The organism is Pseudomonas sp. PsB, from assembly GCF_043658375.1.
GTDB lineage: Bacteria > Pseudomonadota > Gammaproteobacteria > Pseudomonadales > Pseudomonadaceae > Aquipseudomonas > Aquipseudomonas putida_Z.
Window position 1 is genome coordinate 55,523 of record NZ_JBIGLU010000018.1, and the last position, 56,670, is coordinate 112,192.

Below are 56,670 nucleotides of genomic sequence, written 5' to 3' on the forward strand. Positions count from 1 at the left end.
TTATGCCGAGCTGCACTGCCTGTCCAACTTCAGCTTCCAGCGCGGCGCGTCGAGCGCCGACGAGCTGTTCCGGCGCGCGCGTGAACAGGGCTACCAGGCGCTGGCGATCACCGACGAATGTACCCTGGCCGGTATCGTCCGTGCCTGGCAGGCGGCCAAGGAACACCAGCTGCGGCTGATCGTGGGCAGTGAAGTGCAGTTGCAGGACGGCCCCAGGCTGGTGCTGCTGGTGCAGGACCTGGCCGGCTACCAGAACCTGTGCGCGCTGATCACCCGGGCCCGGCGGCGGGCGCAGAAGGGCGAGTACCAACTGTTTCGCGATGACCTGCAGCACCATCATCAGGGCCTGCTGGCATTGTGGGTAGCCGATGACAGCGGCGATGCCACCCCCGGGCAGTGGCTGCACGGCGTGTTCGGCGAGCGCCTGTGGCTGGCCGTGCACCTGCACCGCGGCAGTGACGATACCTTGCGCCTTGAACGCTTGCGTAGCCTGGCGGCCAGGGTCGGCATCCGCGCCGTGGCCTGTGGCGACGTGCACATGCACGTGCGCGGTCGTCGCGCCCTGCAAGATTGCATGACCGCCATTCGCCAGCATTGCCTGGTGGCCGAGGCCGGGCGCTTCCTGTTTGCCAATGGCGAGCGGCACCTGCGCAGCCAGGCGCAACTGGGCGAACTCTATCCCGCCGACCTGCTGGCCGAGACCCTGGCCATCGCTGCGCGCTGCCAGTTCGAACTGAGCGAATTGAAATACCAGTACCCACGCGAACTGGTGCCCCAGGGGCATAGCCCGGCGAGCTGGTTGCGCGAATTGTGCCAGCAGGGTTTGCCGTCGCGCTGGCCAGACGGGCCGAGCATCAAGGTGCGGGATGTGCTGGCCAAGGAGCTGGCGCTGATCGAGGAGCTGGGCTACGAAAGCTACTTCCTGACTGTGCACGACATCGTCGCCTTCGCCCGCAGCCAGCGCATTCTGTGCCAGGGGCGGGGCTCGGCTGCCAACTCGGTGGTGTGCTTCGTGCTGGGCATCACCGAGCTCGACCCCATGCAACACCACCTGTTGTTCGAGCGCTTCCTGTCGCGCGAGCGCAACGAGCCGCCGGACATCGATGTGGACTTCGAGCACGACCGGCGCGAGGAGGTGATCCAGTATGTATTTCGTCGCTATGGCCGGCACCGGGCGGCGCTCACTGCGGTGGTCAACACCTACCATGCTGCCGGTGCGGTGCGGGATGTGGCGCGGGTGCTGGGGCTGCCGGCCGACCAGGTGGACGCCCTGGCCAAATGCTGCGGCCGCTGGAGCGATCGCATACCCGATGACCAGCGCCTGGCCGAGGCCGGTTTCGAGGCGGGCAGCCCTTCGCTGCGCCGGGTGCTGGTGCTGGCCGGCGAACTGATCGGCTTCCCTCGGCACCTGTCACAGCACCCGGGCGGCTTCGTTATCTCGCAGCAACCCCTGGACGAGCTGGTGCCGGTGGAGAATGCCGCGATGCCGGAGCGCACGGTGATCCAGTGGGACAAGGACGACCTGGACATGGTCGGCCTGCTCAAGGTCGACGTGCTGGCGCTGGGTATGCTCAGCGCCTTGCGCCGTTGCTTCGACCTGCTGCAACGCCACCGTGGCCGGCACCTGACCCTGGCGACCATCCCCGCCGAAGACCCGGCCACCTACGCGATGATCAGCCGTGCCGAGACCATGGGCGTGTTCCAGATCGAGTCGCGCGCGCAAATGGCCATGTTGCCGCGGCTGCGGCCCGCAAAGTTCTACGACCTGGTCATCGAGGTGGCCATCGTCCGCCCCGGGCCGATCCAGGGCGACATGGTCCACCCTTACCTGCGCCGGCGGCTGAAGCAGGAGCCGGTGACGTACCCCTCGCCGCAACTGAAGGCAGTGTTCGAGCGCACCCTGGGCGTGCCGCTGTTCCAGGAGCAGGTGATGGAACTGGCGATGGTCGCGGCCGACTACACCCCGGGCGAGGCCGACCAGTTGCGCCGCAGCATGGCCGCCTGGAAGCGCCACGGCGGCCTGGAGCCGCACCGCGAGCGGCTGGTGCAGGGCATGTTGCGCAATGGTTATGACTTGGCGTTTGCCGAGCGCATCTTCGAGCAGATCAAGGGCTTTGGCAGCTATGGCTTTCCGGAGTCGCACGCGGCCAGCTTTGCCTTGTTGTGCTATGCCAGCAGCTGGCTCAAGTGCCATGAACCGGCGATTTTCACCTGCGCGCTGGTCAACAGCTGGCCCATGGGCTTCTACAGCCCCGACCAGTTGCTGCAAGAGGCCCGGCGTCAGGGTATCGAGGTCAGGCCGGTGGATGTGTGCCACAGTGACTGGGACTGCACGCTCGAGCCTGAGCCTGGAGAGGTGCTGGCCATTCGCATGGGCTTGCGCCTGGTGCGCGGCCTTGCCGAGGCCGATGCCAGGCGCCTGGAGCAGGCGAGGGCGCAGCGGCCATGGCGCGATGTCGAAGACCTGTGCCTGCGTGCCGGGCTCGATCCGCGAGCCCGCGCTCACCTGGCCGATGCCGGCGCGCTGCGCGCCTTGGCCAGCGACCGGCACCAGGCGCGCTGGCAGGTGGCGGCGGTGCAGCCGCAGTTGCCTTTGTTCGCCGATATCGAAGCCTTGCCGGAAAGCACCGTCGAACTGCCCGTTCCCAGCGTGGCAGAGGACCTGATGGCCGATTACCAGACCCTGGGTACCACGCTTGGGCCGCATCCCTTGACCTTGTTGCGCTCACGCCTGCGGGCGCTGGGCTGTCGCAGTTCGCGCGAGCTGCAAGATGTCGGGCATGGTGACAACATTGCCGTGGCCGGGTTGGTGGTGGGCCGTCAGCGGCCCCAGACCGCCAGTGGCGTGACCTTCGTCACCCTGGAGGACGAGCACGGTATGGTCAATGTGGTGGTGTGGCGGGCGCTTGCCGAACGGCAGCGGCGGGCGCTGGTGGGGTCGCAGTTGCTCAAGGTCAGCGGGCGGCTGGAGCAGGAGAATGGCGTGCGCCACCTGATAGCACGGCGACTGGAGGATGTGAGCCCGCTGTTGCAAGGGCTGGACGTACGCAGCCGGGATTTCCATTGATCCCCGGCACCTCACGCAAAGTCCTGATTTTTGCGCGGTCCCTAGAGCAACTGTCTTGCTCAAATTCCAAAAGGCGGCGCGATTCCTGTGGGAGCGGCCTTGTGTCGCGAAAGGGCTGCAAAGCAGCCCCAGCAATTTCAACTGTTGCGCATCAATCCTGGGGCCGCTTTGCGGCCCTTTCGCGACGCAAGGCCGCTCCCACAAAAAAGCTATTTCGTGCCAGTCGCTACTTGCGTGTCGGTGCCGGGAACGCGCTGATGGAAGTGAGCCGGCTGTTAAATGGCCTTGCACGAATCCCGACCCTTGCGCGCTCCCACAGGAGTCTCGCCATAGTCCGGATTGCGCTGACCTGGAGCGGCCTTGCGTCGCGAAAGGGCTGCGTAGCAGCCCCAGGATTTCGGCGTCACTGCAGATAATGCTGGGGCCGCTTTGCGGCCCTTTCGCGACGCAAGGCCGCTCCTACAAAAAGCGATTCCGTGCCAGTCGCTACACCATCGCCAACCGCTGCTTGCGCGTCGGTGCCGGGAACGCCCGGTCGATCGCCCGTAGGTCTTCGCTGGTCAAGGTCAGCATGCCCGCAGCCGCATTCAACCGCACATGCTCGGGCGTCACGGCCTTGGGGATGGCTATCACCCCGTCATCACGGGTCACCCAGGCCAGGCTGACCTGGGCCGCCGTGGCACCATGGCGCTCGGCGATTTCCGCCAGCACCGGGTGCTGCAGCAGGCGCCCGGCCTGGGCCAGCGGGCAGTAGGCCATGGTCGGCAGCGCGCGCTTTTCGCACCACGGCAACAGGTCGAACTCGATGCCACGCTGGGCCGGGTTGTACAGCACCTGGTTGGTGGCGCAATCGGGGTTGTGCAGTTCGCGCAGGTCGTCGACGTCGAAATTGGAAACGCCCCAGCGCTTGATCTTGCCTTGCTCGCGCAAGCGCTCGAAGGCCTCGACGGTTTCCTCCAGTGGGTGCTGGCCACGCCAGTGCAGCAGGTACAGGTCGATGCATTCGGTGCCCAGACGCGTGAGGCTGCGCTCGCAGGCCGCTGCCATACCGCGCCGGCTGGCATTGTGCGGGTACACCTTGCTGACCAGGAACACCTGGTCGCGGCGCCCGGCAATGGCCTGGCCAACCACTTCTTCCGCGCCACCTTCGGCATACATCTCGGCGGTATCGATCAGGCTCAGGCCAAGTTCGATACCCTGTTGCAGGGCCGCCACCTCGGCCGCCTTGCGGGCCGGATCTTCACCCATGTACCAGGTGCCCTGGCCAATGGCCGGAACGCTCGAACCTGCCAGTTTCACGTAACGCATGTCACCTCCGGGATGCGGGTATTGGAAAGCAGTACCTCGAGCAGCGCTTGCGCCGCCGTGGAAAGCTTGTGTTCGCTGAGGGCAATCACGCCGATGCGGCGCTCGACCGTGGGCTCGACCAGGGTGACGCAGCGGGCGCCAAGCTCCTGCATCTGGTTGATGCACAGCGCCGGCACGGCACTGACCCCCAGGCCACTGGCAACCATGCGGCCGATGGTCGACAGCTGGTGGCTCTCGAAAGCCACCGCCAGTTTGCCGTGCTGGGCGGCCACGTTCTGTTCCATCAGCAGGCGCACCGCCGAAGGGCGTTGCAGGGCCACGAAGTCTTCGGCCAGCAACTGTGCCCAGCTGACCTGGGGCAGCTGCGCCAAGGGCGAATCGGCGGGCACCACGGCGACGAAGCGGTCCATGTACAACGGGTGGAAATCCAGGCCATCGATGTTGTCCGGTTCGAAGCCGATGCCCAGTTCGACGCGGCGATGGCGCACCAGTTCCTGCACCTGTTCGTTGATCACATCGTGCACCGTGACGTTGACCTTCGGGTAACGCTGGCGAAATACCTTCAGCGAGTAGGGCAGCAGATTGCCGGCAAAGGCCGGCATGGCCGCCACCGAAACCCGGCCCAGTTGCAGGGTGAAACGCTGGCGCAGCATTTCTTCGGTGTCGTCCCAGTCGGCCAGCAGGCGCCGCGCCAGTGGCAGCAGTACCTCGCCCTCGGCAGTCAGGCTGACGCTGCGTGTTGTGCGGCTCAGCAGGGCGCCACCAAGGTTTTCTTCCAGGGCCTTGATGGTCAGGCTCAGGGCCGGTTGCGAGACATGCAGGTGTTCACCGGCCTGGGCGAAGCTCTGGTACTTGGCCACAGCGACAAAGGCGCGCAGTTGCTTGACGTTCATGACAGGCCTTTTGGTTGTTTTGCAAAAGTTATCAATCGATGATGAAAACAAAATTAACAAATCAGTCGCTTGCGGTGAAGATGTCCCCACACGCTCACCGACAGCCTCGTCGGTTCAACAACTACAAAAGGCGGATCAGCATGGCCGGACTGGACAAGCGCGTTGCAACCTATGAACAGGCCCTCGAAGGCCTGACCGACAACATGACGGTACTGGCTGGTGGTTTCGGCCTGTGCGGCATCCCGGAAAACCTTATCAGCGAAATCAAGCGCCGTGGCGTCAAGGGCCTGACCGTGGTCTCCAACAACTGCGGTGTCGATGGCTTTGGCCTGGGCGTGCTGCTGGAAGACCGTCAGATCCGCAAGATGGTCGCTTCCTACGTGGGCGAGAACGCCGAGTTCGAACGCCAGCTGCTGAGCGGCGAGCTGGAAGTGGAACTGACCCCGCAAGGCACCCTCGCCGAGAAAATGCGCGCCGGTGGCGCCGGCATCCCGGCCTTCTACACGGCCACCGGCTACGGCACCCCGGTTGCCGATGGCAAGGAAGTGCGCGAGTTCAACGGCCGCAAGTACATCCTCGAAGAATCCATCACCGGCGACTTCGCCATCGTCAAGGGCTGGAAGGCCGACCACTACGGCAACGTGGTGTACCGCAACACCGCGCAAAACTTCAACCCGCTGGCCGCCACCGCCGGCAAGATCACCGTGGTCGAAGTGGAAGAGATCGTCGAACCTGGCGTGCTGCTGCCCAGCGAGATCCACACCCCGGGCATCTACGTGGACCGCGTCATCGTCGGCACCTTCGAAAAGCGTATCGAAAAGCGCACCGTCAAGGCCTGAGCGCCATCCACCAGAACAACAAAGAGATCCTGACCATGGCACTGACCCGCGAACAGATGGCGCAACGCGTCGCCCGTGAACTGAAGGACGGCTACTACGTAAACCTGGGCATCGGCATTCCGACCCTGGTGGCCAACTACGTACCCGCCGACATGGATGTGATGCTGCAATCGGAAAACGGCCTGCTCGGCATGGGCGAATTCCCCACCGAAGGCACCATCGATGCCGACATGATCAACGCCGGCAAGCAGACCGTCACCGCCCGCCGCGGTGCCTCGATCTTCGATTCGGCGCAGTCGTTCGCCATGATCCGTGGCGGCCATGTCGACCTGACCGTGCTCGGCGCTTTCGAAGTGGATGTGCAAGGCAACATCGCCTCGTGGATGATCCCGGGCAAGCTGGTGAAGGGCATGGGCGGCGCCATGGACCTGGTGGCCGGTGCCGAGAACATCATCGTCACCATGACCCACGCTTCCAAGGACGGCGAGTCCAAGCTGCTGCCGCAGTGCAGCCTGCCGTTGACCGGTGCTGGCTGCATCCGCAAGGTGCTGACCGACCTGGCCTACCTGGAAATCGAAGACGGCGCCTTCATCCTGCGCGAGACCGCGCCCGGGGTGAGCGTTGAGGAAATCATCGAGAAAACCGCCGGCAAGCTGATCGTGCCGGATGATGTGAAGGAAATGACCTTCTAACCTATCGCCGCGCACCGCCCCTGTAGGAGCGGCCTTGTGTCGCGAAAGGGCTGCAACGCAGCCCCGCGATTTTGGCATCGATGCCGAGATCGAGGGGCCGCGTTGCGGCCCTTTCGCGACACAAGGCCGCTCCTACAGGGGTTTTGCATTTGCTGATGTATCCGATAAAACCAATAAAAGGAATTGAACTGTGGCCGCTGAAATCCAAGACAGCCGTTCCGCGCGCTTTGCCTTGCGCTGCTCCAACTGGGCCGAACGCTGGTTCCCCGATTCCTGGGTGTTTGCCGCCCTGGCGGTGCTGCTGGTGTGCATCGGCGCCCTGGCCATGGGCGCCAAGCCGACCGACACCGCCAAGGCCTTTGGCGATGGCTTCTGGAGCCTGATCCCGTTCACCATGCAGATGGCCTTCGTGGTCATCGGCGGCTATGTGGTGGCCAGCTCGCCGCCCGCAGCGCGGCTGATCGACCGCCTGGCGCGCATCCCCGGCAATGGCCGTTCGGCAGTGTGCTGGGTGGCGCTGATCTCGATGCTGGCATCGCTGCTCAACTGGGGCCTGTCGCTGGTGTTCGGCGGCCTGCTGGTGCGCGCCCTGGCCCGGCGCACCGAACTGAAGATGGACTACCGCGCCGCCGGTGCAGCCGCCTACCTGGGCCTGGGCGCCGTGTGGGCGCTGGGACTGTCTTCGTCGGCGGCGCAACTGCAGGCCAACCCGGCCAGCCTGCCACCATCGATCCTGTCGATTACCGGGGTAATCCCGTTCACCGAAACCATCTTCCTCTGGCAGTCCGGCGTGATGCTGGCGGCGTTGGTGGTGGTCTCGCTGGTGATCGCCTACGCCACGGCCCCGGGCCCGAACAGTGCGCGCAGCGCCCAGGACTGTGGGGTCGACCCCAGCTTCACCGCGCCACCGGCACCCCAGCGCACCCGCCCGGGCGAGTGGCTGGAACACAGCCCCATCCTGATCCTGCTGCTGGTGGCCCTGGCTGCCGGCTGGCTGTACCAGGAGTTCGCCACCAAGCCGGCGATTACCGCCATTTCCGGGCTGAACACCTACAACCTGTTGTTCATCATGCTCGGTGCCTTGCTGCACTGGCGCCCGCGCAGCTTCCTCGATGCGGTGGCGCGCGCGGTGCCGACCACCACCGGGGTGCTGATCCAGTTCCCGCTGTATGGTTCGATCGCTGCCATCCTCACCCAGGTGAAGGGCCTCGACGAGCAGACTTTGGCCCACCACATTTCGCTGTTCTTCACCCAGATCGCCACGCATGACACCTATGCCGTGCTGATGGGCGTGTATTCGGCGGTGCTGGGCTTCTTCATCCCCTCGGGTGGTGGCAAGTGGATCATCGAGGCACCTTACGTGATGCTGGTGGCCAATGACCTGCAGTACCACCTGGGCTGGGCAGTGCAGATCTACAACGCCGCCGAAGCCTTGCCGAACCTGATCAACCCGTTCTACATGCTGCCGCTGCTGGGGGTACTGGGGCTCAAGGCACGCGACTTGATCGGCTTCTCGTTCGTGCAGTTGCTGGTGCACGTGCCACTGGTGCTGGTGTTGCTGTGGGCATTGGGTACGACGTTGCAGTACCTGCCGCCAGTGATGCCGTAGCCCTGGGCCTGCGCTGGCTTTTTGTAGGAGCGGCCTTGTGTCGCGATAGGGCCGCAAAGCGGCCCCAGGATTTCAGCAATAGTGCACAAATTGCCGGGGCTGCTCTGCAGCCCTATCGCGACACAAGGCCGCTCCTACAAGACTCAGCGCAGCGGCCCCAGCATTTCCTGAGCAGTCCACGTATCATTACCAGGCTGCCTTCGCCTGGGAAACCCGCGTCACATGTCTATCCGATTGAAACTGCTTCGAAAGAAACTGGGGATGACCCTGGAGCTGCTGGCCGACAAGACCGGCATGACCAAGAGCTACCTGTCCAAGGTCGAACGTGGCCTGAACACCCCCTCGATCGCCGCCGCGCTGAAGCTGGCGCGGGCACTGAATGTCAATGTCGAAGAACTGTTCGCCGAAGAGCAGGCCGGCCAGAGCCGCTACAGCCTGGTGCGCCATGGCGAACGCCAGGCCCTGGTGGGTGACGGGGCAGGGCCGGGGTACGCGGCCCTCACCAGCCAGGTCGGGCAGCGCAGCCTGCTGCCGTTCCTGATCCAGCCGCCGACCGAGTTCAGCGACCCCACGTTCAAGGAACACCTGGGCGAAGAATTTCTGTTCGTCCACGCCGGCCAGGTGGAGGTGGACTTCATGAACGAGCGGGTGCTGCTGGAGCAAGGCGATGCCTTGCATTTCAATGCCCAGACACCCCACCGGCTAAGGTCGGTGGGGCCGCTGCCGGCGCAGTTGCTGGTTGTGGTACACCACGCAGACGAGTAACACGCTGGGGCGCCAAAGTGCCCCACGGCCTTGCCTTTCTCAGCGATGAAACGTTGGCGCCACCAAGACAGCGCCCTTTGCTCAACTTGTGCGTCGATATTTTGACGATTCTGTTGGGCGCCTATTGAATTTTATTATAGTGTCGAATCGTTGACGCAATGCCATTGTGTTCATAAGCTCATTTCAACAGTGAAACAACTTCCGAACACCACGCCAACAAATAGTTGATTTTCCTCTTTACAGGAGGGGCGTATGCGCACGGCTCTGATTATCAAATCGATGTCTTTGCTGGCGCTGTTGAGTGGCGCGGCGCGTGCGGCGGATATGTATATCAATCAGAACAGTATCATCCCTGTTTCAACCGCAGGGTGGTTCTTTGCATTTGCTGTCGTTGGCTTTGTGGCAGTCGCCAACAGGAACAAGATCTGAGTCCGCCAGCCTGGGTTTAACCCTTGACACCAGCGGCCCGGGGCCTGGCTTGTCAATTCCCCAGCCGTTGCTATATTGCCAGTAGCCCGTGCAGGTCCACGGTTGCAGGCAGCACAGCCCAGGCTGCACAGCGTCAAGGCAAGGCCTCTGGAAGATCGAGGCCATCGCGGTTGGCGTATGCCGCGAAGCGGAGCGAGAGTTGGTGTGTTGTTCTCATTCAGTGCTCTTTGTCGGGCCTTTTCGGCCGGAGGGACCCTCATGGTGCGTTCAATGTTTGCCGCGTTCTGCATGCTGATGGTGTGGTCTGGTGCCGGTAAGGCCGACCCGCACAGTGCTACCTACCTGCTCAGCCCCGGCGATGTGGTGATGGTTTCGGTGTGGCAGGAAGACAGCCTGCGCCAGGAAGCCACCGTACTTCCCGATGGCAGTATCACGTTCCCCCTGGCCGGGCGCATCGATGTTGCCGGGCTGGATGTGACGACCGTTGAAAAACAAGTGGCTGCCAAACTCGAGAAGTTTCTCCCCGACCCGAATGTCAGCGTTGTCGTCAAGAGCATCGCCGGCAACCTGGTCTATGTACAAGGCAAAGTGATCAAGCCCGGGCCGGTACAAATGGCAGGCCCTACGGCAGTGCTGCAGGCTTTGAGCATGTCGGGCGGCCTCGACAAGTTTGCAGATGAAAGCGAAATCAAAGTAGTGCGTGGCACCGGCGCTTCCCAAAAAATTCTGCCCGTGCGATATAGAGACCTGGTGTCTGGCCGGGATATGTCCACCAACATCCAACTGCAGGCTGGCGATACGCTGGTCGTTCCTTGATCTTGCCTTTAATAAGAACACTTAATGCCTCTTCTCAGAACAACTAGCATTGCAACGGCAATCTTGGTGTTGCCGTTTACGGACACAGTCCTGGCAGCAAATTGGCAGTCTACGGTGGTGGTACCGACATCCGTCGAACATGACAGCAACCCCTTGCTGCTGTCGTCGGGTGAAAAGGGCATAACGCGCACGATCATCGCGCCGGATTACACCCTGATCGGTACCTTCGACCGTGACGAACTGAGGTTGGGGCTGGGCGTGCATGTATTGCGCTCGTCCGACACGGCGGTGGTCGACAACCGGGAGGACCCCGACGTTAGCCTGGGCTGGCAGCGCCAGACCGAGCGCGGGCGGTTTGGCCTGCTGGCGCGTTACAACGAAAGTTCGACGCTGTCGGGAACGGTGCTGGATACCGGCGTGGTCACCACCGATGGCACGCAAAAGCTGTATACGCTGGCCGGCAACTGGAGCCAGGCGGTTACCGAACGCAGCACCTTGAGCAACGAAACCACGTACAACCGTGCCCGTTATGACATCAGTACGCTGACGGGTTACGAAGAACTGGGCAACGTGTTCACCTGGACCTACGCCTGGAGCGAGCGGGCTGATCTTTACAGCCGCTTCGGTGCCCGGCGCTATGAGCCCGAACAGGACCAGACGGCGACGGCGTCCAACAGCTACAGCCCGGCGGTCGGGGTCAAGTACCAGTTCTCCGAACGTCTCAGCGCCGATGCGCATGTGGGTATCACCGAGGTTTCCGGTGACGAAGGTGGCCGACGCGGGGAGGGTGGGGTAGCGCTGCTGTATACCGGTGCGCGCGCCGTCGCCAGCTTTACCGCCGAACGCAGCACGGTGGCCAGCGCCGAAGGCGGCTTCGCCGAGCTCGACCAGGTGCGCGGTGTGTGGAGTTACGCCGTCAGCGAATTGACCCGGGTGGGCGCGGATGCTGCCTGGCAAGACAGCAAAGGGCAGACCCCCAACACCCTGCAGACCTACAGCGTGTGGGCCAGCCGCGAGTTTTCGCCGTACTGGGACCTGCGCCTGTCGCTGATGTACAAGGATCGGCAGCAGGATCACGAAGCTGATGCGAACGCTACGATCGTGGGTTTGACGTTGACGTACAGGTACCCCGACATCTGAACTTCAGGCAGGTGGCCCCATGAAGTCCGACTACGAGCTCTCCCTCAGAGATTACATCGCCATAATCAAGGACCGGGCCCTGTTGTTGGGGGTGAGCATCGTAGTCATCCTGGCCGCGACCGTCGCTGTCGCAGTGATGGTGCCGCCGATCTACCAGTCGACCGGCACCATCCTGGTGGAGTCGCAGCAGATTTCCCCCGAGCTGGTATCGACCAACAACACCAGTTTCGCCGATGAACGCATCGAAGTGATTCGCCAGCGGGTGATGACCCGCGAGAACCTGCTGCGCATCATCGACAAGTACAACCTGTTCCCCGACAAGCGCTTCAGCGATAGCGACAAGATCGACCACATGCGCAGTGCCATCGTGGTCGAAACCCTTACCACCTATGTACGCGGGCGCGGCGAAGCGACCGTGGCGTTCAATGTGTCCTTCGAGCACAAGCAGCCGGAGGTGGCCAAGGAAGTTGCCGACGAGTTGGTCACGCTGTTTCTCAACGAGAACCTCAAGCAGCGTACCGAACGGGCCAACGAAACCACCGAGTTCCTTACCCAGGAAGCGAACAAGCTGGGTGCCGAGCTGGCCAGCCTGGAAAACCAGCTGGCGGATTTCAAGCAGGCCCACGCCAATGCCTTGCCCGAGCACCAGACCTTGCGCATGAACATGCTGTCACGCTCGGAGCTGGAGTTCCGCGAGGTCGACCGTGATTACAAGGCCGCCCAGGAAGAGCTGCGTTACCTTGAGCTGGAACTGTCCGCGGCCAGTGCCGGGCTGGCTACCAAGGTCGGCGAAGGCCCCAGGGTGGCCAGTGCCGAGCAGCCCGAGGACCTGCCCAGCCTGAAGGCCGAGTATGCCCGGCTGCTGAGCCGCTACAAGGAAGCCCACCCCGATGTGGTGGCGGTCAAGCGCAGGATCCAGGCGCTCGAAGCCAGTGGCAATCGCACGGCTGCGGCCTCCACGGTCGGCCTCGATGTCGCCCGCGTGCGCGCCAAGATGAGCGCGGCACAGGTGCGCATAGCTTCGCTGGCCGAGCAGAAGCGCGAGCTGACCCGCAAGATGGAAGGCTACGAGGCCGAGATCCTCGAGGCGCCGCAGGTCGAGCGTGGCCTGGTGACTTTGATGCGTGACCACGACAACGCGCGCAAGAAGTACGAAGAAATCCGCGCCAAGGAAATGGGCGCGAAGATTACCGAAAGCCTTGAGCAGGAGAACAAGGCCGAGCGCTTTGTGCTGCTGGAGCCACCGCTGATGCCCGAGAAACCGATCAAGCCCAACCGCAAGAAAATCGCCGCGCTGGGCCTGGTGCTGGCACCGGCAGGTGGCGGTGCGCTGGTGATGCTGCTGGAAATGCTCAACCAGCGCATTCGCGGCGTCGGTGCCCTGGAAAACCTGTTGGGCAGGCGCGTGCTGGTGGCGCTGCCATACATCGATACCAAGGCCGACGTGGCCAGGCGCAAGCGTTGGCGCAACTGGCTGATCCTGGCTGCACTGGTGCTGGCGGCTATCATGGTGGTGCTGGTGCACGTGTTCTACATGCCACTGGATGTGCTGTTGTTCAAAGTCATGTCTCGGTTTGCATAGGAAAGCAGTGATGGACAGGACCAAGTCGGCTGTTGGCAATAATCTTCACCAGGTTACCCCGGGTACCCCGCAGGTCTTGTCACCCGCCCCAGGTACGGCGCTGGCGGAAGTGCCTGGCCAGTTCGATTACGTGAACACCAAGGTGGTGCCGCTGCGCGCGGAGCACCTGGAGCGTCACCGTATCGTCGCCTACAACAAGAACTCAAACATGAACGGGCCAATCGACCTGTTGCGCACGCAAGTGCTGAGGACCATGGACGAGAATGGCTGGCGAACCTTGGCCATCACCTCGCCAACCCCTGAAGCGGGCAAGACGGTGTTGTCGATCAACCTGGCCATGAGCATCGCCCACCACACCACCAAAACTGCGCTGCTGGTGGACTTCGACCTGCGTCGGCCCAAGGTCGGCAGCAGCCTGGGCCTGCCCATGGACCAGGCGTTGAACGAGTTTCTGACGGACAAGGCCGAGCTGCAGGACTGCCTGGTCAACCCGACCTTGCCTCGGTTCGTGGTACTGCCCACGCGGGTACCGGTGCCGTTGTCTACCGAAATGCTGTCGTCGCCCAAAGTGAACAACCTGATCAGCGAACTGCGCAACCGCTACGAGTCGCGCATCTGTATTTTCGATTTGCCGCCGTTGCTCAGCTCTGACGATGCGATCACCGTGATACCCAAGTTCGACTGTGTGCTGCTGGTGGTGGCCAACGGTATGAACAACAGGAAGGAAATCGAAGATTGCCTGCATCACCTGGCCAGGGTGAACCTGGTGGGGACGGTATTGAACAAGGCTGACGAGCAGCCTCGGACCTATTATTGAGGCACAGGATTCAGGGGCTGCTTCGCAGCCCATCGCGACACAAGGCCGCTCCTACAGGTACAGCACATGCCTTCAGCTGGTGAGGTCCCTGTGGGAGCGGGCATGCCCGCGAAGCAGGCGACGCGGTGGATGGCACCGGCTGCGCCGGTGTTCGCGGGCGCGCCCGCTCCCACAGGTATGGCGCATTCCTTCAGCTGATGGGGTCCCTGTGGGAGCGGGTTCACCCGCGAAGCAGACGACGCGGTGGATGGCTCTCTGGTCCGGGCATTATGCCGAGGCCGATGTTCCGGTTGCGTGATTGCCTTAGCAAGAAAGCGGATGCAGGCAGGGCTGTGGATGCGTACAGTAGGTTGATCGCAACCTGGCAGGAGCCTGCTTATGTCCAGCGCATTCACCTTCATGCAGTCGCCCGTCGGCACCTTGACCCTGGTAGCCCGTGGTGAGTGCCTGGCAGCCGTACTCTGGGAGGAGGAGCGGGAAAACCGCGTGCGCCTTGGCGCCCTGCACCGCAATGATCAGTGCCCGGTACTGCTGGAAACCGCCCGCCAGCTCGGCGAGTACTTTGCCGGCAAACGCCAGCGCTTCGAACTGGCGCTGGATTTTACCGGCACCGAATTCCAGCGTCAGGTGTGGGCCGCGCTGCTGGCGATACCGTTCGGTGAAACCCGCAGCTACAGCGACATCGCCCGACAGATCGGCAACCCCAGCGCGGTGCGCGCGGTAGGCGCCGCCAATGGCCGCAACCCGATCTCGATCATCGCCCCGTGCCATCGGGTGATCGGTGCTTCGGGCAGCCTCACCGGCTTTGCCGGTGGCCTGGCGGCCAAGCAGTACCTGCTGGCGCTGGAGGGCCGGCAAAGCCTGGCACTGGACCTGTAAGGCGTCAGCAGAACCAGCTGGCGGCCAGGCAGACCAGCACGGCCAACGCCGTGCCGGCCATCAGGGTGTACTGCCGATGGGCCCGGCGCGCATGGGGCTTGACTGCGCGCAGGTACTCGCCAGGTGTCGGCGCGTCGGGCCGGTGGCGCAAACCCTCGGCCACATCGGCCAGTTGCCCCTGAATCAGCAGACCCGTCAGGTAGTAGGTACAGGCATAGCTCAGCAACGCCAGAAACAGATAGATCATACCGGGTACGGGGCCAGGGGCACGGCCATGGCACTGGCGTTGGCGGTGTCCAGCACGATCAGCCCTTCGCTGTGGTCGTCCAGGCTGGCCAGCATGCGCCCCTGGCTGTCCCAGGCCGCCGAGCCGCCGGCACCAATGAAGGTATCGGCCGGCCCCACGCAGTTGGCCAGCAACACCGTCATGCCCAGCTCGCGCGCCACCTCGGGGTAGTGCTGGTAACCCTCGCGGATGCCCTTGGCGGTTTTCGCCACGCTGACCAGGTACAGGTTGGCGCCGTGTTCCCGCGCGGCTGCCGCATGCGCCATGAACATCGATTCGTAGCAGATCGCAGGCGCTACCCGGTGCGCGCCTACCTGCAGCAGCAAGGCTTGATCGCCTGGGCTGAACCAGGGCAGTTCATCATCATGCAGGCGCCGCTTGGCATAGGCCTGGCGCGGTGCACCGGGGCTGAGGATTGGCATGCCGATACGAATGCCATCAGGGGTCGGCAGTGGCAGGCCTGCGGCGACGGTGATACCAAGCCGGTCGCAGGCTGCCTGCAGCGGGTCCAGCCGCGTCGAACTGACGGGCAGGGCGGCCTGGCGCGCGAGGGTTGGCTCATAGCCGGTCAGCGACAGTTCGGGAAATACCACCAGTTCGGCGCCAAGGGCCGCGGCCTGTTCGATGCAGGCCAGGTGGCGTTCGAGGTTGGCTTGCACATCGCCCTTGAGCGACGCCAGTTGCACGGCGCACAACTTCATGAAAAACCCTTCCCTGGTACAGGTTGAAGGGCCGAGCATACTACCGGCACCAACGCCTGTACCAGTGAAGGGTTTTTCAGGATGCCGGGTGGACGGCGAAGCGCTGGCGGAACCAGTCGTTGAGCATGGCCTTTTCGGCATACAGGCGGTCGCTGCTGCTCGTGACCCGGCCCGGGCGGCTGAGGTACATCTTGTCGCTGACCCGTTCCTGCGCCTGCTGGTCGGGTTTGCCCGGTTGGCTGAGGGTGTAGCTGAGGTCGATGGTCGGCCAGGTGATTTCGCGCATGTAACGTACATCGTAGGCCTGGCTGTGCCAGGGCTCGAAACGCCCGGCCAGGTCGATGTCGCGAATGTCGATGACCAGTTGCTGGCCAGGTTGCAGGTAGCGTTGGCCAAGCTTCTGCAGGTACTGGGTCAGGGTTTTCATCACATAGGTGTCGGCGCCACGCTCGTACCCGTGGCTGTCGAGGCTGGCATCGCGGAATTTTTCCGGATGCTCGAAACGTACCTCGACCTGCGCGGCCGGGGCACCTTGTGCCATGCTGTCCAGTGACAGCGCCATGAGCGCGGCACACACGAGGGCGGTACGCATGATGCACCTCCGGGGCAGATTGCGTGTGCCTCCATTTTACCCCTGGCATGGCGCTACCAGCAGAGGAAGATTGTAATGGCACGGTTTCGGCGTCTGATTGCCAACCTGCGGGGGCGTGACCTGGCGGTGGGCGATATCCATGGTCACTTCCAGCGCCTGCAGCAATGCCTGGATGGGGTGGGGTTCGATCCGGCCGTGGACCGCCTGTTCAGCGTGGGGGACCTGGTCGACCGTGGCCCGGACAGCGAGGCGGCGCTGGAATGGCTGGCGCAGCCCTGGTTCCATGCCGTGCAGGGTAATCACGAGGCCCTGGCAATCACCCGCGTGCGCGGCGGGCGGCTCGATCTGGACATGTATCGCGCCGCCGGGGGGGGCTGGTTTCTTGACCTGCCGCGGGGCGAGCAGTTGCGTTTCGTGGAGCGCTTCGAGCAGTTGCCGATTGCGATAGAGGTTGAAAGTGCGGCGGGCCTGGTAGGGCTGCTGCATGCCGACAGCCCATATGCCGACTGGACGGTGTTGAGGACCTGGCTGGAACTGGAGGACGACCCGCAAGTACGGGAGGTGTGCCAATGGTCGCGGCGGCGGTTGAAGGTAGGTGATACCGAGCCCGTGCAGGGCCTGCGCGCCTTGTTGGTGGGCCACACGCCGGTACTGGAGGCCAAGCTGCTGGGCAATGTCTGGCACCTGGATACCGGGGGTTGGGCCAGTGGCCATTTCACCTTGATGGACATGCGGACCCTGCAACTGGTCAGCCCCAGGCCAGGTGAAACAACAGTGCCGCAGCCAATAGCACCAGCATGACCCCGGAGGCCCGCTCCAGCCAAGGCAGGCAGCGGGCAAAGCGCCGCAGCACCAGCGGGTTGCCGATGGCCACGGCAACCAGCAGGTCCCACAGCAGCACGATGCTGAACATCCACAGGGCACAGGTTGCTTTCCAGGCAAAACTGGCGCTGGCGACCATGCTGACCAGGCTGGCATAGAACAGCGCATTCTTGGGGTTGAGGATGCCGGACAGGAACCCCATGCCCAATCCCCGCCACCACCCTTGGGCGGTCTGCTTGCCAGCGACTGCGCCCAGGCTGGTTTGCCCGGCATGGCGCAGGAACAGGGTGCCGATGTACAGCAGGTAGCCGGCGCCGGCCAGTTGCAGGGCGGTGAACAGCAGGCTGCCTTCCTGCAATACCGACAGGCCGGTGAAAGCCATGGCGATGAACACGCCATTGGCCAGGGCGATACCCAGGCAAGCGCCGCTCGCGACGCGCCAGCCGGCGCTGACCGAGGTGCGTGCGACCAGGAAGAAGTCCGGGCCGGGAGAGAGCAGGGCGAGGAAGTGGGCGAGGGCGATGATCAGGAACTGTTGCATTGGGGTGAGGCTGCTCTGGAGGAAAACCTGACTCTGCCCCTTGGCGCTCATGCCGTATTGAACAATATTGCAGGCCTAACCAGCAGGCGCGGTCCCTGTAGGAGCGGCCTTGTGTCGCGATGGGGCGCGAAGCGGCCCCAGGTTTTCAGCTCCGCAGCACAGATTGCCGGGGCTGCTGCGCAGCCCTTTCGCGACACAAGGCCGCTCCTACACAGACCGCGCAGGCCTTCAGTCTCCCCGATACTGCCCCGGTGTCACCCCCACATGGGCCTTGAACACCCGCTGGAAATGGCTTTGGTCGGCAAACCCGAGCCGATAGGCCACCTCCGCCAGTGCCTGCCCTTCACCCAACAATTGCCGCCCACGGTTGACCCGGGCATTGAGCAGGTAGGCATGCGGTGTAAACCCGGTGGCCGCGCGAAATGCGCGAATCAACTGGTAGCGCCCAAGCCCGGCCTGCCGGGCCAGTACCGCCAGGCTCAACTGCGCCGGGTCCTGGCCTTCGATGTGCGCAATCAGCCCACTCAACGCGGTCGCCCCCAGGGCCGGTGCCGGTGCCAGCGGCGCGTGCCTGGCAAAGTCCAGGTCACCCAGAAAGGCAATCAGCGCCGCATCCTTCTCACCATTGCTGGCGTTGGAGAACAGCAGGCTGTTCAGTTCGCAGAACTGCCGATACACCTCCGGCACCTGGCAGATACGTGCCGGCTCGCCGGGCCCGGCACCCTCCAGCCCTGACTCCAGGTGCAGCTGTGCCAGCCAGTCGGCATCCACATGCAGCATCTGATAGCTCCACGCCTGCCCGGGCTCGGGGTTGCAGGCATGTACCCGGCGGGCCGGGACCAGCACCAGCGTGCCGGGTGTCAGGCGTTGCTGGCCGTTGCCGGCACCGGTGAAATGACTGTAGCCGGCGTCCACCACACCGATGGAAAACGTCGGGTGGCTGTGGGGCTTGTAGCAGGCGCGGCTATGGCAGGCGCGGCGGCTTTCGACATGCGGCAGGGCCGGGTCGCGCCACAGCGCGGCATGGGAGCGGGGCATCACAGGGTCCTCGGTATGCGCGGCAGCTTATCAGGCGCCGTGCACCCATACAGTTTTTTCCGCTGGCTGTAACTTGACCGCAAGGCCCGCTACCCGCCGAAATAGACGCCTGTTGCCAAAGGAAAACAATAATGGACCTCTCAAGCCTGCTGCTTTTCATCCCCGCCTGCTTCGCCCTGAACATGGCGCCGGGGCCGAACAACCTGCTGTCGCTGCACAATGCCAGCCGTTACGGCCTGCGCACGGCCTGCGTGGCCGGCGGCGGGCGCATCGTCGCCTTCAGCGGCATGATCGCCCTGGCGGCCATGGGCCTGGCAGTGGTGCTGCACACCAGCGAATACCTGTTCCTGACCATCAAGGTGGTGGGGGCGGCGTACCTGTTCTATATCGCCTGGCAACTGTGGCGGGCACCGGTGGGCGAGGCTGTGCTGGCAAGCGATCACCCACGCGGTACCTGGCGCCTGGCACGTCAGGAGTTCTGGGTGGCAGCTGGTAACCCGAAGGCAATCCTGATCTTCACCGCCTTCCTGCCGCAGTTCGTCTCGGTCGGCAGCGCCACCCCGGTGAGCGAGCAGTTCCTCTGGCTGGGTGTGCTGTTCCTGTTGCTGGAATGGGCCGCCATCGCCATCTACGCCGGCCTGGGGGCGTACCTGCAGCGCTGGTTCAGCCAGCCCGGCCCACGTCGGTTGTTCAACCGGGTCAGCGCCTCATTGCTGGGCTGCGCCGGCCTCGGGCTGTTGGCTGCGCGGCGCTAAAACTGCCAGCGCACACCCAGGTTCACGCCGCTGGCTTCTTGCTGGCGGCTGTCCAGGTTGGCGGTGTACTGCACGCCGCCATGCAGGCTCAGCGCTTCGTTGACCTGCGCTACCACGCCGCTTTCAAGTTGCACCGAGGTATAGCGGTAATCGGTCTTGATCTTGTCGACGCCATCGAAGGTCAAGGTATCGCGGCCACCGTCGCCGTGCCACAGGTTGACTTGCGCATAGGGTTGCAACAGGCGGTCGCTGCTGCCTTTGAAGGCCCCCTCGAGCCGAACCCCCAACCGGCCGGTCAGCTCGACCTGGGCGTCGTGGCTAATGTGCGAGACGCTATCGCTGGCGCTGTCGAGCGAGACTTTTTGCGCGATCAACTGAGCCTGCGGCTCCAGTACCCAGCGGTCGGACAGGGCGATGGGATAGCCGGATTCCAGTGACGCGGTCCAGGCGTGGCCGTCGATGTTCAGCTTGTCACCCCGGTCAGAACGCGCCCGCCCATCCAGGTGGGTGTACTGCAGCACGGCGTCGAGGTAGCCGCCTTGCGGTCCGACCAGCGTCCAGTAGGCGCCGACGCTGTCGCCATCAAGCTCCAGGTCACCGACGCTGCGGTTTTCCACGGCGAGGGCGAAGCCTTTGACGTCGGCGTCCAGGCGGCTATGGCTGACATAGATACCGACATGCTGGCGGTATCCGCTGTCGCCAACCTTGGCGTACAGATCCTGGCCCACCTTGAAGCCGTACAGGTCGCCATCCAGGCTCGGGCTGACCGTGCCGCTCCATTGCTGACGTAACGCGCCGCCGTAGGCTTGGCCCCAACTGGCGGGCAGGGCGCCGTCACCCTGCAGCAGCTGCTGGTCGCCCTGACGCTGGTGGAACGTGCCCAGTGCCTGGCGGGCGATGATCGCGGCGCCCCGTGGCGCTGCGGCATACACCGCAACTTCCGGGCGATACAGCGGCAGGCTTTCGCCTTGCACCGGTGCTGGCAGGTCGACCTGGCCGGGCGCCGGGGCCGCGACAGGCGGGGTAGCGGCGGGCGCGATCACCACAGGCTCGCCCGGTTGCGTTGGCTGTGTCGGCTCGCCCGGTTCCGGCGCAGGGGCCAAAGCGGGTGGCGCAACCAGGGTGGAGCGCAGGTACCAGCTGTTTTCACTGCCTGCAGTCACGCCGCCCTTGAACAACCGGTAGTCGTAGGCCCCGGCTGAAAGGGTCTGGGTCTGGACAAATGCGGTGGCCGTGCTGACCGCGCCGTCACGCGCTTCAACGACTTGAATGCCGTTCTGCGCGGTGGTTGCACCGGCGCCATCGAGGTTGTTGATGAGCAGCTGGGTAGAGCCGCCAATCGCACCACGGCTGACCACCAGGCGATCGGAGGCAGCGCCGTCGCCGGCCAGCACGCTGTTCAGGCGCAGGGTGCCATTGTTGCCGGTGTAGTCGCCCTGGATGGTCAGGCGGCCCTGAGCGTCGTTGCCGCGGCTCAGGTCTATGGTGCCGGCGTTTACCACGGATGCCTTGCTGCCATTCTGGATGCTGACAATGCTGCCGTGGCGACTGATCAGTGTGCTGGTCGCGTCAATTTGCAGGGTACCGGTCCCCGTGGCTGCGGCTATCGGTGGCTGATCGGAGCCCAGGTCACCCAGGGCCAAGCTGTCGTTCAGGGTCAACTGGCTGCCCTGGTTCAGGTTGATGGACTCCCAGTTGACATACAAGGCACCCTGATCGACCTTGGCTTGCTGAAACGTCAGGGTATCCGTGCCCGTACCGCCGTCCAACAGCACTGTTGAACTGCTCAAGTCGAGTGTGCTGACAGTGGCCGTGTCATTGTCGGCGCCCATGTCGACTTTCTTGCCGATCTTGCCGCTCGTCCAGTTGAGTTTATCCTTGCCCTGGCCGGCACGTATCTCGCCTTTCAGATCGACGCCTTTGACATTGATCTCGTCGTCGCCGCTGCTGGTACGGAGGTCTCCACCGATGGTGCCGCCAGTCAGGATGTAAGTATCGTTGCCAAGGCCGCTGACCACGTTGGCAACAACGATGGTTTCTACACCAAGGTTTTCGGACATTTCGAGGAAGTTATCAGCCATCTTGAGGTCGATACGGCGAATGCTGCCGCCCTTGAACCAGACATTGTCGCCATCTTCGAAGGCATCCTTGATGATACCCCCGGTCATGACGAATTCGTCCGTGGCACCGCCTTGATTGAGCGACCCTAGTTCGCCACCAGACATGTTGAACGTGTCCTGCCCCTCGCCTTGGTGCAACGACGTGACCTTGCCGCCGGTGATGATGAACTGATCTGCAGCTGACGTCTGAACGATGGCGTCCAGGTCGTCGCCTGCTGCAACGGTCAGGGATTGGGCATGAGACAGCAAAGGCAAAGTGAGCAGAGGGAGTGCGGCAGGCAGAAGCAGGCGAGGGCAGCGCATAGACAAGTCTCCAAGTCCATTAGAAGGGCCACTGCCTGAGTTGTATGTTTTGTACGGTAAGGGGACAACTGGCAAAAATGTCAGGTGGCCCGGGGCTATCAGTCGCGGTAGAACGTCTGCACCAGGTGATAACCGAACTTGCTCTTGATCGGCCCGTGCACCACGCGCAGGGGCTTCTTGAAGATCACCTGGTCGATGGCGCCGACCATCTGCCCGGGGCGGATTTCACCCAGGTCGCCGCCACGCTTGCCCGAAGGGCAGGTGGAGAACTTTTTTGCGAGCACATCGAAAGCCTCGCCGTTGGCGATGCGCTGCTTGAGCTTTTCGGCTTCGTCAGCGGTCTTGACCAGGATGTGGCGGGCTTGGGCTTTCATGGGGTACCTGTGCTTCGGGGGCGAAAAAGGTGGGCATTATGCCTCATAGTATTGTGCTGAGGCGATTACGCGTCCTTGTAGGAGCGGCCTTGTGTCGCGATGGGGCGCGAAGCGGCCCCAGGTTTTCAGCTTCGCAGCACAGGTTGCCGGGGCCGCTTCGCGCCCCATCGCGACACAAGGCCGCTCCTACAGGGACGGTTACAAGGGTCAGGTTTGCAACTCCTCCCGATCCCGGAACTGCTCCAGCGCCTCGGGGTTGGCCAGGGCATCGGTGTTCTTCACCGGCAAGCCATGCACCACATTGCGAATCGCCAACTCCACCAGCTTGCCGCTGATGGTACGTGGGATGTCATCGACCTGGGCGATCACCGCCGGTACATGGCGGGGCGTGGTGTACTGGCGGATCACCTGGCGGATGTGCTGGCGCAGGGCCTCATCCAGCTGCAGGCCGTCACGCAGGCGAACGAACAGCACCACCCGCACGTCGCCTTGCCAGTCCTGGCCGATGGCCACGCTTTCCAGCACCTGCTCGACCTTTTCCACCTGGCGGTAGATCTCCGCCGTGCCAATGCGCACCCCCCCGGGGTTGAGCACGGCATCGGAGCGGCCATGAATCACCAGCCCGCCATCAGAACGTTGTTCGGCATAGTCGCCCTGGGCCCACACCCCCGGGTACTGGCTGAAGTAGGCGTCGTGATAGCGGCTGCCGTCCGTATCCTTCCAGAACCCCAGCGGCATCGACGGGAAGTTGCGCGTGCACACCAGCTCGCCTTTTTCGCCCTGCACCGGCTGGCCATGCTCGTTCCACACTTCCACCGCCATGCCCAGGCCCTTGCACTGGATCTCGCCACGGCGCACTGGCAGGGTCGGGTTGCCCAGCACGAAGCAGGAGACGATATCGGTGCCGCCGGACATCGACGCCAGGCACAGGTCGGCCTTGATCTTGCGGTACACGTAGTCGTAGCTGTGTGGCGACAGCGGCGAGCCGGTGGACAGCAGCAGGCGCAAGCGTTCCAGGCGGTGGCTTGCCGCAGGTTCGAGGCCCGCCTGCTCCAACGCCGCCAAGTACTTGGCGCTGGTACCGAAGGCCTGGATGCCCTCGGCGTCGATCAGGTCCAGCAGCCGCTCGGGGCCGGGATGGAACGGCGAGCCGTCGTACAGCACCAGCGTGGCGCCCACCGCCAGGCCGCTGGCCAGCCAGTTCCACATCATCCAGCCGCAAGTGGTGTAGTAGAACAGTACGTCATCGGCCTTCAGATCGTTGTGCAGGCCATGTTCCTTCAGGTGCTGCAACAACACGCCGCCGGCGCGGTGGACGATGCACTTGGGCACACCGGTGGTGCCGCTGGAATACAGGATGTACAGCGGGTGGTCGAAGGGCAGCGGGGTGAAGCGGGGCTCGCCGCCGGGCTGAAAGAACTCGTCCCACAGGCTGACGTTGGCGGCCTGGAATTCGTCGGCGCGCGTCCCGCTGCGGGTATGGGGCACCACGATCAGCTGTTGAGGCCCGGGCAGCTGCGCGCACACCTGGTTGACCTTGTCCACCTGGTCGATGGCCTTGCCGGCGTACTGGTACCCGGCACAGGCGATCAGCAGCTTGGGCTCGATCTGGCCGAAGCGGTCGATGATGCCGTGTACGCCAAACTCGGGCGAGGAGCTGGACCACACCGCACCGAGGCTGGTGCAGGCAAGCATGGCGACCAGTGTCTGCCAGGTATTGGGCATGATGGCGGCTACGCGGTCGCCGGGGACGATGCCGGTGGCCTCCAAGGCTGTTTGCAGGCCGGCCACCTGGGCCGCCAGCTGGGCATGGGTGAACAGCTGGCGTTGGCCGTCTTCGCGCACGGCGACCAGGGCCGGGCGGTCGTCGCGGCGGCGCAGCAGGTGTTCGGCGAAGTTGAGGGTGGCGTTGCTGAACCACTGGGCATCGGGCATCTGCGGCCCTTCGCTGAGCACCTGGCTCGGCGGGGTATGCCAGTGAACGTGGAAATAGTCGGCAAGGGTTTGCCAGAAGGCAGGGCGCTGCTCGATGCTCCAGCGGTGCAGCGCCTGGTAGTCGTCGAGTTGCAGGTTGTAGCGCAGGTTGACCCGGCGGCGGAAGGCATCCATCCGGCTGGCCTCGATCTGCGCCGTGGAGGGGCGCCAGAGCACATCGTTCATGCCGAACCTCCAGATGATCATTTGGATTCGAGGGCGCCTTCGCGGGCTCGCCCGCTCCCACAGGTACAGCGTAGATGTCCAGCCTGGTGACAGCCTGTGGGAGCGGGCGTGCCCGCGAAGAAGCCCCCTGACAGCAGGGGCTTGCGCGTTACTCTACTTTAGCCTTTTGCACGTCCTGCGACGCGGTCCAGACGCGGTAGCGCACTTCGACGTCCTTGGGCACATACACCACCACCGGCAGCTTGCTGTTGTAGCGCAGCATGAAGCCTTCACCGATCACTGGCACGAAGGCCTCGGTCTTCTTGCCATCGGGGCAGGCCATCAGCGTGCTGGCCGGGCCGCTGACCTTGTCCAGGCGGTAGTAGCTGTAGCCCCAGCCTTCCAGGGTACGTTCCTCCAGGCTGCCGCCCAGGCGCTGGCGATTGCAGTCCACCTTCAGGGTCTTGCCGGCGAGGATTTCCAGTTGATAGGCCGACTCATCAGCCTGGGCCGGCAGGTGAATGACCTGCCGGGTGAAGCCTTTTTCCGCCTCGGGGTAGGGCGCGACGTCCTTCAGGCTGGCTGCCATCGCAGGTGCGGCGGCAGCCAGGGTCAGGGCCAGGATCGCGGTCATCGGGGTTGGGCGCATAGGGCCTCCTTGCAGATAAACGAATGCAAGACCGTCGCCAGGCCCAGGCCGCCCGTCACTGGGCCAACCAGCCACCATCGACGTTCCAGGCGGCACCGCGAACCTGGCTACCGGCCTCGCTGCACAGGAATAGTACCAGCTCACCCAGGTGTTCGGGGGTGACGAAGGCCAACGATGGCTGTTTTTCTGCCAGCAGATCGTGTTGCGCTTGCAGCGGATCGCCACCGTTGGCAGCACGATCGTCGATCTGTTTCTGCACCAGCGGGGTCAACACCCAGCCTGGGCAGATGGCATTGCAGGTGACGTTGCTGGTGGCGGTTTCCAGGCCCACCACCTTGGTCAGGCCGACCACGCCGTGCTTGGCCGCCACATAGGCCGCCTTGCCGGTGGAGCCGACCAGGCCGTGCACCGAGGCGATGTTGATGATGCGCCCCCAGTTGCGCGCTCGCATGCCGGGCAGGGCCAGGCGCGTACCATGGAACACGGCCGACAGGTTGAGGGCGATGATCTTGTCCCAGCTTTCCAGCGGGAACTGCTCCACCGGCGCCACGTGCTGGATACCGGCGTTGTTGACCAGGATGTCGACGCCGCCGAACTCGCGCTCGGCCAGGGCGAACAGCGCTTCGATCTGGGCCACGTCCGACAGGTCGGCCGGGTGATGGACTGCCTTTACCCCGTGCCGGGCTATCTCGGCCAGCGCCGGGGCAGGGTCGCCGAAGCCGTTGAGCACGATGTTGGCGCCTGCGCGGGCCAGCACCTGGGCAATGCCCAGGCCGATGCCGCTGGTGGAACCGGTGACGAGTGCGGTCTTGCCTTTGAGGGTCATGCAAAGCTCCTTAGACGATGCCGGTGGCGTAGAACGTGGCGATGACCACGAACACCGCCAGGGTCTTGATCAGGGTAATACCGAAAATGTCCTTGTAGGCCTCGCGGTGGGTCAGCCCGGTCACGGCCAGCAGGGTGATGACCGCACCGTTGTGCGGCAGGGTGTCCATGCCCCCGCTGGCCATGGCGGCCACCCGGTGCAGCACTTCGAGCGGGATGTTGGCGGCATTGGCGGCGGCGATGAAGCTGTCGCCCATGGCCGCCAGGGCGATGCTCATGCCGCCCGAGGCAGAGCCGGTGATGCCGGCCAGCAAGGTCACGGTGATGGCTTCGTTGACCAGTGGGTTGGGGATGCCGCGCAGGGCGTCGGCCAATACCAGAAAGCCCGGCAGCGAGGCGATCACCGCGCCAAAGCCGTATTCCGAGGCGGTGTTCATGGCCGCCAGCAAGGCGCCGCCCACGGCGCTTTTGGTGCCTTCGGCCAGGCGGGTGCGGATGGCGCCGAAGGCACACACCAGCACCATCAGGATGCCCACCAGCAACGCCGCCTGCACCGCCCAGATGGCCGTGAGCTTGGCCACATCGCTTTGCACCGGCGCGCTCATGCCGGGCAGTTGCAGGCTGTGGCTGGGGCCGTACCACTGCGGGATCCAGTGGGTGAACAGCAGGTTCATCACCCCCACCAGCAGCAGCGGCGACAGGGCCAGCCAAGGGTTGGGCAGCGCCAGGTCGGCAGCGGTTTCCGGTTCGTTGCGCAAGTCGCTGCCATAGCCTTCACCGGCGCGCTGGGCCTTGTTGCGCTGGCGCTGCAGGTAGGCCATGCCGGTGCAGAACACGAACAGTGTGCCGATCAGGCCCAGCCAGGGCGCGGCCCAGGCGGTGGTGTTGAAGAAGGTGCTGGGGATGATGTTCTGGATCTGCGGGGTGCCGGGCAGGGCATCCATGGTGAACGAGAACGCGCCCAGGGCGATGGTTGCCGGGATCAGGCGCTTGGGGATATTGCTCTGGCGGAACATCTCGGCGGCGAACGGGTACACCGCGAACACCACCACGAACAGCGACACGCCGCCGTAGGTGAGCAGGGCGCAGACCAGCACGATCACCAGCATCGCCTGGCGGGTGCCGAGCACGCGGATGGCGGCGGCGACGATCGAGCGCGAGAAGCCGGACAGCTCGATCAGCTTGCCGAACACGGCGCCCAGCAGGAACACCGGGAAGTAGAGCTTGATGAAGCCGACCATTTTCTCCATGAACACCCCGGTGAATGCGGGGGCCACGGCAGACGGGTCGGTGAGCAGTACCGCCCCGAGGGCGGCGATGGGGGCGAAGAGGATTACGCTGTAGCCGCGGTAGGCAGCCAGCATCAGCAGGGCCAGAGCGGCTAGGGCGATGAGCACGGTCATCGGGGTGGGTCTCCTGGGTGAGTCTTGTTTTTATCGGTGAGCAGGAGAAAGCGGGAATCGTGCCAGTTTTTAACTCATTGATTTATATAGGTATTTTGTTTTCTACTGAATTTTTGTCTCTGTCTTGAGATTTTGGGGCCGCTTTGCGGCCCATCGCGACACAAGGCCGCTCCTACAAGTGCAACGCGATCTCCTGTAGGAGCGGCCTTGTGTCGCGATCGGGGGCAAAGCCCTCGCGGCAATCTCAAAATGGAAACATAAGTCTCCAATCAGAGACCAAGCGCTACCATCTTCTTGTACAAGGTCGATCGCCCCAACCCTAATGCTGCCGCAGTCTCTGGCACATTTCCCTCATGCTCAGCCAACGCTTCGGCAATCAGCCTGCGTTCAAACTGCTCGCACGCTTCTCGGTAAGTCTGACGCCCGGGTTCCGCCGCCACCGGGCTCAACGGCCCCAATGCCGCCCGTAGATCCGCCACCCCCAACCGCGGTTGATCCGTCAGCAGCGTGGCCCGCTCCAGCACATTGCGCAGCTCGCGAATGTTCCCCGGCCATGCATGCCGCGCCAATAGCTGCTGCGCTTCGGCCTCGAGCTCATACTGGCTGCCCAGTTCCCCCAGGATGGCCTCGCACAGTGCCGGCAGGTCCTCCAGCCGTTGCCGCAGTGGCGGCACCTCGATCGGCAGCACATTCAGCCGGTAATACAGGTCGGCGCGGAATGCCCCGCGGGCGATGGCGGCCTGCAGGTCGATGGAGGTGGCGGCAATGATGCGTACATCACTGCGCAGCATCTGGTTCGAGCCTACCGGCTCGTACTCCTTCTCCTGCAACACCCGCAGCAGCTTGCTCTGCAGGGCCAGCGGCATGTCGCCGATCTCGTCGAGGAACAGCGTGCCGCCTTCGGCCAGTTGCAGCTTGCCGCTGCGGCCCTTGCGATCGGCGCCGGTAAAGGCGCCGGGGGCGGTGCCGAAGAATTCGGCTTCCAGCAGCGTCTCGGGGATGGCTGCACTGTTGATGCTGACAAACGCCTTGTGCGCCCGCGCCGACGCCGCATGGATGGCATGGGCCAGCAGTTCCTTGCCGGTGCCGGTTTCGCCCAGCAGCAGCACCGGCGAATCACTGCTCGCACCACGCCGGGCGCGGCGCTTGGCCTCCAGGCTGGCGGCGCTGCTGCCGACGAACTGGGCGAAGCTGTACTTGGCCTGGCGGGCGCGCAATTGCGAGCGGGTCGAGGCCAGTTCCTGCTGCATGCTGGAGTAGCGTTTGAGCAGTGGCGACAGGCTGCGCAACTCATCGAACAGGGCGAAGCCGATGGCGCCGATCAGCGCGCCCTGGTCGTCGTGGATGGGCAGGCGCATTACCACCAGTGGCTCGTTCGGGGTGTCGAGCATGTCCAGCAGGATTGGCCGGCCATTGCTCACCACCTCGCGCATCAGGCTGCCCGGGATCACCGCCTCGCATGGCTGGCCGATGGCACTGGCGGCGTCGGCCAGGCCAAAGCGCCGGGCGTAGCGCTCGTTCATCCAGACGATGCGCGCCTGGCGGTCGACGATTACCGTGCCCTCGCTGGACTGCTCGATGATCTCGAACAACGAGCGGATCGCCAGTTGCCGTACCTGGGGGTAGTCCTTGAGGCTGTCGCTGTCGTGCATGGGTAGAAATCCTGAAATCTGTAAAAGCAGGGCCGGCCTCTTCGCGGGTAAACCCGCTCCCAAAGGTACCCCTCAGTACTCAAGGTTTGTGGTGACCCTGTGGGAGCGGGTTTACCCGCGAAGAGGTCAGACCTGAAAACCTATCCCCTGGGGTCGAACGCCTCGCGCAAGGCATCCCCGATAAACACCAGCAGCGACAGAATCACCGCCAAGGCAAAGAACGCGGTAAAGCCCAGCCACGGCGCCTCCAGGTGCTGTTTGCCCTGGGTCACCAGCTCTCCCAGCGAAGCACTCCCGGCCGGCATGCCGAAACCAAGAAAATCCAGCGCAGTCAGGGTGGTGATCGCCCCGGTCAGCATGAACGGCACATAGGTCAGCGTTGCGTTCATGGCATTGGGCAGGATGTGCCGCAGCATTACCTGGCTGTCTGGCAACCCCAGCGCCCTTGCGGCCTTCACGTACTCCAGGTTGCGACCGCGCAGGAACTCGGCGCGCACCACATCGACCAGGGTCAGCCAGGAGAACAGCGCCATGATCCCCAGCAGCCACCAGAAGTCCGGCTCGACGAACCCGCTGAGGATGATCAGCAGGTACAGCACCGGCAACCCCGACCATACCTCCAGCAGGCGCTGGCCGACCAGGTCGACCCAGCCGCCGTGGTAGCCCTGCAAAGCACCGGCCGCCACCCCGATCAGCACGCTGACCACGGTCAGGGCGAAGGCGAACAGCAAGGATACCCGGGTGCCGTACAGCACCCGGGCCAGCACGTCGCGGCCCTGGTCGTCGGTACCCAGCCAGTTGCTCGCGCTTGGCGGGCTGGGGGTGGGTACCTGCAGGTCGTAGTTGGGGGTATCGGCGCTGAACGGGATGGGGGCGAACAGCATCCAGCCACCTTGCTGCTCGATCAGCTGGCGTACATAGGCGCTGCGGTAGTCTGGCTGGAACGGCAGCTGGCCGCCGAACTGCTGCTCGGTGTAGCGCTTGAGCGCCGGCACGTACAGGTCGCCCTTGTAGCCCAGCAGCAGCGGTTTGTCGTTGGCCACCAGCTCGGCACACAGGCTCAGCAGCAGAAGGGCGGCGAACAGCCACAGCGAAACCCAGCCGAGGCGGTTGCGGCGAAAGCGTTGCAGGCGACGACGTGAGATCGGTGAAAGCATCAGCGCGCCCTCGTGTCGAAGTCGATACGCGGGTCGAGCAGGGTGTACGACAGGTCACCGATCAGGCGGATCAGCAGGCCCGCCAGGGTGAAGATGAACAGCGTGCCGAACACCACCGGGTAATCCCGCGCCACGGCCGCCTCGTAACTCATGCGGCCCACGCCATCGAGCGAGAAGATCACCTCGATCAGCAACGAGCCGGCGAAGAACACCGTGATCAACGCCTGCGGCAACCCGGCCACCACCAGCAGCATGGCATTGCGCAGCACGTGGCCATACAGCACCCGGCGCTCGCTCAGGCCCTTGGCGCGAGCGGTAACCACGTATTGCCGGGAAATTTCGTCGAGGAAGGCGTTTTTGGTCAGCAGCGTCAGGGTGGCGAAGCCGCCGATCACCAGGGCGCCGACCGGCAGCACCAGGTGCCAGAAGTAGTCGGCGACCTTGCCCAGCAGGCTGAGCTCGTCGAAGTTGTCCGAGACCAGGCCGCGCACCGGGAACCAGCTCAGCGAGGTGCCGCCGGCGAACAGCACGATCAGCAACAGGGCGAACAGGAACGAGGGCAGGGCATAGCCGACCACGATCAGTGCACTGCTCCAGGCATCGAAGCGGCTGCCGTGGCGCACTGCCTTGCGGATGCCCAGCGGGATCGACACCAGGTAGGTGATCAGCGTGGCCCAGAAGCCCAGCGACAGGGTGACCGGCAACTTGTCGAGGATCAGGTCGGTGACCTTGGCGCCGCGGAAGAAGCTGTTGCCGAAGTCCAGCCGGGCGTACTGGCCCAGCATCAACCACAGGCGCTCGGGGGCGGACTTGTCGAAGCCGTACTGGCGCTTGATCTCCTCGATCAGTTTCGGGTCCAGGCCACGGGTGGCCCGTGACTCGCCGTGCACCACCTCGGCTCGGGCACCGGGAGCGCCGCCGCCGATGCCTTGCAGGCGTGCCACCGCCTGCTCCACCGGGCCACCCGGCGCGGCCTGGACAATGGCAAAGTTGACCAGCAGGATCGCCAGCAGGGTCGGGATGATCAGCAACAGGCGGCGCAGAATGTAGGTGGTCATGGCGAGGATTTCCGGCGTTCGGCCATTTGCGCGTTGGTCAGCGCGGTGGGGCTGACTTCCCACCAGGTGTCCAGGCCTTCGTCATAGGCAGCCTGGACCTTGGGCAGGCCGAAGCGGTTCCACCAGGCAGTGGAACTGCCCGGTGGGTAGTAGTTGGGGATCCAGTAGTAGTTCCATTGCAGCACCCGGTCCAGGGCATGGGCGTGGTGCAGCATGTCGGCCTGGGTGTCGGCGCGCACCAGGCCGTCGATCAGGCGGTCCACGGCAGGGTCCTGCAGCACCATCAGGTTGTTCGACCCAGGGTCGTGGGCCGCTGCCGAGCCAAAATAGTTGTACAGCTCGGCGCCGGGCGACAGGGTGACCGGGTAGCCGGTGACGATCATGTCGTAGTCACGCGCCATCAGGCGGTTGACGTACTGGGCCGAATCGACGTTGCGGATGTCCAGGGTCACGCCAATCTGGGCCAGGTTGCGCTTCCACGGCAGCAGCAGGCGCTCCATGCCCGCCTGGCCGTTGAGGAAGGTGAACGCCAGCGGCGTGCCCTGGCTGTTAACCAGGCGGTCGCCTTCGGGGCGCCAGCCGGCTTGTTCGAGCAGCGCCAGTGCCTGCAGCTGCTGCTTGCGGATAATCCCCGAACCATCGGTGACCGGGGCAGTGAACACGGTGCTGAAGACTTCGTCCGGCACCTTGCCGCGCAACGGTTCGAGCAGTTTCAACTCGCCGGCATCCGGCAGTTGGCGGGCGGCCAGCGGGGTATTGGAGAACACGCTCTGCTGGCGGATGTACATGTTGCGCATCATCTGCCGGTTGCTCCACTCGTAGTCCCACAGCATGCCCAGCGCCTGGCGCACGCGACGGTCCTTGAACTGCGGCCGGTCGAGGTTGAACACGAAGCCCTGGGCAACCTGCGGTTTGGCCGGGCCCAGGTGGGCACGCTGCAGGCGGCCGTCGTCCAGTTGCGCGCCGTTGTAGCCCAGCGTGTAGGCGGTGGCGGAGAATTCTCGGTTGTAGTCGTAGCCGCCGCCTTTGAGCACCTGCCGCGCCACTTCGGTATCACCGAAGTACTCGATGCGCAGCTTGTCGAAATTGTAGCGGCCACGGCTGACCGGCAGATCGCGCGCCCACCAGTTGGCGTCGCGCTCGAAGGTGATGCTGCGGCCGTTGTCGATGCGCCCGATACGGTACGGCCCGCTGCCGACCGGCTTGTCGAAGCCGGCGCCGTTGGCAAAATCGCGCTGCTGCCAGTCGTGTTCGGGCAGAACCGGCAGGCTGGCGAGGTCCAGCGGCAGGGTGCGGCCGTGGTCGGGCTTGAAGTCGAAGCGCACGCTGTGCGGGCTTTCCACGATGACGCCGGCAACATCGGCGAACTGGGTGCGGTACTTGAGGCTGCCCTTGCTCATCAGCAGCTCGAAGGTAAAGCGTACGTCCTCGGCGCGCACCGGCTTGCCATCGGCGAAGGTGGCGCGCGGGTCGATCTCGAACCGCAGCCAGGCATCCTCCGGGCCGCGCTCCATGCGCCGGGCGATCAGGCCGTAGACAGTGTAGGGTTCATCGAACGAGCGCACGGCCAGTGGCGCGTACAGCAGGCCATCGACCTCGCTGACACCGATGCCTTTGTCGATGTACGGCAGGATATGGTCGAACTGGCCGATCTCGATGGCCGAGCGGCGCAGGATGCCGCCTTTGGGGGCGTCGGGGTTGACGTAGTCGAAATGCTGGAAGCCGGCGTTGTAGCGGGGGGCTTCGCCGTAGACGGTGAGGGCGTGGGTGGGTGCAGCCTGACTATTGAAGGAAAAACAAAGCAGAAAAAGGTAACACAGGGCCTGTGGGAGCGGGTTCACCCGCGAAAGCGCCAGATCAGGCAACGACGTTGCGTGAACGGACGCATTCGCGGGTAAAGCGCAGCGGCGCACCGCCGCTCCCACAGGGGACATGAGCAGCTATTGGCTACTTAGTCCTGGCGGCTGGTCACTTCCAGCAGGTGGTAGCCGAACTGGGTCTTCACCGGGCCTTGCACGGTATTGACCGGGGCGCTGAACACCACGGTGTCGAACTCCTTGACCATCTGGCCCGGGCCGAACGAGCCCAGGTCACCGCCCTGGCGGCTGGACGGGCAGGTGGAGTTGGCTTTGGCGATTTCAGCGAAGTCGGCGCCTGCTTCGATCTGGGCTTTCAGTTCGTTGCATTTCTCTTCGCTGCTGACCAGGATGTGGCGGGCGGTTGCACGGGCCATGGGTACTGCTCCTTGGGGTAAAAAAGGCAAGCCTAGCGCACTTGTCCGGGGTATGTCTCGCCAGGCTTGCATCCCGCTACCTAGAGTTTTTGTGCCGCCTCGCGCAACAGGGTTTCGGTCGAAGCCCAGCCCAGGCAACCGTCGGTGATCGACACGCCGTATTTCAGCGCGCCCTTGCCCAGCGCCTGGCAGCCGTCGAACAGGTGCCCTTCGATCATCACGCCGACGATCGAACGGTCGCCGGCCAGGCGCTGCTCCAGCACATCGTTGAAAACCGCCGGCTGGCGCGCCGGGTCCTTGCCGCTGTTGGCATGGCTGCAATCGACCATGATCCGCGCCTGCAGCCCGGCCTTGGCCAGCGCCTGGCGGGCCATGGCGATGCTGTTGGCGTCAAAGTTCGGGCCCTTGTGGCCGCCGCGCAGCACCAGGTGGGTGTCCGCGTTGCCCAAGGTCTCGATGATGGCCGGGTAGCCCTGCGCATCCATGCCGAAGTGGCGGTGCGGGTGGGCGGCGCTGCGCATGGCGTCGCTGGCGATGGCGATGCCGCCGTCGGTGCCGTTCTTGAAGCCGACCGGCAGCTCCAGGCCACTGACCATTTCGCGGTGGATCTGCGACTCGGTGGTGCGCGCGCCAATCGCGGCCCAGGCCAGAAGGTCATCGAAGTAGCCGGCGGCCATTGGCTGCAGCAGTTCGGTGGCAACCGGCAGGCCGCGTTCGATCATGTTCAGCATCAGCCCGCGGGACAGGGCGATGCCGGCGTGCATGTCGTCGCTGCCATCGAGGTGCGGGTCGTAGGCCAGGCCTTTCCAGCCGACCGTGGTGCGGGGTTTTTCGACGTAGGCGCGCATCACCAGCAGCAGCTTGTCGTCGACTTCGCGGCTGAGGGCGGCCAGGCGGTCGGCGTATTCCAGGGCCGAGCGCGGGTCGTGGATCGAGCACGGGCCAACGATCACCAGCAGGCGCTGGTCGCGGCCTTCGAGGATGTCGCGGATGGCCTGGCGGTGGGCATGGACTTGCTGGGTAAGTTCGCTGGACAGCGGCATTTGCTGTTTGAGCAGGTGCGGGCTGGGCAGGCGCTGGCTGACGGTGGTGTTGGCCGCTTGCGGCTGGGTCAGGGCGAGGCTGGAAGCTTGCATGGCGTTTTTTCCCTGGGCGGACGGCGGGTTCTGGCCCGCGTGGTCGGCCCTATCGAGGTGTTCGACAGATCGTTGAATTCGTATTGGCTGCTGCATTGCCACCTGTGGAAGACCGAACGGAGGCGGCAGGCTGGCCCGAACGGGATTGGCTAAATCGCCAGGCGTAGGTGTTTGCGTAGTAATAAGTGGCGTAGTTCATGAATCTGTCCTCAATGTGAATCGGTGTTGTTCAAAGGCCTGAAAAGCAAAACCCCCGGTCGGGGAGCCGACCGGGGGTTTGAGTATTCTCATGTTCGGCGGCCCCTCGAAGGTGGGCGCCGTGTGGGTATCGGCGCCTAGTGGCTAAACCAATACCCAAAGTAATAGCTGGCAGGTGCCACGCAGCCGGCAACGGCCAGCACAGGGCGCAGGCTGCGACCGGTGTGGTTGGCGTGGTTGCGGGTGTGTTTCGGCATGTTGCTCTCCAGTGAATGAGCCCGAGCTTACTTCAGTTCGGCCGGGCCATTCAATGGATAAATGCTATGGGGGTGATCAATTGTTTTTGTACCGCACGGTTCAATGGCCATAGCGCCCGACCAGGCTCTGCGCCCCTAGCGCGTGGCCTTGCAGCAGTTGCAGCAGGCCGCTGCGGTCCAGGCCTTCGGGCAGGGTGCCCAATGGCAGGTCGGTGGCGATCAGTGTTAGTGCGTAGTGGTGCGGGTTGTCGCCGGCGGGTGGGCAGGGGCCGCGGTAGCTGAGCGAGCCCCGCGAGTTGCGCCCCACGGTCACGCCTTGCCCGGTCAGCCCGGCGACGCCTTCCTTCAGCCCATCCTGGGCCGGGTCGATGTTGTAGGCGATCCAGTGGACCACGCCAATGCCCTTGCCGCCGTCCGGGTCGAACATGATCAGGGCCAGCGACTGGGTGCCTGCGGGGAGGTTGTCCCAGCTCAGTTGCGGGGTGCGCTCTTCGCCGGCACCACAGGCTGGGTCCGGGCCAACCTGTTGCAAGGCGATCACGCCGCCATCGGTGAACGACGATGAGCTGATCGACAGTGCGCCCTGGCCACCAGCGACGGCCAAGGCGCTGCACGGCAGCAGGGCGGCGAGCAGCCAGGGTTTGAGGTTCATGGTGAATCCTTGGCAGGGCGTTCCGGCGCAGTGTAGCCCAGCCCGGCCTCAATGGCTGTCCTGATCCTCGGCGGTGCCACCGGTGTGCCCGGCGCCGGAGCCGGTGGCTTCGCCGGTGCTGTTGGAGCCGCCAGCCGCTCCGTCCGCGGCATCGCTATTGCTGCCGGTGTCGCTGCTGTCGTTGGCTTTGCTGCTGCCTGGGCTGTTGACGCTGCTGTCTTCGCCGGCGGTCTTGCCACCGTACTGGTCGGTTTGCGGGCGGCTGTCGGTGTCTGTGTCGGTGGCGGCGAAGCTGGTGCCAGTGACGCTGGCCAGGGCAAGGGCAAGGCACAGTGAGAGTGGGCGAATGCGGATCATGGAACGTCTCCTTTGCGGATGATCTGTCATTCGTTGGGCTGGGGGCGGGGAGTGGGGTGCCGTCTGGGCGACGGATGGTCATTGTTGCGGGCTGCCGTGCAGCCCGCTCGGTTGCAAAGGGGCCGCGCAGGCCCCGAGGAAGGTGATCAGCGGCAGTTGCCCGCCTTGCGATAACCCGCTGCCTGCGCCTCACCCTCTGTGGCGAAGGTGACCTGGTTCTTCGCGGTGACCTGGGTATAGCCCGGGCAGCCGACGGAAAGGTGATAGACGTGGCTGTTGCGGTTGCCAAGCACCGCCCCCACCGACCCGGCACTGGCCAGGCTCGGCTTGGCCTCTGGCTTGGCAGCCTTCGCCGGCACCGCTTGCACCACGCCACTGCCGACCGGCTTGTAGTTGGCGGTCCATTTGCGTTCCCCGGTCACGAAGGGGTTGGCATGGCCCATGATCGCGGCAATGCGCCGGTCACGCTCTTTCTCCCAGGCCGACACCGGGTGCTGTTTGTCCCAGGCCATCAGCAACTGCTGCTGTTGGCGCGACATGCTCAGCTTGTAACGGTCGTACATGTAGAAGGTGGTGCGGGCGACCAGGCCTTTCACTTCGTCACGTGGTTCGGCAGCACGCTGCACGAAGTCGACCTTGGTGGAGCACTGCCCGTATTGCCCTGCATTGCCAGCAACCATGCCGTAGTTGAAATTGCTGCGGTCGCCGTTGACCTCGCCCACTGCCGGGTACAGGTTGAACAGGTCGGCCTCCATGGCGCGGAACACCGGGTCGTCATCCACGCAATGCTCGCGGCCACCGTTCTTCCAGCACTGGCGCTGGTTGCCGAAGGTGTAGGCCGGCACGATGTGCTCCCATTCGGTGCGTTCGGCGCGGTTCTGCTGCTTGCGGGTCTGGTAGCCGCAAGAGGCGGCATCGATACGCCCGCCAGACTTGCCCACCCAGGCCCATTTGCAACCGCAGTACAGGTCGCCCATGGCACTGCTGGCCTGGTCCATGTACACCTTTTGCTTGGCCACCACCTTGGCTTCGGTGAAGGTCGCCGGTGGGCTGGCAAGGGCGGGCAGGGTAAAGGAAAACAGTAAGGATACGGCGTAAAGCAGTGATTTCATGGGGAAAACATATTTCAGGTTGGGGCGTGCATTGTAATCATTTCCTTGGGGCAGGCCAGCTCGCTGATCCACACCAGTGGGCGGCGCGGGTCGTCGCTGCCCATGCTGCTGAACGTGGCCGAGTCGAGCATGGCCTTGAGTTGGGTGGCCATGCGCAGCAGGCGCTCGATGAAGCCGGTGCCGACGGCGCCGGTGTCCTCCAGGGAAACACCGCTCTGGTTGTGCTGGATTGCCAGATGGTAGTGGCTGACCCCGGCACCGTTGCCACTGCCGCCCAGCACCACGGTGAAGCGCGGGCCGAGCAGCCCGGCCAGGCGCTGCTGGACCAGGTCGAGTAGCGCGACCGGGACTTCGTCGGGGCGCAGTGAAGTGGGGAAGCATGGTGTGAAGGGTGGCATGGGCATGTCCTGCTGGGCGGGGTACGAGTCCTGGCCAGCTTAAGCAAGGTCACTGTCAACTTGGGTTAAGCAGGGGTAAAAGCGGGTAATGCTCAACGCCAGGCCGTTACGGCATCAGGCATCAGAAGGTCTGCCCCAGCGAGAACTGGAAGATCTGGGTTTCTGCCCCATCCGGCTTCTTCAGCGGTGCCGCCAGGCTGAAACTCAACGGCCCCATTGGGCTGTACCAGGTCACGCCAACCCCCAGCGACACGGCCATCTGTGCCAGGTCCACGCTGCCGCAGCCCTGGGTGGTCGACAGGTAGCAGGTGTCGGCGTACACGTTGCCGGCATCGACGAACACCGAGCTGCGCAGCTGGCTCTGGTCCTTCACGAACGGCAACGGGAAGATGTATTCGGCGCCGCCGGCAATCAGGATGTTGCCGCCCAGCACGTCGGTGTCACGGTCGGAGTAATAGGCTTGTCCTGCGCTGGCGTAGTTGCCGGTGGCCGGGGTATTGCGCGGGCCGAGGCTGCCGTCCTTGAACCCGCGCACCGAACCCAGCCCACCTGCGGTGTAGCTTTCATAGAACGGCAGCCCGTCGGTGGAACCGTAGCCGTTGCCGTAGCCCAGGCTGGTATGCAGGCGCAGCGAGGTGTTGCTGGTTAGCGGCAGGTAGGTCTGGCCGCTGTAGTCCAGCTTGTAGAACGACAGGTCGCTGCCAGGGGTGGTGGCCATCAGCGTCAGGCTCTGCGAGTGGCCGCGGGTAGCCAGCACGCCTTTGTTCAAGGTTGATTCCGACCAGCCGATCGAGGCCTTGAGGTTGTTGAAACTCTTGCCTTCGCGGGCGATGAAGTCGTAGATCTCGTCGGCGCTGTAGGTGCCGGGCGAGATATTGTCGTGCTGCAGGGACAGGCCATAGGTCAGGCGTGAGGTTTCGTTGATCGGGTAGCCAAAGCTGACCCCGGCACCGTAGCTGTCGATCGCATAATAGGACACGCCGTCGTCGTAGTAATCGCTGTAGTCGGTGCTGTTGTAGAACAGGTTGTAGCCCAGGCTGACGCCATCGGCGGTGAAGTAGGGGTCGGTGAAGCCGAAGTTGTACTTGGTCTGGTACTCGCTGCGGGTCAGGCCGATGGACACCTTGTTACCGGTACCGAGGAAGTTGCTCTGGCTGATCGAACCACCGAGGATCAGGCCGGCGCTCTGGGCGAAACCGACGCTGGCGGTGATCGAGCCGGAGGCCTGCTCCTCGACGCTGTAGTTGACGTCGACCTGGTCGTCGGTGCCCGGCACCGGCGGGGTCTCGACGTTCACTTCCTTGAAGAAGCCCAGGCGTTCCAGACGGGTCTTGGACTGGTCGATCAGGTAGGTCGAGGCCCAGCCGCCTTCCATCTGGCGCATTTCGCGACGCAGCACTTCGTCTTCGGTCTTGGTGTTGCCGCGGTAGTTGATGCGGTTGACGTAGGCACGCTTGCCCGGGTCGACCACGAACATGATGTCGATGGTGTGGTCTTCATCGTTCGGCTGCGGCACGCCGTTGACGTTGGCGAAGGTGTAGCCTTCGTTACCCAGGCGGCGGGTGATCAGCTCGGAGGTGCTGGTCATCACCTTGCGCGAGAACACCTGGCCTGGCTGCACCAGCAGCAGCGACTTGACCTGGTCTTCCGGCACTTTCAGGTCACCGGACAGCTTGACGTCGCGGACGGTGTACTTCTCGCCTTCGTTGATGTTGACGGTGATGTAGACGTGTTTCTTGTCCGGCGTGATGGACACCTGGGTGGAGGCGATGTCCATGTTGATGTAGCCGCGGTCCAGGTAGTAGGAACGCAGGCGCTCCAGGTCACCGGAGAGCTTTTCGCGGGCGTACTTGTCGTCGTTCTTGAAGAACGACAGCCAGTTGGTGGTCTTCAGCTCGAACAGCTGCGCCAGGGTCTCGTCGTCGAACACGTTGTTGCCAACGATGTTGATGTGCTGGATGGCGGCGACGGTGCCTTCGTTGATCTTGATCTTCAGCGCCACACGGTTGCGCGGCTGCGGCACCACCTCGGCGTCGACCTCGGCCGAGTAGCGGCCCTGGGCCACGTACTGGCGCTGCAGCTCGTTACGCACACCTTCGAGGGTGGCACGCTGGAAGATCTCGCCTTCGGCCAGGCCGGATTGCTTCAGGCCCTTCATCAGGTCTTCGGTGCTGATGGCCTTGTTGCCTTCGATCTCGATGCTCGACACCGACGGGCGCTCGACCACGTTGATGATCAGGACATTGCCATCGCGGTTCAGCTGGATGTCCTGGAAGAAGCCGGTCTTGAACAGGGAACGGGTCGACTCCACCAGTCGGCGGTCATCGGCCTGGTCGCCGACGTTCAGCGGCAAGGCACCGAAGACACTGCCGGCGGAAACCCGCTGCAGGCCGTTGACGCGGATGTCGGCGATCCTGAAGGGGGAGGCCTGGGCCAGCGTGGCGTTCAGCAGCAGGACGGAGAGCAACAGGCGCGGGTAGTTCATCGAGGGTTCCAGACAAGCGGATTCGGAGGGAGCAAGCGCGGGCAACCCGCATGCAGCGGGCGATGAGGATACGGGCGGGCTGTGTTCGGCGCGGTTAGCCGAGGGTAAAGATGTGTAAAGTCCGACCGGCCGGCGGTGACAGTGCCGGCCGCCGGGGCGATCATTGCAACCCCTGAAATCACGATTCCTGGCCCTGATGATCCCTGTGCTGCTGGTCGACGATGACCGCGAACTCACCGAAATGCTCTCTTTGTACCTGGCCCGCGAAGGGTTCCAGGCCACCTCCGTCGGCACTGGCGAGGAGGGCGAAGCCCAGGCATTGACCGGCAACTATCAGGTGGTGGTGCTGGACGTGATGCTGCCGGGCATTTCGGGCATCGAAGTGCTGCGGCGTGTGCGCGCGCGCAGCCAGGTACCGGTGCTGTTGCTGACTGCCCGTGGCGACAACATCGACCGCATCGCCGGCCTGGAGCTGGGTGCCGATGACTATGTGCCCAAGCCCAGCTCTCCCGGCGAACTGGTGGCGCGCCTGCGGGCGATCCTGCGCCGTGTTCAGCCGCAACTGATGGGCGAAGGCATGGTGCCCGAACAGGTGCGCAGCGGTGCCCTGAAGATGTGGCCTGGTCGACGCGAGGCGCACTGGGGCGCTGCCATCCTCGAGCTGACCGGCTCCGAGTTCAGCCTGCTCGAAGCGTTGGCCCGCCAGGCCGGCCAGCTGGTCAGCAAGCAGGACCTGTCGCTCAATGCCCTGGGCCGGCCGCTGACCCGTTACGACCGGCGCATCGACGTGCACATCAGCAGCATCCGGCAAAAGCTCGGGCCGCGCGCCGATGGCAGCAGCTGGATCCAGAGCGTGCGCGGCATGGGCTACATGCTGATCGTCGAATGATGCGCCGGCGCCTGTTCTGGAAGCTGTTCCTGGCCTTCTGGCTGGCCAACACCCTGACCTTCCTGGTGGGCGCGGGCGCCTTCATGCTCAATGACCTGCGTGGTGATACCCCCGCGCTGCGCTCGCTGCTGGCCACCGAACTGCAGCTGTTGCAACGTTACGGCGAGCAGGCTGGCCGACAGTTGCTCGAGGTCTCGCCGCAGCCGCCGGATGTGCAGGTGGGCCTTTACGATAGCCAAGGCCGGTTGCTGGCCGGCAGGGCGGTGCCAGTGGCCCGGTTCGAGCAGGCGCTGAGCGACCGCGACGGCCGCCCGCTGGTGCTGCGCGCTTCGGTGGCCACGACCATTGGCGAGCCACCACGCCCGCGCAGCATGGGCCCGCTGTTTACCGGCACGCTGATGAGTGCGCTGTTCGCCTTCCTGTGCAGCCTGTACCTGACCCGCCCGCTGGCCTGGCTGCGCGAAGCAATGGGCCAGGTCGCCCAGGGTCGTTTCGAGGTGCGGGTCAAACCCAGGCTGGGCAAACGCCGTGACGAAATCGTTGAACTGGCCGAAGACTGCGACCGCATGGCCGGTCAGCTCAAGGCGTTGGTGCAGGCGCAGCAGAACCTGCTGCACGATATTTCCCACGAACTGCGCTCGCCTCTGACCCGCATGCATGCCGCCATCGGCCTGATGCGCCAGCAACCGGACCGGCTCGACATGCTTGAACGGGTGGAGCGCGAGTCGCGGCGCATGGACGACCTGATCGAGCAACTGCTGACCCTGGCCCGCGCCCAGGCCCGGCAGGGCGACGACTTCGCCACCCTCGATGTGGTCGAACTGCTGGCGCAGATCGTCGAGGACGCCCGCTTCGAGGCCGGCATGAAGCAGTGCCAGGTTTGCTTGCAGGCCCAGGGCACGTTTATCACTCATGGGCATGAAGAACTGCTGTACCGGGCGTTCGAGAACATCATCCGTAATGCCGTGCGCTACACCGCAGCAGGTACCGAGGTGTTGGTCGAGGCCGCGCTGGCGCCGGGCGGGCAATGGTTGCAGGTCAGCGTCAGCGACCATGGCCCGGGCGTCGAGCCGGCGCGCCTGCAGCGCATCTTCGAGCCATTCGACCGCGGTACCGACAGTAACGGTGATGGATTTGGCCTGGGCCTGGCGATTGCCCAGCGGGCCGTTGCGTTGCATGGCGGCAGCATCACTGCATTGGCCGCCGCGAGTGGCGGGTTGCGGGTGCGCATCGAGCTGCCGCAGGCAAACCCTGGCTGAGCCCTTGGGGCTGCGTTGCAGCCCTTTCGCGACACAAGGCCGCTCCTACAGGTACAGCGCAGGCTCGGGATTGTACATGGCCTGTAGGAGCGGCCTTGTGTCGCGAAAGGGCCGCAAGGCGGCCCCGGCTATCTATGCCACTTCACCGGTAGTGCGGGCTGGCTCCACCGCCAGATTCGCCGGCACTTCGCGGGCAATGACCTGCTCGCTGGCAAACAGGCTGCGCATCAGGCTATACCCGGTCAGCAACATGTAGAACGCAATCGGCAACCCGACCACGATGCTGGCCATCTGGATCGCCAGCAACCCGCCGGCAATCACCAGGCTGGCGGCGATCGCTCCCTCCAGCACGCACCACAGCACCCGGATCCAGTGCGGTGGGTTGATGCTGCCCAGCGAGTTGAGCATGCACAGCACCTGCGTTCCCGCATCAGCGGCCGTAACAAAGTGCACGGCGAGCAACAGGCAGATGATCACGCTCAGCACCGCACCCAAGGTCGGGCCGTCAAGGCGGTCGAGCAGGGTGAACATGGCTGTGGTGGTCTCCTTGCGCGTGGCCTCCAGTATCGGGCCACCCTGGAACGGGCCGGCGGCTGCCTGCTCGGCGACCGGCAACTGCTGGTAGGCCTGGCGCGCCTGCTGCTCATCCTTCAGTGCTGTACCGCCAAACACCGCCATCCACAGGATCGTCACCAGCGTCGGGACCAGCAGGGCGCCAAACACCAGTTCGCGGATGGTGCGGCCACGGGAGATGCGTGCAATGAACAGCCCCACGAACGGGCCCCAGGTCATCCACCACGGCCAGTAGAAGGCAGTCCAGCTCTTCTGCCAGGCGCTGTCGGCCTGAGCGTCGGTCCAGAAGCTCATGCCGATGATGTTCTGCGCGTAGTCACCAGCCGATTCGAACAGCAGGTTCATCAGGTAGTTGGTCGGGCCCAGTGCCAGCACCACCAGCATCAGCCCCAGGGAAATCCACATGTTCAGCGTCGAAAGGCGCTTCATGCCGCGCGACACGCCGGCCACCAGCGAGATCGAGGCAATCACGGTGACGATGGCGATGATGCTCAGCTTGAACGACAGGGTGACCGGGGTGCCGAACACCTGGTGCATGCCCATGTTGATCTGTTCCACGCCCAGCCCCAGCGACTGCGAGACGCCAAAGGCGGTGACCGCGCCGCCGATGATATCCACGGCATGCCCGATCGGCCCGTAGATGCGGTTGCCGATCAGCGGGTAGAGGATCGAGCGCAACGCCAGCGGCAACCCTTCACGGTAGGCGAAGTAGGCCAGGCCCAGGCCGATCACGGTGAAGATTGCCCACGGGTGCAGGCCCCAGTGCAGCAGGGTGATGCGCATGGCCATGGATGCGGCCTGGTCGGTGAGCCCCGGGGTGAACGGGTTGCTGGCATAGTGCAGCACCGGCTCGGCCACCGACCAGAAGATCAGCCCCACGCCCATGCCGGCGCTGAACAGCATGGCGATCCAGGCGGCGAAGCTGAATTCCGGTTTTTCGTCGGCACGCCCGAGCTTCAAGGTGCCAAAGCGGCTGAAGGCGATGAACACCAGCACCCCGAGGATGCCGCTGACCAGCGCCAGGTAAAACCATTTCAGGTGGTCGAGGATGGCGTCGGAGGCGGCCTTGAATACCCCGGCGGCCTGGTCGCCATAGGAGGCGCAGAGCACCACGAAGGCCACGACAATGGAAAGCGACCCAACGGTCACAACAGGATTCAGGCCCTTGAACAGGCCTTCTTTTGCACGCATCGGCTATATCCTTTTTATTCTGGCAGGCAGGTGCGAACGCACCCGCCTGGCGGCGTTGCGGGTTGAAGGGACTGCAGATGAAAAAAGGGCGCCTGAAGCTCAAGCGCCCTTGTTGTCGGTCAGAGGTCGACCACCAGGTCCGAGGTGGGGCGGCTGCAGCACAGCAGCCGCAGGCCCTTGTCGATCTCGCGCTGGCGGATGCCGCCGTTGTGCTTCATGTCGACGCTGCCTTCCAGCAGCGCCGTCTTGCAGGTACCACAAACCCCTTGGCTGCAGGACGAAGGCACCACGGCGCCTGCCAGCTTGGCAGCCGCCAGCACGGTCTGGTCGGCGCGCATGGTGAAGGTCTTGCCCGAGCGGGCCAGGTGCACCGTGAAGGTATCCAGGGCCTGGCCCGGGGCAACCGGAGCGGGTTCAGGTTCGGCTTCGGCGTTGATGTCGAAGCTTTCCTGGTGGTAGCGGGCCAGGTCGAAACCGGCACCGGCCAGCAGCGCCTTGGTGGCGTCCATGTAACCCTTGGGCCCGCAGGTGAACACGGCGCGGTCCTTGAAATCAGGGATTTCGCGTTGCAGCGCTTCCAGCGACAGGCGCCCGAGCGGGCCGTTCCAGTCGGCCTCGTCACCCTGGTTTTCGCAGAAGAACAAGGTGCGCAGCTGTGGCATGCGACGCTCCAGCTGCGCCAGTTCCTCACGGAAGATGATGTCCTTCGGCGTACGGGCGCTGTGCACGAAGACGATGTCCAGCTCGGCGTGCAGGTCGGCGGCGGCGCGGGTCATGGCCATGAGCGGGGTGACCCCGGAGCCGGCCGACAGGTACAGCAACTTGCGCGCCGGGCCGGCCACCGGGGTGAACACCCCGGCCGGGCCCGAGGCAGCCAGGGCCTGGCCCGGGCGCAGGTTGTCGTGCAGCCAGTTGGACACCGTGCCGCCCGGCACCCGCTTGACCGTGATGGCAAAGGTGAACGGCCGGGTTGGCGTGGAAGACAGGGTATAGCAGCGCGACACGCTGGCCCCGCCGATCACCGGCGACACGGTCAGGAACTGCCCGGGTTCGTAGGCCAGGGCATGGTAATCCGGGCTGTGGAAGGTGAAGGTCTTCACGTCGTGGGTTTCGTCCACCACGCTGAGGCATTCGATGCGCCGGCTTTCGCCACTGGCCCATTGCGCCCCGTGGGCGGCCCAGTGGTCGCTGTCGGTAAAACGCTGGTCGGCGCGCAGGCCGGCGATGCTGTGCAGTGCGGTCATGGCCTTCAAACCCCGTGTGCGGCGAGACGCGAGGCGTACCAGCGGGCGAACTGGTCGACGTACGGCTCGGTGAAGGTGGAGTAGGGGCCCGGCTCGAAGGCGGGGTCCTGAGTACCGCTGTGGGTGATGGCAACCAGCGCGGCATCCTGCTGGGTGGTGGCTACCCACACTTCGGTCAGGCGTTGCAGGTCGTAATCGACACCTTCGATAGCGTCGCGGTGCACCAGCCATTTGGTGCGCACCAGGGTGCGCTCCGGCGACAGCGGGATGATCCAGCTGATCATGGCATGATCACTCATCACGTGAGCCCAGGCGTTGTTGCCCCACAGGTGGGTGTCGCCGAGGTCGCGGCGGGTGAGGTTGCCCAGCAGCTTGCTGCAGGCCACCTTGGTGTCGAGGGTTTGCGACTCGCCGCTGCCGGCGATGATCATGCGCTGGGTGCGGAACTGGGTGGGTGAGCTGTCCTGCAGGTGTTCGACGGTCTCGTACAGCAGGCCGGCGCTGGCCCAGTCGGCTTCGATGCCGGCCTTGCGCACCTGATAGGCATCATAGGACGCACGCGCTTCGTCGCTCATTTCCTCCAGGCTGACGCCAAGGTCCTCGGACTGGTACGAGACGATCAGTTCCGGGTGGGTGCCGGCGCAGTGGTAGCACTCGCGGTTGTTTTCCATCACCAGCTTCCAGTTGCCGTTTTCGATGTAGTCGAGTTCGTAGGCGATGCGGGTGTTGGTCAGGTCGAAGGGGGCGAAACGTGGCCCCATGACTTCTTCGAGGTCGCTGATGTCGTCCGGTGGGGTGTCGCTCAGGCACACCAGCACATGGCTGCCGATGACCTTGCAGTGCACCGGGATCAGGCTGCGGCACTTGGGGTCGAATGCCTTGCCCATGTGGCTGGCGTGCCTGAGGCTGCCGTCGAGGTCGTAGGTCCACTGGTGGTAGGGGCACACCAGCATGCCGACGGTGGACTTGCCAGGCTCTTTCAGGCGTGCGCCACGGTGGCGGCAGACATTGCGGTAGGCGCGGATCTGTTCGTCATCGTCGCGCAGGATCAGCACCGAACCCTTGCCGATATCCACGGTAAACACATCGCCGGGCTCATCGACATCGGCAGTAACGGCTACTTGTATCCAGTGTTTGTGGAAGAAGATATCCATATCGGTGTCGAAGATATCCTGGCGGCTGTATAACTCGCCAGGCATGCCGAAGCCCGGTTGGCGCGCATCGACAAGTTCGCGATGGGTTTTATTGATTGGGCTGCTCATTGTTGTCCTCAGGCACTTTTATTTTTAATTGATAAAGCCATGTGCGGCGAATTATTGAAGTGCCCTCGAATAGCGTCAATGCGCTTAATTTTCCATTTCCCATTACCTGAGGTTATGCAGGAACGGGTTGTCGTGCGTAGGCGCCGGGCTTTGCAGCCAATGGGCAATCGCACGGGTGTACACCGATGCCGGCCGACCGTGCGGCACGACGATGTAATAGGATTCGCGGGTGCGTACGGTGAAAGGCTCCAACCGCACCAGCGCGCCGGTACTCACCAGGTGCTCCACCAGCCGCCCCCAGCCCAGGGCAATGCCGTAGCCGGCCAATGCCGCGTTGATGGCATCGGTGTACAGGCTGCAGCGCAGGTTGTAGCGGGGTGCTGCCGGGGCCAGGCCCAGTTCGCGGAACCAGCCAGGCCAGTCGACCCAGCCCTCGGAGGTGGAGTCGGCATCCAGCAGCCCGGCCCCGGCCAGTTCCTCCAAGGTGACGGGCAGGTTGTTGCGGGCCAGCCAGGCAGGGGCGCAGACCGGGAAAATTTCTTCCTCGAACAACAGGATGGCTTCGCCGTCGTCCCACTGGCCGTTGCCGTAGCGTACGTCCAGGTCGTAGTCGCGCTTGCGCAGATCGCCGGTGAACATCTGCGTGGCCAGGCGCAGCTGCACCTGCGGCAGGGCGTCGGCCAGGGCGTTCAGACGGGGCATGATGCGCAGTTGCGAGAAGGGTGCGGTGGAGCCCAGCACGATTTCCTGATGGTGGCTGATGTGGGTGATCTGGTCGAACGCGCTGGCCACCCGCTGCAGTGATTCGGAGATGCTGGCAAAGAGGATCTCGCCGCCTTCGGTCAGGTGAATGCTGCGGTGCGAGCGATGGAACAGCAGCGCCCCGAGGTTTTCCTCGAGGGCCTTGATCTGCTTGCTGACTGCCGCCTGGGTCACGCCCAGCTCAATGGCTGCCTGGGTAAAACTGTTGAGCCGGGCCACGGCTTCGAATTGCAGCAAGGCGGTCATCGACGGAATGATTCTTCGATAACCTTTTTGTTGGAAGGCGCCTGTTTGAGTTGTCATTTTATTTAGACACGGTTGTGGGGCAGGAAGAACAAGTCGACCCGCCTGGTAATTGTTATTTTGATAAATGCACTGGCACGCATCTTGGCAACTTGTTTCATGATGCACAGTTGCCGATTGCTGTGATATTACAAACATGACAATTAATAGTAAGACTTGAAGAGTGCGCGATCCCCTGTAGGAGCGGCCGTGTGTCGCGAAAGGGCCGCAAAGCGGCCCCGGCGATCTCGGCTTCAGCGCAACAATAGCTGGGGCTGCTACGCAGCCCTTTCGCGACACAAGGCCGCTCCTACAGGGGACCGCAAAAAGGCTTCAAGGCGTGAGGGTCGGCACGAACATGCCCGTCTTCACATTGCTCATCGACACCAGCGTCTTGAAGCGCTTGACGTTGTTGTTCTCGAAGAACAGTTCGCGCGTCAGCTGGGTGTACTGCTCCATGTGCCGCACCAGCATGATCAGCACGAAATCGCATTCCCCGGCCACGTAGTAGCACTGCTGCACCTGCGGGCAGGCGAGGAAGGTGCGTTTCATCTCGTCCAGCAGGTCCAGCCGCTCGTTCTCCACTTCAACCTCGGTGATCACGGTCAGCGTGTACCCAAGCTGCTCCGGGTTCACCTGTGCCACCGTGCCACGGATCACGCCGTCGGCCGCCAGCTTCTTCAACCGCCGATTGACCGCTGCCGAGGACAGGTTGACCTGCGCACCGAGGTCCAGCTGTGAAGTACCAGCGTCGCGCTGCACGGCATCGAGCAGGGCCAGGTCGAAGTGATCGAGGGGCATGAAGGGGCCTCTGTAGGTAAACAGCGGTAAACGCCGGGAACGCGTAATAAAAGTGCGTGCGAAGGCCAAAAATCAAGCTTTTCGTACATGGCGAGCGAATAGAATTCTCCCATGAACAAAAACGGCGGTGTAGAGCCAAGGCTTTGCACCCAGGGAGAAACGGTTGATGAATGCGAGTACCCCACTGCAACTGAACGGCGCTTTGCTGCTGCAGCAGATCCGTGCACTCGGCCAGGTGGGCGCTGACGCCACCCACGGCGGGCGCACCCGGATTGCCCTGAGCGATGCCGAAAAGGCCGGGCGCGACCTGCTGGTCGGCTGGATGCGCGAACTTGACCTCGACGTGCAGGTCGACCGCATCGGCAACATTTTCGGTACCTTGCGCGCTGTCGCCGACAGCGGTGAGCAACGCCCACTGATGATGGGTTCGCACATCGATACCGTCACCAACGCCGGAGCCCTGGATGGCTGCTATGGCGTGCTGGCCGGGTTGGCGGTGATTCGGGCCTACCGTGATGCCGGGCGCTTGCCTGAGCGTTCGATCACGGTCGGCGCATTCACCAATGAAGAGGGTGTGCGCTACCAGCCCGACATGATGGGCTCACTGGTATATGCCGGCGGCCTGCCCTTGCAGCAGGCGCTGGACACCCTTGGCACCGACGGTACGCGGCTTGGCGATGAACTGGCGCGCATCGGCTATGCCGGCACGCTGGAGCCTGGCGCCATCGTGCCGCATGAATACCTCGAACTGCATATCGAGCAGGGGCCGATCCTCGAAGCCGAGAACACCCTGATTGGCGTGGTCGAGAACCTGCAGGGCATTTCCTGGCAGCAAGTAGAGGTGAAAGGGCACGCCAACCATGCCGGCACCACGCCGACCCACCTGCGTCATGACGCAGGCTTCGTCGCCAGTGCCATCGTTGCCGAATTGCGCGCCATGGCCGTGGATTCCGGCACGACCCTGGCCACGGTGGGCTGCATGCAGTTCGAGCCGAACGTGATTAACGTCATCCCGCGCAAGGTCACCTTCACCGTCGACCTGCGCGACCCCGACGAAACCTGCCTGGCTTACGCCGAAAATCGCCTGAGCCAATACCTGGAGGCGCTTGCCGAGCGTGAAGGGGTGACCATTACCACCGAGCGCCTGGTGCGTTTCGAACCGGTGATCTTCGACGCAGGCCTGGCCGATGCCATAGAAGCCTCGGCCCAGCGTTTCGGCTTCAGCCACCGGCGCATGACCTCTGGCGCCGGCCACGACGCGCAAATGATCGCCCGCATTGCCCCCGCCGCGATGATCTTCGTGCCCAGCCAGGGCGGCATCAGCCACAACCCGCGCGAGCATACCGACGACGAGCAACTGATCCAGGGCGCCCAGGTGCTGCTGGATGTGGTCAGCCGTCGCCTGACCCACGCCTGATCCCCACTGTAATGCCCCGCCCGCTGAAGCCTGGTTTCAGCGGCATGGGCTTCCTGTTGCCTGCAGAAAGGAGTACCGCATGTTTGTTTCCAACCCCAAGGCTGGCCGCCGGCCTTACCCGCAAGCGTTGCAAGAGGTGATGAGCATTGCCAGGGCTGAAGAAAGCCGCCAGTGGCTGGCCGGCTGGGCGCGCTTGAACGCTGGCGCTACGCCGCTGTACACCCTGCCTGACCTGGCTGCCGAGCTGGGTGTTGCCCAGATGTCGGTGAAGGATGAATCGGTGCGCTCGGAACTGGGCAGCTTCAAGGCCCTGGGCGGGCCGATTGCCCTGGTCAGGCTGATCCGGCGTACCTTCCCCGCGCAGCAGTTCGACCCGCGTGGCTTGCTGGAAGGCCAGTACGCCGACCTGCTGGCGCAGTTCACCGTGGTCAGCGCCACCGATGGCAACCATGGCAAGGGCCTGGCGGCCGCCGCGCAAAGCATCGGCTGCCGCTGCGTGATCGTGCTGCATGCCAACGTCAGCATCGAGCGCGAACAGGCGATTGCGGCCTATGGTGCGCAGATCGTGCGCATTGCCGGCAATTACGACGAGTCGGTCGAGCATGCTGCGGAACTGGCGATCAGCAATGGCTGGACCGTGGTTTCCGATACCTCCTATGAAGGCTACGAAGTGATCCCGCGTGACGTGATGCAGGGCTACGGCACCATCGCTGCGGAAATCATCGAAGCCACTGCCGGGCAACCGCCTTTCACCCACGTGTTCCTGCAGGGCGGTGTGGGAGGCCTGGCGGCCGGCATCGTCAGCTACCTGTGGGAGCACTACGGCGCACAGCGCCCGCTGTTGGTCATGGTCGAACCGGAGCAGGCGGACTGCCTGTACCAGAGCGCCTTGCTCGGCAAGCCGGCCAGGGCGACCGGCTCGGTGGACTCGGTAATGGCAGGCCTGGCGTGCGGCGAGACATCGCCGCTGGCCTGGCGCTTCCTGGAGCCGAGCGTCGATTACTTCATGACCATCAGCGATGACCAAGCTGTCGCCGCCATGCGCCGCCTGGCGGCTGGCAGCGCTCGCGACATTCCGCTGGTGGCCGGTGAGTCCGGCGTCGCCGGCCTGGCCGGGCTTGCCCGCCTGGTAACGGATGCTGGCGCAGCTGCCGACCTGGGTATCGACGGCAACGCCCGCATCCTCTTCATCAATACCGAAGGCGCCACTGCCCCCGGCGTATATGCCGACCTGCTGGGCGAGTCGGCCAGCTCGGTACTGGCCCGCCAGCAAGCCTGGGTACGTACCTGATCCACCCCAGAGGGCCGGGTATTACCGGCCCTCCGTCAGCTCCACACAAGAAAAACAAGCGGAGATTCCATGAACAAACTCAAACGTGACATCAGCCCTTGGTCGCTGATGCTGACCGGCCTTGGCTCCATCATCGGTTCAGGCTGGCTGTTCGGCGCCTGGCATGCATCGGCCATCGCCGGGCCGGCGGCGATCCTGGCCTGGGTCATCGGTGCGGTGGTGGTGCTGGCGATTGCCCTGACCTATGCGGAAATGGGCGCGATGTTCCCTGAGTCCGGCGGCATGGTGCGTTATGCGCGCTATTCGCACGGCTCGCTGGTGGGCTTCCTGGCGGCATGGGCCAACTGGATCTCCATCGTGTCGGTGATCCCCATCGAAGCGATCGCCTCGATCCAGTACATGGCCTCCTGGCCATTCCCGTGGGCCCAGGCGCTGGTGCACCACGGCGAGTTGACCCATGGCGGGCTGCTGGCCAGTGCGGGCCTGGTGCTGGTGTACTTCGGCCTGAACTACTGGGGCGTGAAGCTGTTCGTCAAGACCAACACCGCAATCACCGTGTTCAAGCTGGTGGTGCCTGCGCTGACCGCCGTCGCGCTGATCTCGACCCAGTTCAATACACAGAACTTCGGCGACGGCTCGGTTGCCAGCTTTGCGCCGTATGGCTGGTCTGCAGTGTTCACGGCAGTGGCCGCCAGTGGCATCGTGTTCAGCTACAACGGCTTCCAGAGCCCGGTCAGCCTGGCCGGCGAGGCGCGCAACCCCGGGCGCAGCATCCCGTTCGCCCTGGTCGGCTCGGTGCTGATTGCGCTGGTGGTCTACGTGATGTTGCAGGTGGCCTTCATCGGGGCCTTGAGCCCGGCGAGCATCGCTGCAGGCTGGCACAACCTGAACTTCGATTCGCCCCTGGCGCAACTGGCACTGGCGCTGAACCTGAACTGGTTGGCCATGCTTCTGTACCTGGATGCCTTCGTCAGCCCTTCGGGTACCGGCTCCATCTATACCGCCACCACTGCGCGCATGATCTATGCGATGGAGAAGAACAACACCCTGCCGAAGATCTTCGGCAACCTGCATCCGCTGTATGGCGTGCCGCGCCAGGCGATGTGGCTGAACCTGGCGGTGAGTTTCATCTTCCTGTTCTTCTTCCGTGGTTGGGGCGTACTGGCGGCGGTGATCTCGGTGGCTGTGGTGATTTCGTTCCTGACCGGGCCGATCAGCCTGATGTCGCTGCGCGCTACAGCGCCGGAAATCCACCGCCCGCTGCGCCTGAAGGGCATGGGCATCATTGCGCCATTTGCCTTCATCTGTGCCTCACTGGTGCTGTACTGGGCCCGTTGGCCGCTGACCGGCCAGGTGATCCTCCTGGTGATCGGTGCCTTGCCTATCTATTTCTACTACCAGGCCAAAGCCGGCTGGGCGGGGTTCGCTCGCGAGCTGCGCGCCGCTGCCTGGCTGATCGGCTATCTCCCGGCGATTGCCCTGGTGTCGTGGCTGGGCAGCGAGGCGTTCGGCGGTATCGGCCTGCTGCCAGAGGGCCTGGACATGGTCGTGGTGAGCGCAGTTGCCTTCGCGTTCTACCGCCTGGGTGTGGGCAGCGGCTATCGCACGCCATACCTGAGCGAAAGCGTCATCTGGCACGGCCAAGCGCCTGCGGATGAACCCCAGCCTTCCGGTCAACGCCCGACGTTGGCTCAGTAACAGGAGCTTCAAACATGAACAACGACCCAGCATTCGAAGTGCGCCTCAAGCACTGGCGGCACGCGTTTCACCGGCACCCGGAAACCGGCTTTGAAGAGTTCGACACCGCCGAACAGGTCGCCAGCATCCTCGCCAGCCTTGGCCTGGAAGTGCACCGTGGCATCGGTGGCACCGGCCTGGTTGCCAGCCTCACTGTCGGTGACGGCCCGGGCGTGATCGGCCTGCGTGCCGACATGGATGCCCTGAACATCACCGAACAGGCGCATCAACGGCCGCATGCGTCCTGCAACCACGGCAAGATGCACGCCTGTGGTCACGACGGGCACATGGCGATGGTGCTGGGTGCCGCAGACCTGCTGTGCCGCGAGCGTAACTTCAACGGTACCGTGCGCTTCGTTTTCCAGCCGGCCGAGGAGCATGGGCGGGGGGCCAAGGCGATGATGGCCGATGGGTTGTTCGAGCGCTTCCCGGTCGATGCCCTGTATGGCGCGCACAATATGCCGGGCATGCCGGCTGGCCATATCGCCACGCGGGCCGGTGGGATCATGGCCAGCGAGGACAACTTCGTCATTCACATCCAGGGCAAGGGCACCCATGCCGCCCGGCCGCACATGGGTATCGACCCGATGGTGATCGGTGCCGAGATCGTGCTGGCCTTGCAGACCATTGTCGCGCGCAATGTCGACCCGAGCCTGTCGGCAGTGGTTTCCTGCACCGAGTTCATCACTGATGGCATCCGCAATGCGATACCGACCCATGTCACGATCAAGGGTGACACCCGCAGCTACAGCCCCGAGGTGCAACGCCTGCTGGAAAAGCGCATGCGCGAGATCAGCGAGGGTATCTGCCACCTGCACGGTGCAACCTGCCGGTTCGAGTACAGCCACGAGTTTGCGCCGACAGTGAACTGGGCGGCGAACACGGAAATTGCCGTGGCGGCGGCGCGCAATGTGGTGGGGGCGCAGGCGGTGAATGCCGAGGTGATGCCGATGATGATTTCCGAGGACTTCGGTGCGTTCCTGCAGCAGGTACCGGGCAACTTCGTGTTCATCGGCAATGGTGCCGAGGGCGAGGCGGGGGCTACGCCGTTGCACAACGCTTCGTATGATTTCAACGATGCGATCCTGGCAACCGGTGCCCGTTATTTTGCCGAGGTGGTCAGGGTCAGCCTGCCGCGTTGATGCCTGCTGCGATGCGGTGCGATCCCCAGGATTGACGCGTTCTTCTGAGCGGCCTTGTGTCGCGAAAGGGCTGCAAAGCAGCCCCAGGGTTTCAGCGTCACCGCATGGATTGCCGGGGCTGCTTTGCAGCCCTTTCGCGACACAAGGCCGCTCCTACAAGGGATCGTGCCAAACCAACGTTAGGCGCCAGTATCAAGCGAAAAGCCGGGCCTTAGTGCCCACCCTTCATCCGCCGTGCCACCAGGTAGATCCCCAGCCCGACCAGCGCCGTAGCCGCGCCGATGTACCCGGTGCTGGTCCAGCCCATGCCTGCGGTAATCGCCATGCCACCCAGCCACGGCCCCAGCGCATTGGCCAGGTTGAACGCCGCATGGTTCGACGCCGCCGCCAGGCTTGGCGCTTCATGGGCAATGTCCATCAGGCGGATTTGCAACGGCGCCGCCAGGGCAATCATGGTGCCGACCAGGCCAATGCCCAGCAGCAGGCTCCACAGCGCCTGGGCAGCAAAGCTGAAGAACAGCAGCACGGCAATCGACCACACCAGCACCAGCCCGACGGCGCGGAACTGCAGGCGGTCGAACAGCTTGCCTCCGGCGATGTTGCCGACAATGCCACCGACGCCGAACGCCGCCAGGCCGAACGGAATCCACTGCGGCGACACCTGGGTCACCTGCAACATGGTTGGCGCCAGGTAGCTGAACACACAGAACATGCCGGCAAAGCCAATCGAGGCGATGCCCAGCGCCATCCACACCTGCGGCAGGGTGAAGGCTTGCAGTTCCTTGCGCGGGTCGCTGCGCACTTCATCGTGGCGCTGGGGCACGAAGCGCCAGACCAGGGCGATGGTGCACAGGGCGATCGCGCCAACCAGCACGAACGCCGAGCGCCAGCCGAAGTACTGGCCCAGCAAGGTGGCAACCGGGTTGCCGAGCAACATGGCCAGGGTCAGGCCCATCATCACCCGGGCCACGGCCCCCGCCCGCTGGTCCTTGGCCACCATGCTCGAGGCCACCACCGCCGCGATGCCGAAGTAGGCGCCATGGGGCAGGCCGCTGATGAAGCGGAAGGCGACCAGGCCGCCGAACGAGGGGGCGAAGGCGGTAGCCAGGTTGCCAAGGGCATACAGCGCCATCAACAACAGCAGCATGTGCTTGCGCAACAGCCGGGCACCGATGATCGCCAGTGTCGGGGCGCCGACCATCACCCCCAGCGCATAGGCGCTGATGGCATGGCCCACCTGGGGCTCGCTCAATTGCAGGTTACTGGCGATATCGGGCATCAGGCCCATGATGGCGAACTCGCCGGTGCCAATGGCAAAGCTGCCCAGCGCCATGGCGGCTTCCATCTTCGCGACGGTAGTTTTGCTAGGGAGAGGGGGTAATTCCTGAACTGACATCTGGATCCTTGTTGAAACATGCTGAAACGTTCAAGGCGGGATCATAGTCAATCCGTGACGGTGACGTCGAGGAAGCTGGCCGGCTTCCTGGACCTGCGGCATGAACAGCACCTGTGGGAGCGGGCATGCCCGCGAAGAATCCAGCGCGGAGGATGGCACCGGCTGCGCCGGTGTTCGCGGGCACACCCGCTCCCACAGCAGATCTGCGTGATGACTGTGGCAGCGGGGCAGGGTGGAATCAACGCTCCAGGTAATGGGTCTGCGCGGCAAAATCGATGAAGCGCTTGCTGGCCAGCGACAGGTATTCCCCCGACCGCCAGCACAAGCGGAAGCTCATCTGCTGCGCTGGCTGGAACGGTACGCCGACGATGCCCGGCGTGCGTTGTTGCACCGAGCGCAGCAGGGTCGCCACGCCCATGTTGTCCAGCGCGGCCTGTACCACCAGCGATACGAAGTTGCTCTGCAGTGCTACCTGGTACGTGATGCCATGTTCGGCGAAGAACGCATCCAGCAGGTGGCGCTGCACGAAGGTGCGGTCGAATACCACCATGTCGGTATTGCGCAGGTCCTCGGCCGTGAGGAAGGCCTTGCCGGCATAGGGATGGTCAGGGTGCATGCACGCCAGCATCTCGTCGCTGCCCAGCAGGATCGATTCCTTGTCGGGCGGCACGCGCCTGGACTCCAGCAGCGCCAGGTCGATTTCCCGTTGTTCCAGGCGATGGCCAATGTCCTCGGCACTGCCTTCGAACACGGTCATGGCAATGCCCGGGTACAGCTGGCGGAAGGCGTTCATCAAGCCGGGTACATAGTGCAGGCCGAACATCGGTGGGATACCCAGGCGCACTTCGCCGCGCTTCAGGTCGGCCATGTCGCGCAGTTCTTGCCGGGCCACATCCATTTCGCGCAGGGCCGATTCGATACGTGGCAGGAAGCGTTCGCCCTCGGCTGTGAGGATGACTTTGCGCGTGGTGCGGTTGAACAGGGTGACGCCCAGTTCTTCTTCCAGGCGGGTAACGGCCATGCTCAGTGCCGGCTGGGCAATATGCAGGTGCTGCGCGGCTTTGGTGAAGCTGCCTTGGCGCACGATTTCGACGCAGCAGCGCAATGCCTTGAGGTTCATTGAGGGGGTTTACCGTTCATAACAAACTGTGATGCCAAGCATCATAACAATATATTTATTATTATTAACCAGAGGGCCTACGATGCGCGCCACTGAGACATCCTGCAACATCTCAGTCACGCAGCTTAATAAATCTGCAATCCCACAAAGATTTTGAGGTAGTACCCCAAATGGCCAAGGCCGCCGATGTCGTTGTGCAATGCCTGGAAAACGAAGGTGTCGAGT

At 64.1% G+C, this 56,670-nt stretch carries 51 protein-coding genes (2 of these 51 only partly in view); 20 read left to right on the forward strand and 31 right to left on the reverse strand.

From position 1 onward, the window contains the following. Nucleotides 1–3,067, forward strand: the 3' portion of a protein-coding gene (locus ACGLHT_RS20055) for an error-prone DNA polymerase (RefSeq protein ID WP_274120571.1). It extends 35 nt beyond the left edge of the window; only the last 3,067 of its 3,102 coding nucleotides appear in the window; its start codon lies beyond the left edge, outside the window; it ends in the stop codon at nt 3,065–3,067. A 486-nt stretch (nt 3,068–3,553) separates the two neighbouring features. On the opposite strand, the gene ACGLHT_RS20060 is transcribed toward ACGLHT_RS20055, so the two are convergent. Next, entirely contained in the window at nt 3,554–4,375 is an 822-nt protein-coding gene (locus tag ACGLHT_RS20060) for an aldo/keto reductase (protein ID WP_137164056.1), read from the reverse strand. Beyond that, entirely contained in the window at nt 4,363–5,268 is a 906-nt protein-coding gene (locus ACGLHT_RS20065) for a LysR family transcriptional regulator (protein WP_025339255.1), read from the reverse strand. The genes ACGLHT_RS20060 and ACGLHT_RS20065 overlap by 13 nt, the downstream gene beginning before the upstream one ends. Before the next feature lie 140 nt (nt 5,269–5,408). Here ACGLHT_RS20065 and ACGLHT_RS20070 point away from each other — a divergent pair, with 140 nt between their 5' ends. From ACGLHT_RS20070 to ACGLHT_RS20115, 10 genes are all read left to right on the forward strand, one after another. After that, nucleotides 5,409–6,107: a CoA transferase subunit A gene (locus tag ACGLHT_RS20070; RefSeq protein ID WP_015270421.1), complete on the forward strand. Its 699-nt coding sequence runs from the start codon at nt 5,409–5,411 to the stop codon at nt 6,105–6,107. Between the two features lie 35 nt (nt 6,108–6,142). Then, complete coding sequence (locus ACGLHT_RS20075) at nt 6,143–6,799, forward strand: CoA transferase subunit B (RefSeq protein WP_025339254.1); 657 nt, start codon at nt 6,143–6,145, stop codon at nt 6,797–6,799. A gap of 190 nt (nt 6,800–6,989) precedes the next feature. Beyond that, nucleotides 6,990–8,408: a short-chain fatty acid transporter gene (locus ACGLHT_RS20080; protein WP_075045303.1), complete on the forward strand. Its 1,419-nt coding sequence runs from the start codon at nt 6,990–6,992 to the stop codon at nt 8,406–8,408. A 222-nt stretch (nt 8,409–8,630) separates the two neighbouring features. Next, nucleotides 8,631–9,173 (forward strand): helix-turn-helix domain-containing protein, encoded by a 543-nt coding sequence (locus ACGLHT_RS20085; RefSeq protein WP_075045302.1) that lies wholly within the window; start codon nt 8,631–8,633, stop codon nt 9,171–9,173. A gap of 252 nt (nt 9,174–9,425) precedes the next feature. Continuing rightward, complete coding sequence (gene eppA / locus ACGLHT_RS20090; RefSeq protein ID WP_170978847.1) at nt 9,426–9,602, forward strand: EPS-associated small membrane protein EppA; 177 nt, start codon at nt 9,426–9,428, stop codon at nt 9,600–9,602. Nucleotides 9,603–9,860: 258 nt separating this feature from the next. After that, nucleotides 9,861–10,418, forward strand: coding sequence for a polysaccharide biosynthesis/export family protein (locus ACGLHT_RS20095; RefSeq protein ID WP_025339251.1), 558 nt, complete (start codon nt 9,861–9,863; stop codon nt 10,416–10,418). Between the two features lie 24 nt (nt 10,419–10,442). After that, nucleotides 10,443–11,558: a hypothetical protein gene (locus ACGLHT_RS20100; protein ID WP_274079459.1), complete on the forward strand. Its 1,116-nt coding sequence runs from the start codon at nt 10,443–10,445 to the stop codon at nt 11,556–11,558. Nucleotides 11,559–11,577: 19 nt separating this feature from the next. Then, a complete protein-coding gene (locus tag ACGLHT_RS20105) occupies nt 11,578–13,140 on the forward strand; it encodes a Wzz/FepE/Etk N-terminal domain-containing protein (protein WP_274079460.1) in 1,563 nt (520 codons plus the stop codon). A 10-nt stretch (nt 13,141–13,150) separates the two neighbouring features. Beyond that, the gene (locus tag ACGLHT_RS20110; protein ID WP_025339248.1) at nt 13,151–13,957 is read left to right on the forward strand and encodes a CpsD/CapB family tyrosine-protein kinase; all 807 of its coding nucleotides are present in this window, start codon (nt 13,151–13,153) and stop codon (nt 13,955–13,957) included. A gap of 378 nt (nt 13,958–14,335) precedes the next feature. Beyond that, nucleotides 14,336–14,836, forward strand: coding sequence for a methylated-DNA--[protein]-cysteine S-methyltransferase (locus tag ACGLHT_RS20115; RefSeq protein ID WP_137164054.1), 501 nt, complete (start codon nt 14,336–14,338; stop codon nt 14,834–14,836). A gap of 4 nt (nt 14,837–14,840) precedes the next feature. Here ACGLHT_RS20115 and ACGLHT_RS20120 read toward each other — a convergent pair whose 3' ends face one another. The 3 genes from ACGLHT_RS20120 to ACGLHT_RS20130 all read right to left on the reverse strand — a co-directional run bounded on the left by ACGLHT_RS20120 (nt 14,841) and on the right by ACGLHT_RS20130 (nt 16,415). Continuing rightward, entirely contained in the window at nt 14,841–15,083 is a 243-nt protein-coding gene (locus tag ACGLHT_RS20120; protein ID WP_025339246.1) for a hypothetical protein, read from the reverse strand. Then, nucleotides 15,080–15,823, reverse strand: a complete 744-nt coding sequence (locus ACGLHT_RS20125) for a carbon-nitrogen hydrolase family protein (RefSeq protein WP_274120570.1) — start codon at nt 15,821–15,823, stop codon at nt 15,080–15,082. Before ACGLHT_RS20125 ends, ACGLHT_RS20120 begins: the two co-directional genes overlap by 4 nt. Before the next feature lie 76 nt (nt 15,824–15,899). Then, nucleotides 15,900–16,415, reverse strand: coding sequence for a DUF3016 domain-containing protein (locus tag ACGLHT_RS20130; protein WP_274120569.1), 516 nt, complete (start codon nt 16,413–16,415; stop codon nt 15,900–15,902). A gap of 75 nt (nt 16,416–16,490) precedes the next feature. On the opposite strand from ACGLHT_RS20130, the gene ACGLHT_RS20135 reads away from it, so the two are divergent. Continuing rightward, on the forward strand, nt 16,491–17,216 hold the full coding sequence (locus tag ACGLHT_RS20135; protein WP_274079462.1) for a metallophosphoesterase: 726 nt from the start codon (nt 16,491–16,493) through the stop codon (nt 17,214–17,216). On the opposite strand, the gene ACGLHT_RS20140 is transcribed toward ACGLHT_RS20135, so the two are convergent. Further along, on the reverse strand, nt 17,164–17,778 hold the full coding sequence (locus tag ACGLHT_RS20140; protein ID WP_137164050.1) for a LysE family translocator: 615 nt from the start codon (nt 17,776–17,778) through the stop codon (nt 17,164–17,166). The genes ACGLHT_RS20135 and ACGLHT_RS20140 overlap by 53 nt on opposite strands. Before the next feature lie 228 nt (nt 17,779–18,006). Beyond that, nucleotides 18,007–18,816 (reverse strand): AraC family transcriptional regulator, encoded by an 810-nt coding sequence (locus tag ACGLHT_RS20145; protein ID WP_274079463.1) that lies wholly within the window; start codon nt 18,814–18,816, stop codon nt 18,007–18,009. Between the two features lie 131 nt (nt 18,817–18,947). Between ACGLHT_RS20145 and ACGLHT_RS20150 the strand changes: the two genes are divergently transcribed. Then, nucleotides 18,948–19,571, forward strand: a complete 624-nt coding sequence (locus tag ACGLHT_RS20150) for a LysE family translocator (protein ID WP_137164048.1) — start codon at nt 18,948–18,950, stop codon at nt 19,569–19,571. Here the strand turns inward: ACGLHT_RS20150 and ACGLHT_RS20155 are convergent. The 17 genes from ACGLHT_RS20155 to bamA all read right to left on the reverse strand — a co-directional run bounded on the left by ACGLHT_RS20155 (nt 19,568) and on the right by bamA (nt 40,079). Then, nucleotides 19,568–21,994: an autotransporter outer membrane beta-barrel domain-containing protein gene (locus ACGLHT_RS20155; RefSeq protein ID WP_274120568.1), complete on the reverse strand. Its 2,427-nt coding sequence runs from the start codon at nt 21,992–21,994 to the stop codon at nt 19,568–19,570. The genes ACGLHT_RS20150 and ACGLHT_RS20155 overlap by 4 nt on opposite strands. 98 nt (nt 21,995–22,092) lie before the next feature. Next, complete coding sequence (locus ACGLHT_RS20160) at nt 22,093–22,368, reverse strand: peptidylprolyl isomerase (protein ID WP_013972552.1); 276 nt, start codon at nt 22,366–22,368, stop codon at nt 22,093–22,095. Nucleotides 22,369–22,575: 207 nt separating this feature from the next. Then, entirely contained in the window at nt 22,576–24,528 is a 1,953-nt protein-coding gene (locus ACGLHT_RS20165) for an acetoacetate--CoA ligase (protein WP_274120567.1), read from the reverse strand. Between the two features lie 148 nt (nt 24,529–24,676). Beyond that, nucleotides 24,677–25,156, reverse strand: coding sequence for a serine protease inhibitor ecotin (gene eco, locus ACGLHT_RS20170; RefSeq protein WP_137164045.1), 480 nt, complete (start codon nt 25,154–25,156; stop codon nt 24,677–24,679). Nucleotides 25,157–25,211: 55 nt separating this feature from the next. Beyond that, complete coding sequence (gene hbdH / locus ACGLHT_RS20175; RefSeq protein WP_274120566.1) at nt 25,212–25,982, reverse strand: 3-hydroxybutyrate dehydrogenase; 771 nt, start codon at nt 25,980–25,982, stop codon at nt 25,212–25,214. 10 nt (nt 25,983–25,992) lie between these two features. Continuing rightward, complete coding sequence (locus ACGLHT_RS20180; RefSeq protein ID WP_075045288.1) at nt 25,993–27,384, reverse strand: GntP family permease; 1,392 nt, start codon at nt 27,382–27,384, stop codon at nt 25,993–25,995. Between the two features lie 269 nt (nt 27,385–27,653). Continuing rightward, complete coding sequence (locus tag ACGLHT_RS20185; RefSeq protein WP_137164043.1) at nt 27,654–29,036, reverse strand: sigma-54-dependent Fis family transcriptional regulator; 1,383 nt, start codon at nt 29,034–29,036, stop codon at nt 27,654–27,656. Between the two features lie 140 nt (nt 29,037–29,176). Beyond that, nucleotides 29,177–30,193, reverse strand: coding sequence for an ABC transporter permease (locus ACGLHT_RS20190; RefSeq protein ID WP_025339234.1), 1,017 nt, complete (start codon nt 30,191–30,193; stop codon nt 29,177–29,179). Continuing rightward, entirely contained in the window at nt 30,193–31,251 is a 1,059-nt protein-coding gene (locus tag ACGLHT_RS20195; protein ID WP_274079467.1) for a microcin C ABC transporter permease YejB, read from the reverse strand. Before ACGLHT_RS20195 ends, ACGLHT_RS20190 begins: the two co-directional genes overlap by 1 nt. After that, a complete protein-coding gene (locus tag ACGLHT_RS20200; protein ID WP_394520151.1) occupies nt 31,248–33,191 on the reverse strand; it encodes an extracellular solute-binding protein in 1,944 nt (647 codons plus the stop codon). The genes ACGLHT_RS20195 and ACGLHT_RS20200 overlap by 4 nt, the downstream gene beginning before the upstream one ends. Before the next feature lie 11 nt (nt 33,192–33,202). Continuing rightward, complete coding sequence (locus tag ACGLHT_RS20205) at nt 33,203–33,484, reverse strand: peptidylprolyl isomerase (RefSeq protein ID WP_003258780.1); 282 nt, start codon at nt 33,482–33,484, stop codon at nt 33,203–33,205. An 80-nt stretch (nt 33,485–33,564) separates the two neighbouring features. Continuing rightward, the gene (locus ACGLHT_RS20210; RefSeq protein WP_025339231.1) at nt 33,565–34,620 is read right to left on the reverse strand and encodes a 3-deoxy-7-phosphoheptulonate synthase; all 1,056 of its coding nucleotides are present in this window, start codon (nt 34,618–34,620) and stop codon (nt 33,565–33,567) included. Nucleotides 34,621–35,175: 555 nt separating this feature from the next. Further along, nucleotides 35,176–35,727: a YbhB/YbcL family Raf kinase inhibitor-like protein gene (locus ACGLHT_RS20215; protein ID WP_137164032.1), complete on the reverse strand. Its 552-nt coding sequence runs from the start codon at nt 35,725–35,727 to the stop codon at nt 35,176–35,178. 48 nt (nt 35,728–35,775) lie between these two features. Further along, on the reverse strand, nt 35,776–36,084 hold the full coding sequence (locus tag ACGLHT_RS20220; RefSeq protein ID WP_137164031.1) for a hypothetical protein: 309 nt from the start codon (nt 36,082–36,084) through the stop codon (nt 35,776–35,778). A 146-nt stretch (nt 36,085–36,230) separates the two neighbouring features. Continuing rightward, entirely contained in the window at nt 36,231–37,196 is a 966-nt protein-coding gene (locus ACGLHT_RS20225) for an endonuclease (RefSeq protein ID WP_085616401.1), read from the reverse strand. 14 nt (nt 37,197–37,210) lie between these two features. Further along, on the reverse strand, nt 37,211–37,594 hold the full coding sequence (locus tag ACGLHT_RS20230; RefSeq protein WP_075045283.1) for a hypothetical protein: 384 nt from the start codon (nt 37,592–37,594) through the stop codon (nt 37,211–37,213). A gap of 121 nt (nt 37,595–37,715) precedes the next feature. Continuing rightward, nucleotides 37,716–40,079 carry an outer membrane protein assembly factor BamA gene (bamA, locus tag ACGLHT_RS20235; RefSeq protein WP_394520140.1) on the reverse strand — a complete coding sequence of 788 codons (2,364 nt, stop codon included), beginning with the start codon at nt 40,077–40,079 and terminating at the stop codon, nt 37,716–37,718. A 196-nt stretch (nt 40,080–40,275) separates the two neighbouring features. Here bamA and ACGLHT_RS20240 point away from each other — a divergent pair, with 196 nt between their 5' ends. Further along, nucleotides 40,276–40,968 carry a response regulator transcription factor gene (locus tag ACGLHT_RS20240; RefSeq protein WP_137164029.1) on the forward strand — a complete coding sequence of 231 codons (693 nt, stop codon included), beginning with the start codon at nt 40,276–40,278 and terminating at the stop codon, nt 40,966–40,968. After that, complete coding sequence (locus tag ACGLHT_RS20245) at nt 40,965–42,227, forward strand: ATP-binding protein (RefSeq protein WP_274121166.1); 1,263 nt, start codon at nt 40,965–40,967, stop codon at nt 42,225–42,227. The genes ACGLHT_RS20240 and ACGLHT_RS20245 overlap by 4 nt, the downstream gene beginning before the upstream one ends. Before the next feature lie 132 nt (nt 42,228–42,359). On the opposite strand, the gene ACGLHT_RS20250 is transcribed toward ACGLHT_RS20245, so the two are convergent. The 5 genes from ACGLHT_RS20250 to ACGLHT_RS20270 form a co-directional block, all read right to left on the reverse strand. Continuing rightward, nucleotides 42,360–43,991 (reverse strand): BCCT family transporter, encoded by a 1,632-nt coding sequence (locus ACGLHT_RS20250; protein ID WP_137164027.1) that lies wholly within the window; start codon nt 43,989–43,991, stop codon nt 42,360–42,362. 119 nt (nt 43,992–44,110) lie between these two features. Further along, on the reverse strand, nt 44,111–45,235 hold the full coding sequence (locus ACGLHT_RS20255) for a hybrid-cluster NAD(P)-dependent oxidoreductase (protein WP_025339222.1): 1,125 nt from the start codon (nt 45,233–45,235) through the stop codon (nt 44,111–44,113). 5 nt (nt 45,236–45,240) lie between these two features. Then, the gene (locus ACGLHT_RS20260) at nt 45,241–46,497 is read right to left on the reverse strand and encodes an aromatic ring-hydroxylating dioxygenase subunit alpha (protein ID WP_274121167.1); all 1,257 of its coding nucleotides are present in this window, start codon (nt 46,495–46,497) and stop codon (nt 45,241–45,243) included. Nucleotides 46,498–46,599: 102 nt separating this feature from the next. Next, nucleotides 46,600–47,505, reverse strand: coding sequence for a LysR substrate-binding domain-containing protein (locus ACGLHT_RS20265; protein WP_249352838.1), 906 nt, complete (start codon nt 47,503–47,505; stop codon nt 46,600–46,602). A gap of 369 nt (nt 47,506–47,874) precedes the next feature. Beyond that, nucleotides 47,875–48,342, reverse strand: coding sequence for an Lrp/AsnC family transcriptional regulator (locus tag ACGLHT_RS20270; protein ID WP_025339219.1), 468 nt, complete (start codon nt 48,340–48,342; stop codon nt 47,875–47,877). A gap of 166 nt (nt 48,343–48,508) precedes the next feature. On the opposite strand from ACGLHT_RS20270, the gene ACGLHT_RS20275 reads away from it, so the two are divergent. From ACGLHT_RS20275 to ACGLHT_RS20290, 4 genes are all read left to right on the forward strand, one after another. Further along, nucleotides 48,509–49,759, forward strand: a complete 1,251-nt coding sequence (locus tag ACGLHT_RS20275) for a Zn-dependent hydrolase (RefSeq protein WP_274121168.1) — start codon at nt 48,509–48,511, stop codon at nt 49,757–49,759. A gap of 79 nt (nt 49,760–49,838) precedes the next feature. Continuing rightward, on the forward strand, nt 49,839–51,050 hold the full coding sequence (locus ACGLHT_RS20280; protein WP_274121169.1) for a diaminopropionate ammonia-lyase: 1,212 nt from the start codon (nt 49,839–49,841) through the stop codon (nt 51,048–51,050). Between the two features lie 69 nt (nt 51,051–51,119). Next, nucleotides 51,120–52,748: an APC family permease gene (locus tag ACGLHT_RS20285; protein ID WP_085593406.1), complete on the forward strand. Its 1,629-nt coding sequence runs from the start codon at nt 51,120–51,122 to the stop codon at nt 52,746–52,748. A 14-nt stretch (nt 52,749–52,762) separates the two neighbouring features. Continuing rightward, nucleotides 52,763–53,929: a M20 aminoacylase family protein gene (locus ACGLHT_RS20290; RefSeq protein ID WP_274079938.1), complete on the forward strand. Its 1,167-nt coding sequence runs from the start codon at nt 52,763–52,765 to the stop codon at nt 53,927–53,929. A gap of 211 nt (nt 53,930–54,140) precedes the next feature. Here the strand turns inward: ACGLHT_RS20290 and ACGLHT_RS20295 are convergent, their stop codons facing one another. Both ACGLHT_RS20295 and ACGLHT_RS20300 read right to left on the reverse strand, forming a co-directional pair. Further along, nucleotides 54,141–55,325, reverse strand: a complete 1,185-nt coding sequence (locus tag ACGLHT_RS20295; protein WP_025339214.1) for an MFS transporter — start codon at nt 55,323–55,325, stop codon at nt 54,141–54,143. 238 nt (nt 55,326–55,563) lie between these two features. Further along, nucleotides 55,564–56,445, reverse strand: a complete 882-nt coding sequence (locus ACGLHT_RS20300) for a LysR family transcriptional regulator (protein ID WP_025339213.1) — start codon at nt 56,443–56,445, stop codon at nt 55,564–55,566. Between the two features lie 170 nt (nt 56,446–56,615). On the opposite strand from ACGLHT_RS20300, the gene ACGLHT_RS20305 reads away from it, so the two are divergent. After that, nucleotides 56,616–56,670, forward strand: part of the annotated coding region (locus ACGLHT_RS20305; protein WP_394520148.1) for a thiamine pyrophosphate-binding protein (this coding region is incomplete at its 3' end). The annotated region continues 618 nt past the right edge of the window; 55 of its 673 annotated nt are in view.

Bases quoted from the DNA above. Each gene is read 5' to 3' on its own strand.
- ACGLHT_RS20060 (WP_137164056.1), bottom strand. From the start codon at position 4,375: ATGCGTTACGTGAAACTGGCAGGTTCGAGCGTTCCGGCCATTGGCCAG.
- ACGLHT_RS20065 (WP_025339255.1), bottom strand. From the start codon at position 5,268: ATGAACGTCAAGCAACTGCGCGCCTTTGTCGCTGTGGCCAAGTACCAG.
- ACGLHT_RS20070 (WP_015270421.1), top strand. From the start codon at position 5,409: ATGGCCGGACTGGACAAGCGCGTTGCAACCTATGAACAGGCCCTCGAA.
- ACGLHT_RS20075 (WP_025339254.1), top strand. From the start codon at position 6,143: ATGGCACTGACCCGCGAACAGATGGCGCAACGCGTCGCCCGTGAACTG.
- ACGLHT_RS20085 (WP_075045302.1), top strand. From the start codon at position 8,631: ATGTCTATCCGATTGAAACTGCTTCGAAAGAAACTGGGGATGACCCTG.
- eppA (WP_170978847.1), top strand. From the start codon at position 9,426: ATGCGCACGGCTCTGATTATCAAATCGATGTCTTTGCTGGCGCTGTTG.
- ACGLHT_RS20095 (WP_025339251.1), top strand. From the start codon at position 9,861: ATGGTGCGTTCAATGTTTGCCGCGTTCTGCATGCTGATGGTGTGGTCT.
- ACGLHT_RS20100 (WP_274079459.1), top strand. From the start codon at position 10,443: ATGCCTCTTCTCAGAACAACTAGCATTGCAACGGCAATCTTGGTGTTG.
- ACGLHT_RS20105 (WP_274079460.1), top strand. From the start codon at position 11,578: ATGAAGTCCGACTACGAGCTCTCCCTCAGAGATTACATCGCCATAATC.
- ACGLHT_RS20110 (WP_025339248.1), top strand. From the start codon at position 13,151: ATGGACAGGACCAAGTCGGCTGTTGGCAATAATCTTCACCAGGTTACC.
- ACGLHT_RS20115 (WP_137164054.1), top strand. From the start codon at position 14,336: ATGTCCAGCGCATTCACCTTCATGCAGTCGCCCGTCGGCACCTTGACC.
- ACGLHT_RS20120 (WP_025339246.1), bottom strand. From the start codon at position 15,083: ATGATCTATCTGTTTCTGGCGTTGCTGAGCTATGCCTGTACCTACTAC.
- ACGLHT_RS20125 (WP_274120570.1), bottom strand. From the start codon at position 15,823: ATGAAGTTGTGCGCCGTGCAACTGGCGTCGCTCAAGGGCGATGTGCAA.
- ACGLHT_RS20130 (WP_274120569.1), bottom strand. From the start codon at position 16,415: ATGCGTACCGCCCTCGTGTGTGCCGCGCTCATGGCGCTGTCACTGGAC.
- ACGLHT_RS20135 (WP_274079462.1), top strand. From the start codon at position 16,491: ATGGCACGGTTTCGGCGTCTGATTGCCAACCTGCGGGGGCGTGACCTG.
- ACGLHT_RS20140 (WP_137164050.1), bottom strand. From the start codon at position 17,778: ATGCAACAGTTCCTGATCATCGCCCTCGCCCACTTCCTCGCCCTGCTC.
- ACGLHT_RS20145 (WP_274079463.1), bottom strand. From the start codon at position 18,816: ATGCCCCGCTCCCATGCCGCGCTGTGGCGCGACCCGGCCCTGCCGCAT.
- ACGLHT_RS20150 (WP_137164048.1), top strand. From the start codon at position 18,948: ATGGACCTCTCAAGCCTGCTGCTTTTCATCCCCGCCTGCTTCGCCCTG.
- ACGLHT_RS20155 (WP_274120568.1), bottom strand. From the start codon at position 21,994: ATGCGCTGCCCTCGCCTGCTTCTGCCTGCCGCACTCCCTCTGCTCACT.
- ACGLHT_RS20160 (WP_013972552.1), bottom strand. From the start codon at position 22,368: ATGAAAGCCCAAGCCCGCCACATCCTGGTCAAGACCGCTGACGAAGCC.
- ACGLHT_RS20165 (WP_274120567.1), bottom strand. From the start codon at position 24,528: ATGAACGATGTGCTCTGGCGCCCCTCCACGGCGCAGATCGAGGCCAGC.
- eco (WP_137164045.1), bottom strand. From the start codon at position 25,156: ATGCGCCCAACCCCGATGACCGCGATCCTGGCCCTGACCCTGGCTGCC.
- hbdH (WP_274120566.1), bottom strand. From the start codon at position 25,982: ATGACCCTCAAAGGCAAGACCGCACTCGTCACCGGTTCCACCAGCGGC.
- ACGLHT_RS20180 (WP_075045288.1), bottom strand. From the start codon at position 27,384: ATGACCGTGCTCATCGCCCTAGCCGCTCTGGCCCTGCTGATGCTGGCT.
- ACGLHT_RS20185 (WP_137164043.1), bottom strand. From the start codon at position 29,036: ATGCACGACAGCGACAGCCTCAAGGACTACCCCCAGGTACGGCAACTG.
- ACGLHT_RS20190 (WP_025339234.1), bottom strand. From the start codon at position 30,193: ATGCTTTCACCGATCTCACGTCGTCGCCTGCAACGCTTTCGCCGCAAC.
- ACGLHT_RS20195 (WP_274079467.1), bottom strand. From the start codon at position 31,251: ATGACCACCTACATTCTGCGCCGCCTGTTGCTGATCATCCCGACCCTG.
- ACGLHT_RS20205 (WP_003258780.1), bottom strand. From the start codon at position 33,484: ATGGCCCGTGCAACCGCCCGCCACATCCTGGTCAGCAGCGAAGAGAAA.
- ACGLHT_RS20210 (WP_025339231.1), bottom strand. From the start codon at position 34,620: ATGCAAGCTTCCAGCCTCGCCCTGACCCAGCCGCAAGCGGCCAACACC.
- ACGLHT_RS20215 (WP_137164032.1), bottom strand. From the start codon at position 35,727: ATGAACCTCAAACCCTGGCTGCTCGCCGCCCTGCTGCCGTGCAGCGCC.
- ACGLHT_RS20220 (WP_137164031.1), bottom strand. From the start codon at position 36,084: ATGATCCGCATTCGCCCACTCTCACTGTGCCTTGCCCTTGCCCTGGCC.
- ACGLHT_RS20225 (WP_085616401.1), bottom strand. From the start codon at position 37,196: ATGAAATCACTGCTTTACGCCGTATCCTTACTGTTTTCCTTTACCCTG.
- ACGLHT_RS20230 (WP_075045283.1), bottom strand. From the start codon at position 37,594: ATGCCACCCTTCACACCATGCTTCCCCACTTCACTGCGCCCCGACGAA.
- bamA (WP_394520140.1), bottom strand. From the start codon at position 40,079: ATGAACTACCCGCGCCTGTTGCTCTCCGTCCTGCTGCTGAACGCCACG.
- ACGLHT_RS20240 (WP_137164029.1), top strand. From the start codon at position 40,276: ATGATCCCTGTGCTGCTGGTCGACGATGACCGCGAACTCACCGAAATG.
- ACGLHT_RS20245 (WP_274121166.1), top strand. From the start codon at position 40,965: ATGATGCGCCGGCGCCTGTTCTGGAAGCTGTTCCTGGCCTTCTGGCTG.
- ACGLHT_RS20250 (WP_137164027.1), bottom strand. From the start codon at position 43,991: ATGCGTGCAAAAGAAGGCCTGTTCAAGGGCCTGAATCCTGTTGTGACC.
- ACGLHT_RS20255 (WP_025339222.1), bottom strand. From the start codon at position 45,235: ATGACCGCACTGCACAGCATCGCCGGCCTGCGCGCCGACCAGCGTTTT.
- ACGLHT_RS20260 (WP_274121167.1), bottom strand. From the start codon at position 46,497: ATGAGCAGCCCAATCAATAAAACCCATCGCGAACTTGTCGATGCGCGC.
- ACGLHT_RS20265 (WP_249352838.1), bottom strand. From the start codon at position 47,505: ATGACCGCCTTGCTGCAATTCGAAGCCGTGGCCCGGCTCAACAGTTTT.
- ACGLHT_RS20270 (WP_025339219.1), bottom strand. From the start codon at position 48,342: ATGCCCCTCGATCACTTCGACCTGGCCCTGCTCGATGCCGTGCAGCGC.
- ACGLHT_RS20275 (WP_274121168.1), top strand. From the start codon at position 48,509: ATGAATGCGAGTACCCCACTGCAACTGAACGGCGCTTTGCTGCTGCAG.
- ACGLHT_RS20280 (WP_274121169.1), top strand. From the start codon at position 49,839: ATGTTTGTTTCCAACCCCAAGGCTGGCCGCCGGCCTTACCCGCAAGCG.
- ACGLHT_RS20285 (WP_085593406.1), top strand. From the start codon at position 51,120: ATGAACAAACTCAAACGTGACATCAGCCCTTGGTCGCTGATGCTGACC.
- ACGLHT_RS20290 (WP_274079938.1), top strand. From the start codon at position 52,763: ATGAACAACGACCCAGCATTCGAAGTGCGCCTCAAGCACTGGCGGCAC.
- ACGLHT_RS20295 (WP_025339214.1), bottom strand. From the start codon at position 55,325: ATGTCAGTTCAGGAATTACCCCCTCTCCCTAGCAAAACTACCGTCGCG.
- ACGLHT_RS20300 (WP_025339213.1), bottom strand. From the start codon at position 56,445: ATGAACCTCAAGGCATTGCGCTGCTGCGTCGAAATCGTGCGCCAAGGC.